67 protein-coding genes, 1 tRNA gene and 6 pseudogenes (1 of these 74 running past the window's edge) are annotated in these 55,682 nt (G+C 45.8%); 16 read left to right on the top strand and 58 right to left on the bottom strand.

Annotated features, from left to right (window positions below; all coding sequences use genetic code 11):
• Positions 1-487: the 5' portion of a zinc ABC transporter substrate-binding protein ZnuA gene (znuA, locus tag RGV86_RS00365; protein ID WP_085460762.1), read on the bottom strand. 446 nt of this gene lie to the left of the window's left edge; only the first 487 of its 933 coding nucleotides appear in the window; the start codon lies at positions 485-487; its stop codon lies off the left edge, out of view.
• Between the two features lie 78 nt (positions 488-565).
• Between znuA and znuC the strand changes: the two genes are divergently transcribed.
• Both znuC and znuB read left to right on the top strand, forming a co-directional pair.
• The gene (gene znuC, locus RGV86_RS00360; protein ID WP_000202981.1) at positions 566-1,321 is read left to right on the top strand and encodes a zinc ABC transporter ATP-binding protein ZnuC; all 756 of its coding nucleotides are present in this window, start codon (positions 566-568) and stop codon (positions 1,319-1,321) included.
• Positions 1,318-2,103, top strand: a complete 786-nt coding sequence (gene znuB / locus RGV86_RS00355) for a zinc ABC transporter permease subunit ZnuB (protein ID WP_000571472.1) — start codon at positions 1,318-1,320, stop codon at positions 2,101-2,103. The genes znuC and znuB overlap by 4 nt, the downstream gene beginning before the upstream one ends.
• A 513-nt stretch (positions 2,104-2,616) precedes the next feature.
• Here znuB and ycgN read toward each other — a convergent pair.
• The 3 genes from ycgN to RGV86_RS00340 form a co-directional block, all read right to left on the bottom strand.
• Positions 2,617-3,063, bottom strand: coding sequence for a cysteine cluster protein YcgN (ycgN, locus tag RGV86_RS00350; RefSeq protein ID WP_024165127.1), 447 nt, complete (start codon positions 3,061-3,063; stop codon positions 2,617-2,619).
• A 92-nt stretch (positions 3,064-3,155) separates the two neighbouring features.
• Positions 3,156-3,815 (bottom strand): fumarylacetoacetate hydrolase family protein, encoded by a 660-nt coding sequence (locus RGV86_RS00345; RefSeq protein ID WP_085460638.1) that lies wholly within the window; start codon positions 3,813-3,815, stop codon positions 3,156-3,158.
• Positions 3,816-3,886: 71 nt separating this feature from the next.
• On the bottom strand, positions 3,887-4,180 hold the full coding sequence (locus RGV86_RS00340) for a YcgL domain-containing protein (protein ID WP_001516252.1): 294 nt from the start codon (positions 4,178-4,180) through the stop codon (positions 3,887-3,889).
• Between the two features lie 128 nt (positions 4,181-4,308).
• On the opposite strand from RGV86_RS00340, the gene minC reads away from it, so the two are divergent.
• The 6 genes from minC to RGV86_RS00315 all read left to right on the top strand — a co-directional run bounded on the left by minC (position 4,309) and on the right by RGV86_RS00315 (position 7,394).
• Positions 4,309-5,004 (top strand): septum site-determining protein MinC, encoded by a 696-nt coding sequence (minC, locus tag RGV86_RS00335; protein WP_010357020.1) that lies wholly within the window; start codon positions 4,309-4,311, stop codon positions 5,002-5,004.
• A gap of 23 nt (positions 5,005-5,027) precedes the next feature.
• Positions 5,028-5,840 carry a septum site-determining protein MinD gene (gene minD, locus RGV86_RS00330; protein WP_000101043.1) on the top strand — a complete coding sequence of 271 codons (813 nt, stop codon included), beginning with the start codon at positions 5,028-5,030 and terminating at the stop codon, positions 5,838-5,840.
• A 3-nt stretch (positions 5,841-5,843) separates the two neighbouring features.
• Positions 5,844-6,110 (top strand): cell division topological specificity factor MinE, encoded by a 267-nt coding sequence (gene minE / locus RGV86_RS00325; protein WP_001185665.1) that lies wholly within the window; start codon positions 5,844-5,846, stop codon positions 6,108-6,110.
• 446 nt (positions 6,111-6,556) lie between these two features.
• Entirely contained in the window at positions 6,557-6,709 is a 153-nt protein-coding gene (locus RGV86_RS22275; RefSeq protein WP_370906317.1) for a hypothetical protein, read from the top strand.
• Between the two features lies 1 nt (position 6,710).
• Entirely contained in the window at positions 6,711-7,055 is a 345-nt protein-coding gene (locus RGV86_RS00320) for a YMGG-like glycine zipper-containing protein (RefSeq protein WP_000730702.1), read from the top strand.
• 3 nt (positions 7,056-7,058) lie between these two features.
• The gene (locus RGV86_RS00315; protein WP_000979974.1) at positions 7,059-7,394 is read left to right on the top strand and encodes a YmgD family protein; all 336 of its coding nucleotides are present in this window, start codon (positions 7,059-7,061) and stop codon (positions 7,392-7,394) included.
• Between the two features lie 306 nt (positions 7,395-7,700).
• Here the strand turns inward: RGV86_RS00315 and ymgF are convergent, their stop codons facing one another.
• Together ymgF and RGV86_RS00305 are read right to left on the bottom strand one after the other, a co-directional pair.
• Complete coding sequence (gene ymgF / locus RGV86_RS00310) at positions 7,701-7,919, bottom strand: cell division-associated protein YmgF (protein ID WP_001043535.1); 219 nt, start codon at positions 7,917-7,919, stop codon at positions 7,701-7,703.
• A 171-nt stretch (positions 7,920-8,090) separates the two neighbouring features.
• Positions 8,091-9,614, bottom strand: coding sequence for an EAL domain-containing protein (locus tag RGV86_RS00305; RefSeq protein ID WP_085460637.1), 1,524 nt, complete (start codon positions 9,612-9,614; stop codon positions 8,091-8,093).
• Between the two features lie 879 nt (positions 9,615-10,493).
• Here RGV86_RS00305 and RGV86_RS00300 point away from each other — a divergent pair.
• Both RGV86_RS00300 and RGV86_RS00295 read left to right on the top strand, forming a co-directional pair.
• The gene (locus RGV86_RS00300) at positions 10,494-10,823 is read left to right on the top strand and encodes a YkgJ family cysteine cluster protein (protein ID WP_010345776.1); all 330 of its coding nucleotides are present in this window, start codon (positions 10,494-10,496) and stop codon (positions 10,821-10,823) included.
• A 309-nt stretch (positions 10,824-11,132) separates the two neighbouring features.
• Positions 11,133-11,849 carry a YebC/PmpR family DNA-binding transcriptional regulator gene (locus RGV86_RS00295; RefSeq protein ID WP_085460636.1) on the top strand — a complete coding sequence of 239 codons (717 nt, stop codon included), beginning with the start codon at positions 11,133-11,135 and terminating at the stop codon, positions 11,847-11,849.
• Positions 11,850-11,959: 110 nt separating this feature from the next.
• Here RGV86_RS00295 and RGV86_RS00290 read toward each other — a convergent pair.
• Both RGV86_RS00290 and RGV86_RS00280 read right to left on the bottom strand, forming a co-directional pair.
• Positions 11,960-12,360: pseudogene (locus tag RGV86_RS00290) on the bottom strand (transposase).
• 732 nt (positions 12,361-13,092) lie between these two features.
• Positions 13,093-13,168: transfer RNA gene (locus RGV86_RS00280), tRNA-Ile, on the bottom strand.
• A gap of 315 nt (positions 13,169-13,483) precedes the next feature.
• Between RGV86_RS00280 and RGV86_RS00275 the strand changes: the two genes are divergently transcribed.
• Together RGV86_RS00275 and RGV86_RS00270 are read left to right on the top strand one after the other, a co-directional pair.
• Positions 13,484-13,777, top strand: a complete 294-nt coding sequence (locus RGV86_RS00275) for a hypothetical protein (protein WP_024165126.1) — start codon at positions 13,484-13,486, stop codon at positions 13,775-13,777.
• Between the two features lie 230 nt (positions 13,778-14,007).
• Positions 14,008-14,288, top strand: a pseudogene (locus RGV86_RS00270) (IS3 family transposase); the annotation flags it as partial.
• A 113-nt stretch (positions 14,289-14,401) separates the two neighbouring features.
• On the opposite strand, the pseudogene RGV86_RS00265 reads toward RGV86_RS00270, so the two are convergent.
• Positions 14,402-14,569, bottom strand: a pseudogene (locus RGV86_RS00265) (isocitrate/isopropylmalate family dehydrogenase); the annotation flags it as partial.
• A gap of 534 nt (positions 14,570-15,103) precedes the next feature.
• Between RGV86_RS00265 and ompT the strand changes: the two are divergent.
• Positions 15,104-16,057, top strand: coding sequence for an omptin family outer membrane protease OmpT (gene ompT / locus RGV86_RS00260; protein ID WP_001201818.1), 954 nt, complete (start codon positions 15,104-15,106; stop codon positions 16,055-16,057).
• Positions 16,058-16,306: 249 nt separating this feature from the next.
• Here ompT and appY read toward each other — a convergent pair whose 3' ends face one another.
• From appY to RGV86_RS00080, 37 genes and pseudogenes are all read right to left on the bottom strand, one after another.
• The gene (gene appY, locus RGV86_RS00255) at positions 16,307-17,056 is read right to left on the bottom strand and encodes a DNA-binding transcriptional activator AppY (protein ID WP_000386784.1); all 750 of its coding nucleotides are present in this window, start codon (positions 17,054-17,056) and stop codon (positions 16,307-16,309) included.
• A gap of 547 nt (positions 17,057-17,603) precedes the next feature.
• Positions 17,604-17,714 (bottom strand): annotated as a pseudogene (locus tag RGV86_RS00250) (tail fiber assembly protein); the annotation flags it as partial.
• 19 nt (positions 17,715-17,733) lie between these two features.
• The gene (locus RGV86_RS00245; protein WP_000355602.1) at positions 17,734-18,027 is read right to left on the bottom strand and encodes a hypothetical protein; all 294 of its coding nucleotides are present in this window, start codon (positions 18,025-18,027) and stop codon (positions 17,734-17,736) included.
• Between the two features lie 42 nt (positions 18,028-18,069).
• Positions 18,070-19,110 (bottom strand): tail fiber domain-containing protein, encoded by a 1,041-nt coding sequence (locus RGV86_RS00240; RefSeq protein WP_309508434.1) that lies wholly within the window; start codon positions 19,108-19,110, stop codon positions 18,070-18,072.
• Positions 19,111-19,119: 9 nt separating this feature from the next.
• Positions 19,120-19,401 carry a hypothetical protein gene (locus RGV86_RS00235; RefSeq protein WP_000654160.1) on the bottom strand — a complete coding sequence of 94 codons (282 nt, stop codon included), beginning with the start codon at positions 19,399-19,401 and terminating at the stop codon, positions 19,120-19,122.
• On the bottom strand, positions 19,401-21,806 hold the full coding sequence (locus tag RGV86_RS00230) for a prophage tail fiber N-terminal domain-containing protein (protein WP_309508435.1): 2,406 nt from the start codon (positions 21,804-21,806) through the stop codon (positions 19,401-19,403). Before RGV86_RS00230 ends, RGV86_RS00235 begins: the two co-directional genes overlap by 1 nt.
• Before the next feature lie 64 nt (positions 21,807-21,870).
• The gene (locus RGV86_RS00225; protein ID WP_096251546.1) at positions 21,871-22,470 is read right to left on the bottom strand and encodes an Ail/Lom family outer membrane beta-barrel protein; all 600 of its coding nucleotides are present in this window, start codon (positions 22,468-22,470) and stop codon (positions 21,871-21,873) included.
• 69 nt (positions 22,471-22,539) lie between these two features.
• Positions 22,540-25,953, bottom strand: coding sequence for a phage attachment tail tip protein J (gpJ, locus tag RGV86_RS00220; RefSeq protein WP_309508436.1), 3,414 nt, complete (start codon positions 25,951-25,953; stop codon positions 22,540-22,542).
• Positions 25,954-26,013: 60 nt separating this feature from the next.
• Positions 26,014-26,562, bottom strand: a complete 549-nt coding sequence (locus tag RGV86_RS00215; RefSeq protein ID WP_001396592.1) for a tail assembly protein — start codon at positions 26,560-26,562, stop codon at positions 26,014-26,016.
• Positions 26,559-27,302 carry a C40 family peptidase gene (locus RGV86_RS00210; protein ID WP_187197653.1) on the bottom strand — a complete coding sequence of 248 codons (744 nt, stop codon included), beginning with the start codon at positions 27,300-27,302 and terminating at the stop codon, positions 26,559-26,561. The genes RGV86_RS00215 and RGV86_RS00210 overlap by 4 nt, the downstream gene beginning before the upstream one ends.
• A gap of 5 nt (positions 27,303-27,307) precedes the next feature.
• The gene (locus RGV86_RS00205; protein ID WP_021554381.1) at positions 27,308-28,006 is read right to left on the bottom strand and encodes a phage minor tail protein L; all 699 of its coding nucleotides are present in this window, start codon (positions 28,004-28,006) and stop codon (positions 27,308-27,310) included.
• On the bottom strand, positions 28,006-28,344 hold the full coding sequence (locus RGV86_RS00200) for a phage tail protein (RefSeq protein ID WP_000024051.1): 339 nt from the start codon (positions 28,342-28,344) through the stop codon (positions 28,006-28,008). Before RGV86_RS00200 ends, RGV86_RS00205 begins: the two co-directional genes overlap by 1 nt.
• Positions 28,337-31,569: pseudogene (locus RGV86_RS00195) on the bottom strand (phage tail tape measure protein). The gene RGV86_RS00200 and the pseudogene RGV86_RS00195 overlap by 8 nt, the downstream one beginning before the upstream one ends.
• 163 nt (positions 31,570-31,732) lie before the next feature.
• On the bottom strand, positions 31,733-31,933 hold the full coding sequence (locus RGV86_RS00190; RefSeq protein ID WP_032139919.1) for a hypothetical protein: 201 nt from the start codon (positions 31,931-31,933) through the stop codon (positions 31,733-31,735).
• Positions 31,934-32,040: 107 nt separating this feature from the next.
• Positions 32,041-32,400 carry a phage-derived protein YdaY family protein gene (locus RGV86_RS00185; protein WP_122452218.1) on the bottom strand — a complete coding sequence of 120 codons (360 nt, stop codon included), beginning with the start codon at positions 32,398-32,400 and terminating at the stop codon, positions 32,041-32,043.
• A 150-nt stretch (positions 32,401-32,550) separates the two neighbouring features.
• Positions 32,551-33,513: a phage tail tube protein gene (locus tag RGV86_RS00180; protein ID WP_016232665.1), complete on the bottom strand. Its 963-nt coding sequence runs from the start codon at positions 33,511-33,513 to the stop codon at positions 32,551-32,553.
• A 26-nt stretch (positions 33,514-33,539) separates the two neighbouring features.
• The gene (locus tag RGV86_RS00175) at positions 33,540-33,932 is read right to left on the bottom strand and encodes a phage tail terminator-like protein (protein WP_000673077.1); all 393 of its coding nucleotides are present in this window, start codon (positions 33,930-33,932) and stop codon (positions 33,540-33,542) included.
• Entirely contained in the window at positions 33,929-34,309 is a 381-nt protein-coding gene (locus tag RGV86_RS00170) for a hypothetical protein (protein ID WP_001029820.1), read from the bottom strand. Before RGV86_RS00170 ends, RGV86_RS00175 begins: the two co-directional genes overlap by 4 nt.
• Positions 34,310-34,693, bottom strand: coding sequence for a hypothetical protein (locus RGV86_RS00165; RefSeq protein WP_021550630.1), 384 nt, complete (start codon positions 34,691-34,693; stop codon positions 34,310-34,312).
• Positions 34,693-35,088: a hypothetical protein gene (locus tag RGV86_RS00160; RefSeq protein ID WP_000634214.1), complete on the bottom strand. Its 396-nt coding sequence runs from the start codon at positions 35,086-35,088 to the stop codon at positions 34,693-34,695. Before RGV86_RS00160 ends, RGV86_RS00165 begins: the two co-directional genes overlap by 1 nt.
• Before the next feature lie 3 nt (positions 35,089-35,091).
• Positions 35,092-35,268: a hypothetical protein gene (locus tag RGV86_RS00155; protein WP_000908084.1), complete on the bottom strand. Its 177-nt coding sequence runs from the start codon at positions 35,266-35,268 to the stop codon at positions 35,092-35,094.
• A gap of 42 nt (positions 35,269-35,310) precedes the next feature.
• Positions 35,311-36,450 carry a major capsid protein gene (locus tag RGV86_RS00150; RefSeq protein WP_000918487.1) on the bottom strand — a complete coding sequence of 380 codons (1,140 nt, stop codon included), beginning with the start codon at positions 36,448-36,450 and terminating at the stop codon, positions 35,311-35,313.
• 98 nt (positions 36,451-36,548) lie between these two features.
• Positions 36,549-37,313 (bottom strand): DUF6651 domain-containing protein, encoded by a 765-nt coding sequence (locus tag RGV86_RS00145; RefSeq protein WP_000770042.1) that lies wholly within the window; start codon positions 37,311-37,313, stop codon positions 36,549-36,551.
• A 104-nt stretch (positions 37,314-37,417) separates the two neighbouring features.
• Entirely contained in the window at positions 37,418-38,530 is a 1,113-nt protein-coding gene (locus tag RGV86_RS00140) for a phage minor head protein (protein WP_001363932.1), read from the bottom strand.
• The gene (locus RGV86_RS00135; protein WP_000763702.1) at positions 38,514-39,920 is read right to left on the bottom strand and encodes a DUF4055 domain-containing protein; all 1,407 of its coding nucleotides are present in this window, start codon (positions 39,918-39,920) and stop codon (positions 38,514-38,516) included. The genes RGV86_RS00140 and RGV86_RS00135 overlap by 17 nt, the downstream gene beginning before the upstream one ends.
• Positions 39,921-39,922: 2 nt before the next feature.
• The gene (locus tag RGV86_RS00130) at positions 39,923-41,224 is read right to left on the bottom strand and encodes a terminase large subunit domain-containing protein (RefSeq protein ID WP_000625348.1); all 1,302 of its coding nucleotides are present in this window, start codon (positions 41,222-41,224) and stop codon (positions 39,923-39,925) included.
• Complete coding sequence (locus RGV86_RS00125; RefSeq protein ID WP_000089447.1) at positions 41,205-42,299, bottom strand: terminase small subunit; 1,095 nt, start codon at positions 42,297-42,299, stop codon at positions 41,205-41,207. Before RGV86_RS00125 ends, RGV86_RS00130 begins: the two co-directional genes overlap by 20 nt.
• Positions 42,300-42,302: 3 nt before the next feature.
• The gene (locus tag RGV86_RS00120) at positions 42,303-42,512 is read right to left on the bottom strand and encodes a hypothetical protein (protein ID WP_000126788.1); all 210 of its coding nucleotides are present in this window, start codon (positions 42,510-42,512) and stop codon (positions 42,303-42,305) included.
• Positions 42,490-43,422: a GREB1-related protein gene (locus RGV86_RS00115; protein ID WP_001742940.1), complete on the bottom strand. Its 933-nt coding sequence runs from the start codon at positions 43,420-43,422 to the stop codon at positions 42,490-42,492. The genes RGV86_RS00120 and RGV86_RS00115 overlap by 23 nt, the downstream gene beginning before the upstream one ends.
• On the bottom strand, positions 43,415-43,885 hold the full coding sequence (locus RGV86_RS22500; RefSeq protein ID WP_488382050.1) for a hypothetical protein: 471 nt from the start codon (positions 43,883-43,885) through the stop codon (positions 43,415-43,417). The genes RGV86_RS00115 and RGV86_RS22500 overlap by 8 nt, the downstream gene beginning before the upstream one ends.
• Before the next feature lie 54 nt (positions 43,886-43,939).
• A pseudogene (locus RGV86_RS22495) lies at positions 43,940-44,206 on the bottom strand (ParB/Srx family N-terminal domain-containing protein); the annotation flags it as partial.
• A 137-nt stretch (positions 44,207-44,343) separates the two neighbouring features.
• Entirely contained in the window at positions 44,344-45,801 is a 1,458-nt protein-coding gene (trkG, locus tag RGV86_RS00105) for a Trk system potassium transporter TrkG (protein ID WP_001097895.1), read from the bottom strand.
• A 137-nt stretch (positions 45,802-45,938) separates the two neighbouring features.
• Positions 45,939-46,403, bottom strand: a complete 465-nt coding sequence (locus RGV86_RS22410) for a lysis protein (RefSeq protein ID WP_021550629.1) — start codon at positions 46,401-46,403, stop codon at positions 45,939-45,941.
• Positions 46,400-46,897: a lysozyme RrrD gene (gene rrrD, locus RGV86_RS00095; protein WP_021550628.1), complete on the bottom strand. Its 498-nt coding sequence runs from the start codon at positions 46,895-46,897 to the stop codon at positions 46,400-46,402. Before rrrD ends, RGV86_RS22410 begins: the two co-directional genes overlap by 4 nt.
• On the bottom strand, positions 46,897-47,112 hold the full coding sequence (locus RGV86_RS00090) for a class II holin family protein (protein ID WP_000839583.1): 216 nt from the start codon (positions 47,110-47,112) through the stop codon (positions 46,897-46,899). Before RGV86_RS00090 ends, rrrD begins: the two co-directional genes overlap by 1 nt.
• A gap of 188 nt (positions 47,113-47,300) precedes the next feature.
• Entirely contained in the window at positions 47,301-48,032 is a 732-nt protein-coding gene (locus RGV86_RS00085) for a helix-turn-helix domain-containing protein (RefSeq protein ID WP_001146308.1), read from the bottom strand.
• A gap of 351 nt (positions 48,033-48,383) precedes the next feature.
• Entirely contained in the window at positions 48,384-49,343 is a 960-nt protein-coding gene (locus tag RGV86_RS00080) for a YbgA family protein (protein ID WP_000592547.1), read from the bottom strand.
• A gap of 192 nt (positions 49,344-49,535) precedes the next feature.
• Between RGV86_RS00080 and RGV86_RS00075 the strand changes: the two genes are divergently transcribed.
• The gene (locus RGV86_RS00075) at positions 49,536-50,060 is read left to right on the top strand and encodes a lipocalin family protein (RefSeq protein WP_000780582.1); all 525 of its coding nucleotides are present in this window, start codon (positions 49,536-49,538) and stop codon (positions 50,058-50,060) included.
• Positions 50,061-50,215: 155 nt separating this feature from the next.
• Here RGV86_RS00075 and RGV86_RS00070 read toward each other — a convergent pair whose 3' ends face one another.
• From RGV86_RS00070 to RGV86_RS00025, 10 genes are all read right to left on the bottom strand, one after another.
• Positions 50,216-50,593 carry an antiterminator Q family protein gene (locus RGV86_RS00070; RefSeq protein WP_001204777.1) on the bottom strand — a complete coding sequence of 126 codons (378 nt, stop codon included), beginning with the start codon at positions 50,591-50,593 and terminating at the stop codon, positions 50,216-50,218.
• Positions 50,594-50,678: 85 nt separating this feature from the next.
• Positions 50,679-50,819 carry a YlcG family protein gene (locus RGV86_RS00065; RefSeq protein ID WP_000971070.1) on the bottom strand — a complete coding sequence of 47 codons (141 nt, stop codon included), beginning with the start codon at positions 50,817-50,819 and terminating at the stop codon, positions 50,679-50,681.
• Complete coding sequence (gene rusA, locus RGV86_RS00060) at positions 50,816-51,178, bottom strand: crossover junction endodeoxyribonuclease RusA (protein ID WP_001099700.1); 363 nt, start codon at positions 51,176-51,178, stop codon at positions 50,816-50,818. Before rusA ends, RGV86_RS00065 begins: the two co-directional genes overlap by 4 nt.
• Complete coding sequence (locus RGV86_RS00055) at positions 51,175-51,465, bottom strand: DUF1364 domain-containing protein (RefSeq protein WP_000774477.1); 291 nt, start codon at positions 51,463-51,465, stop codon at positions 51,175-51,177. Before RGV86_RS00055 ends, rusA begins: the two co-directional genes overlap by 4 nt.
• Entirely contained in the window at positions 51,458-51,628 is a 171-nt protein-coding gene (locus RGV86_RS00050) for a NinE family protein (RefSeq protein WP_021550626.1), read from the bottom strand. The genes RGV86_RS00055 and RGV86_RS00050 overlap by 8 nt, the downstream gene beginning before the upstream one ends.
• Positions 51,628-52,083: a YbcN family protein gene (locus RGV86_RS00045; RefSeq protein WP_021550625.1), complete on the bottom strand. Its 456-nt coding sequence runs from the start codon at positions 52,081-52,083 to the stop codon at positions 51,628-51,630. The genes RGV86_RS00050 and RGV86_RS00045 overlap by 1 nt, the downstream gene beginning before the upstream one ends.
• The gene (locus RGV86_RS00040; RefSeq protein ID WP_072213884.1) at positions 52,080-52,181 is read right to left on the bottom strand and encodes a hypothetical protein; all 102 of its coding nucleotides are present in this window, start codon (positions 52,179-52,181) and stop codon (positions 52,080-52,082) included. The genes RGV86_RS00045 and RGV86_RS00040 overlap by 4 nt, the downstream gene beginning before the upstream one ends.
• 89 nt (positions 52,182-52,270) lie before the next feature.
• Positions 52,271-52,627, bottom strand: a complete 357-nt coding sequence (locus RGV86_RS00035; RefSeq protein WP_021550624.1) for a hypothetical protein — start codon at positions 52,625-52,627, stop codon at positions 52,271-52,273.
• A gap of 461 nt (positions 52,628-53,088) precedes the next feature.
• Positions 53,089-53,838 (bottom strand): P22AR C-terminal domain-containing protein, encoded by a 750-nt coding sequence (locus tag RGV86_RS00030; protein WP_024191105.1) that lies wholly within the window; start codon positions 53,836-53,838, stop codon positions 53,089-53,091.
• Positions 53,828-53,986: an Arc family DNA-binding protein gene (locus RGV86_RS00025; RefSeq protein WP_021550622.1), complete on the bottom strand. Its 159-nt coding sequence runs from the start codon at positions 53,984-53,986 to the stop codon at positions 53,828-53,830. Before RGV86_RS00025 ends, RGV86_RS00030 begins: the two co-directional genes overlap by 11 nt.
• A gap of 99 nt (positions 53,987-54,085) precedes the next feature.
• Between RGV86_RS00025 and RGV86_RS00020 the strand changes: the two genes are divergently transcribed.
• Positions 54,086-54,403 (top strand): Arc family DNA-binding protein, encoded by a 318-nt coding sequence (locus tag RGV86_RS00020; protein WP_021550621.1) that lies wholly within the window; start codon positions 54,086-54,088, stop codon positions 54,401-54,403.
• A 44-nt stretch (positions 54,404-54,447) separates the two neighbouring features.
• A complete protein-coding gene (locus RGV86_RS00015; protein WP_021550620.1) occupies positions 54,448-54,801 on the top strand; it encodes a hypothetical protein in 354 nt (117 codons plus the stop codon).
• Positions 54,802-54,880: 79 nt separating this feature from the next.
• Here the strand turns inward: RGV86_RS00015 and RGV86_RS00010 are convergent, their stop codons facing one another.
• Both RGV86_RS00010 and RGV86_RS00005 read right to left on the bottom strand, forming a co-directional pair.
• Positions 54,881-55,174 carry a protein ren gene (locus RGV86_RS00010; RefSeq protein ID WP_309508437.1) on the bottom strand — a complete coding sequence of 98 codons (294 nt, stop codon included), beginning with the start codon at positions 55,172-55,174 and terminating at the stop codon, positions 54,881-54,883.
• Positions 55,171-55,682 (bottom strand): replication protein P (locus RGV86_RS00005; protein WP_309513784.1); only part of this gene is annotated, 512 nt, incomplete at its 5' end. The genes RGV86_RS00005 and RGV86_RS00010, both read right to left, overlap by 4 nt.

The raw sequence follows: 55,682 nt of genomic DNA, 5'->3' as shown, positions 1-55,682 counted from the left end.
CTAATTTTCCATGGATTGCAACCGCTGTAGCCCGCGCTATCTCTGGGGAGAGCCAAAGATGCATGTTGAAATCGCCGTGATGGTGATCTTCGTCACTTTTTTCCGCGTGGTTATGATCATCATCATCGCCGTGAATACTTTTCATCAGCATCGGTTTTACATTCTCAAGCTGCGCAATCGTTACCTGTTTCGCCTCAGGTAATTTGCTCACCGGCTTTTGCATAAACGCTTCCATCTCCGGGCCAACCCAGACGACTAAGTCCGCGTTCTGTAAGCGTTTTACATCCGATGGACGCAGTGAATAATCGTGTTCTGAAGCACCATCAGGCAGTAATACTTCAGTCTCTGTTACCCCATCAGCAATGGCGGAAGCGATGAATCCAACAGGTTTAAGCGAAGCAACAACGGCGGCATCTGCCGCCTGTGTTGCACCACCCCAGAGAGCGGCGGATAATGCTGCGAAAAGAAGCGTTTTTTTATGTAACATAATGCGACCAATCATCGTAATGAATACAAGAAGTGTGATATTATAACATTTCATGACTACTGCAAGACTAAAATTAACATGACAAGTCTGGTTTCCCTGGAAAATGTCTCGGTTTCTTTTGGCCAACGCCGCGTCCTCTCTGATGTGTCGCTGGAACTTAAACCTGGAAAAATTTTGACCTTACTTGGGCCGAACGGCGCAGGTAAGTCGACGCTGGTGCGGGTTGTGCTCGGGCTGGTAACACCAGATGAAGGTGTTATCAAGCGCCACGGAAAACTGCGTATCGGCTACGTGCCGCAAAAGCTCTATCTCGACACCACGTTGCCACTGACCGTAAACCGTTTTTTACGCTTACGCCCCGGTACATATAAAGAAGACATTCTGCCCGCACTGAAACGCGTTCAGGCCGGGCATCTGATTGACGCGCCAATGCAAAAGCTCTCTGGCGGCGAAACGCAGCGTGTACTGCTGGCGCGCGCGTTGTTAAATCAACCGCAATTATTAGTGCTGGATGAACCCACTCAAGGCGTGGATGTAAATGGTCAGGTTGCGTTGTACGACCTGATTGATCAACTGCGCCGCGAACTGGATTGTGGCGTATTAATGGTTTCTCACGATCTGCATCTGGTGATGGCAAAAACCGATGAAGTACTTTGCCTCAATCACCACATCTGTTGTTCCGGCACACCGGAAGTCGTTTCCCTGCATCCAGAATTTATTTCGATGTTTGGACCTCGCGGTGCTGAGCAACTGGGTATATATCGCCATCATCATAATCACCGCCATGATTTACAGGGGCGGATTATTCTGCGTCGGGGAAATGATCGCTCATGATTGAATTATTATTTCCTGGTTGGTTAGCCGGGATCATGCTGGCCTGTGCCGCAGGTCCGCTGGGTTCGTTTGTTGTCTGGCGCCGTATGTCTTATTTCGGCGACACGCTGGCGCATGCATCTTTACTTGGCGTCGCGTTTGGCCTGTTACTGGATGTGAATCCTTTCTATGCAGTGATTGCGGTTACGCTATTACTGGCGGGTGGTCTGGTATGGCTGGAAAAGCGCCCACAACTGGCGATCGATACATTATTGGGAATTATGGCGCACAGTGCTTTGTCGCTGGGTCTGGTCGTCGTCAGCCTGATGTCTAACATTCGCGTTGACTTGATGGCATACCTGTTCGGTGATTTGCTGGCAGTGACGCCGGAAGATCTTATCTCCATTGCGATTGGCGTGGTCATCGTGGTGGCAATTCTGTTCTGGCAATGGCGCAATTTACTGTCGATGACGATTAGCCCGGATCTGGCGTTTGTTGATGGCGTGAAATTACAGCGCGTAAAATTATTGTTGATGCTGGTGACGGCATTGACGATTGGCGTGGCAATGAAATTTGTCGGCGCGTTGATTATTACCTCGCTGCTGATTATTCCTGCGGCTACTGCACGTCGTTTTGCCCGCACGCCGGAGCAGATGGCTGGTGTCGCTGTTTTGGTGGGGATGATTGCCGTAACTGGTGGTTTAACCTTTTCCGCGTTTTACGATACGCCAGCAGGCCCGTCGGTGGTGCTGTGTGCGGCGCTGTTGTTTATTATCAGTATGATGAAAAAGCAAGCCAACTAAGTTGCGACTGGCACTATACAGTGCCAGTTTCATCGACCAGGTCACCACATTGCGAGTATCAGCAAAAAACATTCTGTTAAGAACAAGCGACCAGAGAATGTTTATATGGTCTGCATAAAATCCATGTCCGCATTCGACAAATTAAACGACGATATTAAGAATTCTCCTTTGCAGTTATTTCCCCACGAAAAATATTATCGTTCTCTCGAAAAAACGTGAGTGAGCAGATAAGCAGTCTCTGGAAACTGGCAATAAATACAGGTATGTAGCACCGAGAAATAGGAGTATCAGTATAAGTTCGTACAGCGTATGAATTGCAGCACATTTGCTCGCAGGGCATTAAGTGCAGGAGTAAATCCAATCTTCATTACTGCACAGAGGGGCATTTTTCTGTTCGCATTGGGGGCAGATAATAATGACAATCCCCTGGCAATTCTGAATGTAAATTTCAGTTCTGATGCACCAACAGTGCCCCGTTCAAAACGAGAAAGTAATCCCTTCTGTTTCAAATGCTCACTGCGCCCAGTCCGGTTTATTGAGTATATGATCCTGCCAGTCGATCACTTCTGATTCTTTCACCGCAATATGACGTACAGAGATTCGCTCACCGTGCATTGCCGCTTTCGAACCAGTCATCAGCGGATGCCACTCTGGCAATGCCTTCCCTTCCGCCAGCAATCGATATGCACAGGTCATCGGTAGCCATTCGAATGTTGGCAGGTTTTCGCGGGTTAATTTGATGCAGTCAGGTTCAAACTCGAAGCGGCGTTCGTAGTTCCGACATTGACAGGTTTTAATATTAAGCTGACGGCAAGCGACGTTAGTGAAGTAGATTTCGTCGGTGTCTTCATCCATCAGTTTATGCAGGCAGCACTGACCACAACCATCACACAACGACTCCCATTCTGCATCGCTCATTTCATCAAGGGTTTTACTTTGCCAGAAAGGTATATCGCTCATCAGGTGTTCCGCCATTACGTTAAAACGCACCTTATAACCAGTCTGGCACAGCGATGCAAGTTTTGCCGCCTCATTCAGGCGGCAAAAAAGTATTACAAAACGCGAGTTGTCAAAGAATGACCATCGAAAGTAACAGTCAGTTCATCGCCACTGTATAGCGGGCCGACACCATCAGGCGTGCCTGTTAACACAACGTCACCGGCCTTGAGGGTAAAAAACTTGCTCATATAAGCAATCAGCGGAACGATTTTATGGATCATGTCCGCAGTCGAACCTTGTTGGCGTTGTTCGCCGTTAACGCTCAGACCCAGCGATGTATTTTGCGGATCGCCAGTGAACTCTGCGGCAGGAATAAACCCGGAAAGAGGACAAGAGTTATCAAACGCTTTGGCCTTTTCCCACGGCTGCCCGGCTTTCTTCATTTTTGCCTGAATATCACGTAATGTCAGATCGAGCGCCACGCCGTAACCTGCAATGGCTTTGCGCACATGCTCTTCCGTAGCCTGACGTAGCGTCGCGCCAATCAACACAGCCAGTTCTACTTCATGATGAACCGCGCCGAAATCTGAGGGAATAGCCAATGGCTGGCGCAGATCGCACAGTGCCGTTTCAGGTTTAATGAACAACACGGGCTCTTCAGGTACTTCACTCCCCATCTCTTTAATATGTCTGGCATAATTACTGCCAACACAAACTACTTTACTCACCGGATAATCCAGCAGTGCACCTTGCCAGTTGTGATGTTGATACATAACGTTCCTCTCACTTCATCGTGGATCTTAAAACCCGCTCCGACAAATATGATGCCACCGCCGGATATTGGTTATTTTTTAGTGCTGTCTGTATTTTTCGCCATCACAGAAAGATGTTGCTTCAGCAAATCCTCAGGAGGAGGTGGCAATTGAAGATAATAGCCATGCTCAGCTAAGGCCTGTTTAACTTTCTCAATATCGGCATTTACCAGTTTTTTTCTCCCGTCCAATGGAAGAATCATCGCAAGTTGCGGTTGACCAAAACCTTTCATCAGCTCCTCTGGAACACGTGAAAAGTCGTCTTTTTTTTCAACATATAAATAGGTCTGGTCACGTTTACTACTTCGATAGATCACACAAAACATAATTTTACTCTGAATAAATGGGGGGGTGACTTGCCTCAATATAATCCAGACTATAACATGCCTTATAGTCTTCGTAATATCATCGCACGCTGATGATGATGGTAATTAGCTAATTGAGTAAGGCCAGGATGTCAAACACGCCAATCGAGCTTAAAGGTAGCAGCTTCACCTTATCTGTGGTTCATCTGCATGAGGCAGAACCTAAGGTTATTCATCAGGCGCTGGAAGACAAAATCGCTCAGGCTCCGGCATTTTTAAATCATGCTCCCATCGTACTCAATGTCAGTGGCCTCGAAGAACAGGTCAACTGGCCAGCAATGCACAAAGCTATCTCAGCAACAGGCTTGCGGATCATTGGTGTCAGTGGCTGCAAAAATGCGAAGCTGAAAGCTGAAATCGAAAAGATGGGGTTGCCGATCCTGACTGAAGGAAAGGAAAAAGCGCCACGTCCAGCACCGACTCCCCAGGTTCCTGCGAAAAATACAACACCGGACACAAAAACGCGCTTAATAGATACCCCTGTACGTTCCGGTCAGCGCATTTATGCGCCACAATGTGATCTGATTGTTACAAGCCATGTTAGTGCAGGGGCAGAATTGATCGCAGATGGTAACATTCATGTCTATGGCATGATGCGCGGTCGTGCGCTAGCCGGGGCAAGTGGTGACCGGGAAGCACAAATATTTTGTACGAGTCTGATGGCAGAACTGGTCTCTATCGCCGGTGAATACTGGCTGAGTGATAAAATCCCAGCAGAATTTTATGGCAAAGCAGCACGACTGCAATTAGTCGAAAACGCTTTGACCGTTCAATCGTTAAATTGATCCCTTTTTAACAAGGAATTTTTATGGCACGCATTATTGTTGTTACTTCGGGGAAAGGGGGCGTTGGAAAGACAACCTCCAGCGCGGCCATCGCCACTGGTTTGGCCCAGAAGGGAAAGAAAACTGTCGTGATCGATTTTGATATCGGCTTGCGTAATCTCGACCTGATTATGGGTTGCGAGCGCCGGGTCGTTTACGATTTCGTCAACGTCATTCAGGGCGATGCAACGCTAAATCAGGCGTTAATTAAGGATAAGCGTACTGATAACCTCTATATTCTCCCAGCTTCGCAAACTCGCGATAAAGATGCCCTCACCCGCGAAGGGGTGGCCAAAGTTCTTGATGACCTGAAAGCGATGGACTTTGAGTTTATCGTTTGTGACTCACCGGCGGGTATTGAAACCGGTGCATTAATGGCTCTTTATTTCGCTGATGAGGCCATTATTACCACCAACCCGGAAGTCTCCTCAGTGCGTGACTCTGACCGTATTTTAGGTATTCTGGCGTCGAAATCACGTCGCGCAGAAAACGGCGAAGAACCCATAAAAGAGCACCTGCTGTTAACGCGCTATAACCCTGGTCGCGTGCACAAAGGAGACATGTTGAGCATGGAAGACGTGCTGGAGATCCTGCGCATCAAGCTCGTCGGCGTGATCCCAGAGGATCAATCAGTATTGCGCGCCTCTAACCAGGGGGAACCGGTTATTCTCGATATCAACGCCGATGCGGGTAAAGCCTACGCTGATACCGTAGAACGTCTGTTGGGAGAAGAACGTCCTTTCCGCTTCATTGAAGAAGAGAAGAAAGGCTTCCTCAAACGCTTGTTCGGAGGATAAGTTATGGCATTACTCGATTTCTTTCTCTCACGGAAGAAAAACACGGCCAACATTGCAAAAGAGCGGTTGCAAATTATTGTTGCTGAACGCCGTCGCAGCGATGCAGAACCACACTATCTGCCCCAGTTGCGTAAAGATATTCTTGAGGTCATTTGTAAATACGTACAAATCGATCCCGAGATGGTGACCGTACAGCTTGAGCAAAAAGATGGTGATATTTCCATTCTTGAGTTGAACGTGACCCTGCCGGAAGCAGAAGAGCTGAAATAAGCTGTATTAGCTCAGGTCCGATCTGACAGTTACCGGTTATTTATACAGGTATCTGTCAGATTACACCCTGGTTAAATTTTTCTCTTCCCCGGTTCGCTATTAAGTAATGTTGTCATCGGCGTCCAGGCACAGCCCCCTTCCCTCCGTTGAGTTCGCTCATTTGGTTGCTGCGTTGTTAGTACAGGAAATGGGAATTACCTCCTGTTTTGTATAAACGGTAACACTCCCCCTTCAAGCTCCAGCGTCAAATTAAGTCGCAACTAATTCACATTATCGCCACCAGAATAAAATCACTGACATTACGTTTTCTGATAAATATTGTTCACATATAAATTACACAATAACATTGATATTTCAGATTGCCTTACCTTTGCAATGCAATGTTAACACTTGATGACATTTCTTGAATAAAATATTCAAAATCAATGAGTTAATTCTTATTTAAGATTATTCCCATTCAAGCGAAAAACATAACTCTTATTATACAAACCGCGCTCATTTTGAATGATCTGAATAATATCGAGCGTTCTTTAGTTAAGCTGCTCTTAATTGAAGACGAAATTATTGTGTGTGCAACTTACTTAATACCGGACATCTAAGTTGAAGAAAAAAACACTCGCCTTCGGGCTCATCTCAATATTACTCTGCTCCACGCCAGCCATGGCGGATATGAATCGCACCACTAAAGGCGCATTGTTAGGCGCAGGCGTAGGCTTACTGACTGGCAATGGTGTAAATGGCGTACTGAAAGGCGCTGCTGTAGGTGCAGGTGTTGGCGCAGTCACTGAAAAAGGTCGCGATGGTAAAAATGCCCGTAAAGGCGCAAAAGTAGGTGCGGCCGTTGGCGCAGTCACTGGCGTCCTGACCGGCAATGGTCTGGAAGGCGCGATTAAAGGTGCTGTGATTGGTGGTACAGGTGGTGCCATTCTGGGTAAAATGAAATAAGGTATGATGATGAAAAAATTTGCTTTACTGGCTGGACTGTTTGTTTTCGCACCAATGACCTGGGCGCAGGATTATAATATTAAGAACGGCCTGCCGGCAGAAACCTACATTACTTGCGCAGAAGCCAACGAAATGGCAAAAACTGACAGCGCACAGGTTGCAGATATCGTCGCTGTAATGGGTAATGCCAGCGTTACTAGCCGTGATTTAAAAATTGAGCAATCTCCAGAACTGAGTGCCAAAGTGGTAGAAAAACTGAATCAGGTTTGTGCTAAAGATCCGCAAATGCTGTTAATTACCGCAATTGATGACACCATGCGTGCCATCGGCAAAAAATAATAGTTAATGTAGTACCGCGTCGATTTATTCGACGCGGTATATTTTTAGCGGATGGATGTGCTTATAAACAAAAATGAAGTGTTAGTATTTGGCTTTGGTTTATTCCGTCAGTTTTCACTGTATCAAAAACTATTTTACTGCAATCATATCCGTATCCCCCCGCCTCACCGCAGAGTAATTTTCCCAAAACTAAACCTGACCAGTTTTTCCAGTTTCAAAGATTAATCATCTACTGATTGGATTTATAAGCATTTCTGATCAAATATCCTGTCAGCCCAAATTGTCAAAACGTATTTAAAAGAAGGGTTAATGCTGATCCCTTTGGCTTACCAGCTTCTCTCTTAACCGGTTAAGCAAATTGATTACCAGCCAAACCAGTGCATTGATTAAATTTATGGTAACAAGCACTTCTCCTAGCCAGATGCTGGGTTTGGCGATCAGGATAATCAGGATGGAGATCAGCATAAACGCAATGGAAAAGATGATATACAAAGTGAAATAATCCAGACTATTACTTTTGTTCATGCTACTTACGGTGATCCTGACAAAATCTTCAGACAATTATAGCAAACAAAATAATGAACAATAGTAACAAGAAGCAACGAGCTAATTACCTGTCTACAATTGCACCATTTCATCGCCTTGCTGATCAATTTTCAGCCAAACATCATCATGCTATATCAATTAGTGCAATATTCACTCAACAACCACTTTCACCTTCGGTTTTGAGAGAATAATTTTGACGAGTTCAATATACGTCACCGGTTTATAGAAATAGTACCCTTGCTGGAACGTAATATTATTCTGGTTCAAATAGTCGAGCTGCTCCTTAGTCTCGACGCCTTCGGCGACAATACTGATAGAAAGTTTGCGCGCCAGATCCAGCACACAGTCCAGAATTCGGGTGGAATCAGGATCTGCATTGACCCGACCGACGAAACTGTGATCAATCTTAATATAATCGATGTGCAGATCATGGAGATAAGAAAGCCCTGAGTAGCCCGTACCAAAATCATCCAGCGCGATAACAAAACCATTTTCATGCAGAATGTTCAATCGCTGAACCAAATTTTCATCAACATGTAACGCTTCACGCTCAGTAACTTCAAGAACGAGATTCAAATCATGGCGAGTGAAGCTGTCGCGGTATTTCAGACATTCTTCAACAAATGTCGGCGAAATAATATGCGAGGCGCTAAAATTGATCCCAACATGAAATCCTTCCGGCAGTTTACTGGCGATCGCGTTCATTTGTGTGGCGACCTGACTCATCAAACTTTGGGTGAGCGGAACTATCAACCCTGATTTTTCAGCAAGTGGAATAAATGCTACAGGTGAAATATATCCTCCACGAGGATGTTTCCATCGGGCAAGAACTTCTACGCCGCGTAACGTCCCTTCCCGACCATTAACTACCGGTTGGTAAAAAGGCACAATCTCACCATTGCTTATCGCCCTACGCAGAATCTCTTCAGGTGTGTCTGTCTTATTGAAATATTTATCAAGTAAAAAGGCAGCGGAACAGGATATTAAAAGGCTGAATATCAAAATACCCAAGCCTTTGTCGATCATTCTGGTAAAGCTAAATAGCGGCGGCTGGTTATAGATAATACTGAAATGATATTCAGTGGAGTTAACCCGTCCAGAAAGTTGATGTCTGCCATTGAGAGTTGTCACATCTCCCGACGGCCCAATAATATTATCCCCCACGCGCAAACTATATTTCACCCCCTTCAACGGCACATGGAGCGCCCCACGGATATGCTGGTCGCTAATAGTCACCAGGATACGCGTATCAGCGAACTGAATCTGATAGAGCAGAATGGGTAATCTATTTACAGTGTCGAGCGCCGGAGCCAACAGCAAATTACTGTCTGGTATCTCAGGAATACGGGATAGCAGTACCCGATTACCCGGCAGCGATGTACACCAGACAGCACCTTGTTTGAGAATGATGATCGTCCGCAGATGGGGTTTCAGCGCGGCCTCTGTACCTAGCTGATATTGTTCATCCAGATCGCACCTTTTCCCTGCAATTTCCATCGCCGTTTGAGTCGCCTGTGACGCTTCCTCAAGAATATGATTAATGTTGTTGGCGGCGTACTTCGCCCCCGCCAGGCTCTCTGCTTTTGCGGAATACCAGAGCTGAATATTCAAAATAGAGACGCCAGTAATAAACAGGCACACCGCAACGAGGATGGGGATAAGTGTATTGCGCATTCGCGTGTCCCAGGACCATTTTTCTCTGTTCATTCGCTCAATCTGGCGTCTACAGAGAGCATGGTAGAGAGAATCAGAAATATCCACGTTCTTGATGAAATTTTACCCCACTATGCCGTAATACCTTCAATGTTGGATAAAAATCTCAAGTGAGCGTTAATTGACTGCCCCCAGGACAGAGAAGACGATTGAGCAACAAACCAGAACAAGAATATTGGGTAGGCAACGTTCTCTGTGTACTCATCCTTTAATACTTAACTGTATCAATGAGTAAGGATATGCTGAACTGGTACAACGTCGATGGGGACAGTAAAGGTTATACCGAGGTAAGGCAGTGCAAATTGTTACTCTACGCGACCCAGCTTTTTCTTCAACAGCACACGACACCTGCTCATAACAAACGGTATCCATCAATAACGGCATCCAAAATCAGCTCCATTATATACAGCAATATCACTGGAAGGAATGTGAAGAATCGATAGCAGTAATATAAGTTGCACAAGTCAAACGTGGATTTTTTATACTCTTAAAAACCAGAGAAATAACTTTTTCTGATAACATCTATAACCAGTTAGAATAAGAAAGAGAGCGATATATTCTTATTTAGCAAGTCAGGCTATAGAAACCATATAATGCGAACTCTGGTGCGTAAGACATTTTCTTTTCACAAAACCCCATGTTACAAATTGTAAAGATTAACTCTTCCTGTTTGTATTCAACTTGTCTGGTCATATCTAAATAGATATGTAAAATTGATAACGGCTGGTAATCATTCAATACTCGCACTATAGAAAGTTCGCCAGCCTGCCGCAGGCACGCGCCTTTATACGACGTGTCTGCGGTTTTGTTGTGATATTTATATAGAAGTACTGGTGAATTATGAGCAATCTGAATCCATGCATGGCGTGTGGTGCCTGTTGTGCATTTTTCCGCGTCTCTTTTTACTGGGCCGAAGCTGATGATGCAGGCGGAACCATACCGGCTCATCTTACTGAGCAGATATCCCCTTACCACCGATGTATGCGCGGAACTAACCAGAAGAACCCACGCTGTATTGCCCTGGCAGGAACGCCTGGAAAAAACGCCTGCTGCACAATATATAAAAACCGCTCTTCCACATGTAGAGAATTCGCCATGTCAGGCGAGCATGGAGAAATTAATGAGGCATGTAATCGCGCTCGAGCTAAATATGGACTACCTCCAATTTAAAAGCTTTTTCAAGTTTAATTAGCTCCATACTATCGCCATCCTCAACAATATATTCAGGTAGCGAAACTAACTATGCCGCGACATTACTGTCGCGGTTAATCCATTAATAATAAATACAGAAAAAACCAAAATAAATCATATAACACCCCATCAATAATTAAGACCATTGATAAAATTAAAGTACGTCTGTAGCATTATCATATTTTATTTTTCATAGACTAGTTTTTTCGTGTTATGTTATAATATGGCGAATAAACACAGGTTATCAACTTGTCAGTAATGTAAATAAATTTCGAGGAGATCATTCCAGTGGGACGTAAATGGGCCAATATTGTTGCTAAAAAAACGGCTAAAGACGGTGCAACGTCTAAAGTATATGCAAAATTCGGTGTGGAAATCTATGCTGCCGCTAAACAAGGTGAACCAGACCCAGAATTAAACACATCTTTAAAATTCGTTATTGAACGTGCGAAGCAGGCACAAGTTCCAAAACACGTTATTGATAAAGCCATTGATAAAGCCAAAGGTGGCGGAGATGAGACGTTCGTACAAGGGCGTTATGAAGGCTTTGGACCAAATGGTTCAATGATTATCGCTGAAACGTTGACTTCAAATGTTAATCGTACAATTGCTAATATTCGCACAATTTTCAATAAAAAAGGCGGGAATATTGGAGCAGCAGGTTCTGTCAGCTATATGTTTGACAATACTGGTGTGATTGTATTTAAAGGAACAAATCCTGACCATATTTTTGAAATTTTGCTTGATGCTGAAGTAGATGTTCGTGATGTGACTGAAGAAGAAGGAAGCATCGTTATTTATACTGAACCTACAGATCTTCACAAAGGAATTGCAGCTCTGAAAGCCGCTGGAATTACTGATTTTTCAACAACAGAATTAGAATTGATTGCTCAATCAGAAGTAGAACTTTCACCAGAAGATTTAGAAATCTTTGAAGGGCTTGTTGATGCCCTTGAAGATGACGATGATGTCCAAAAAGTATATCATAACGTTGCTAATCTCTAATTATAAATATCCTCCGGCTATGCCGGAGGTTTTTCAGATGCACCTATAAGGCTCTGTTTCCAGCCGCGCCCTAACTGGTGCATATGATCTAACATTTGCATTCAACTTTGTTACTTACGACCCGTAAACGAGTTGCCTGGATATGGGTTCAATAATTGTTCGCCAATTTTATCTTCTTCGAGCTGGTGCTTTATATATTCTTGTATCTTTGCTGTGTTCTTACCCAGCGTATCTAAATAATAACTCCTACACCAAAAATCCCTGTTCCTGTATTTGAATTTTAGATCTCTAAATGCTCATAGAGCATCAGACTGCGTTTACCCTTCAGATAGCCCATAAACCTCGATACGCTCATTTTCGACGGGTTCTCCACATACACAGCATTCTGCTTTCGCAACGGCTAACTCCTTTGTGTATTTCGCATCGAGTGCAGCAACATCGCACTGGCGCAACTGCATATCAGTAAAGGAAACGTCCTCAGCTTCTTGTACCGTCTGATTATCGATATCACCCCCGAAGAGGGACTGTTGAATAAATCAGATTGTAGTGAGCAATCAGGCTAACGTCAGAAAATAAAAAGGGCGCCTACTGGCAATCTTATGAATTCAACACATTACATATAGGTTAAGGTATTGTACAGTCCTGTACCTTGTAACTAATATCGAAAGGCAATAAAAATATCCAATATATAACTCATGATACTTGCCCATAAAAAAGCCCTTCCGGAGAAGGGCAGGTTTTTGTATGCGCAATGTTCCATCATCTGCATGGTGCCGGGTGCCTCCCGGTGAGTCCGGCATCAGCATCCGAACCCGCAATATTGCCGCTAAAGCCGAAGGATATTTGCAACCTTGCTGATATGCCCCTCCGCACAGGGGGATTCACCATGTAGGTATTTTTTTAACAAATAAGAAAAATGGTATCAATACCATAATCTCGAAAATACAGAATTTTATCAAATACAATTAATTTGTTATCGGAATATGATAATTATGGATTTTCCTGTATCCGAAACAACAAAATCCACTCAACGGCAGGTTTATACTATTTCGGCACAATATCAAAATTTGCTCAAATAAAGAAAAAGGAGTGATAGCGGCCTGCTGATCCCCCCCTTCGCACAGAGGAGTCACCATGCGATGATTTTTTAACACCAACGCATGGTACCGACTACCTGAATTGAACTGGTGCCCCATTGGTTACAAGTCAGTGACTCTGCCTGCTGAGCTAATGGCTGTATGGTTGGTGGCCCTTGCTGGATTTGAACCAGCGACCAGGCGATTATGAGTCGCTCGTTCTCACCACTGAGCTAAAGAGCCAGAAAAACGAATTTACTCCCTTAGAAACATATATATACAGTTTACATTATCGCATTATAAATAAAAATTGATATTTTCTTATCCAATAAAGGCATTAATCGTATTGTATATTTTGATGATTTATATCACCTTATAAAAACAATAAGGCTTTAACCATTATCAAAACAAAAATTTCATCATATTTTGAAACAAAAGGATTCAACAGATATATCTATCACCACGATAGACCACATAACAAAAACATTAAAAAATATCTTAACTATGAAAAAAAATGTTTTTATAATATTTCTAAGTATTCTCTGTACAGGAGCCGTTGTGGATCATCCTCACTTAGACAGTAGGATACCAACAAACGAAATAATCAATTGTCTTTCCCGCTCCATCCAGGAAAGTGGTTATATAATGGATCTAAACGGCACCAGGCTGCCTATTAATGCAAAAGAATTCGCAACATACAAAATGTCAAACTTCTCCGGTTCATTCTGGATCGAATATTCAACAGAAGGAAGACCAATAAGGGAGGCTGGTATAAAAGATGCAACACAGGAGAGTTATAAGGTTCTGAATGATGCATTGCGACTATGTAGTGAGACCCTGACAAGATATTGACGTTCACAATCAATGTGTTTACAGACCACACTATATATCAACAAGTCGGTTTTCCGAAATTGCTGAACATAACATTTCATCTCCGACAGTCCGCTGGCGAAGATCTTTTCGGATTTACCTGTGAATTACCGAAGCAAAAAACCGTATATCTGCGGGTTTGTATTAATATCCTAACACAGACATAAAAAGTCTATCATTGCGCTTAACTTATCACAGATACGGGAAAAAGTGAGCTAAAGAAAAAGCGACAACGAATTTAAATGGAAAACGAAATATTTAAAAAGGCTACCGTGCTCTTGATGCGGCTTCCTTGAACAGTTCTCGATAATCGGGAAACTCAGGGCGCGTTATCCTGTGGTCACTCTATGCCACGTGTTCGGGGTTCATCGCAGTAGCTACAAATACTGGAGAAAAACCAGACGGCAGATGTGCTGTATTACGCAGTTAGGTACTTGAGCTACATGGCATCAGCCACGGTTCAGCCGGAGAAAAAAGCATCGCTACAATGAGTAGAACTGCTATCTGCCCCACCAAACTATCAGGGGGTTTTGATAACCCTTAGCAAGCTAACAAAAAACAACGGGCGTGTTATACGCCCGTTACAGTTTTTAACACATGCAGAAATTACATGTTTTCGATGATCGCGTCACCAAACTCTGAACATTTCAGCAGTTTAGCGCCTTCCATCAGACGTTCGAAGTCATAGGTTACGGTCTTCGCATTGATTGCGCCTTCCATACCTTTAACAATCAGGTCTGCGGCTTCGGTCCAACCCATGTGGCGCAGCAGTATATAAAAACATTAAGTTCAATTCATTGATATTTAATGATAAAAATTATTTTATTGTCTTTTTATTAGCCAAAATCAACTTTATTCAACCGTTTGATTTCATTGACGTTCGTTTTTATTTTGGGGAAAGGTTTTATCTACCATTTATATCAAAATTACAAGCCTACATTTTATTAACATCTCAATACATGTGAGGCCTTGCAGACCTTTGTGAGGCCTTATGTGTCTCAGTTTTGTCCCTCTTTTTTGTACTAAAAAACATAGTAATTGAGGATAAACCTCATGCTATTTTCGCTTATATGCCTCTAAAGGCATGGCACTTAAATAGATAAAAGCACCACAAAATCATAAAAAACCACACAGTAAAACCGCAATATGAAACAATAACAGATAATTAAACCAAAAACAGATAGCGCATTGTGATAATCATTCAATACTAAACAAAATATAAACAGTGGAGCAATATGTAATTGACTCATTAAGTTAGATATAAAAAATACATATTCAATCATTAAAACGATTGAATGGAGAACTTTTATGCGGGCAAAACTTCTGGGAATAGTCCTGACAACCCCTATTGCGATCAACTCTTTTGCTTCTACCGAGACTTTATCGTTTACTCCTGACAACATAAATGCGGACATTAGTCTTGGAACTCTGAGCGGAAAAACAAAAGAGCGTGTTTATCTAGCCGAAGAAGGAAGCCGAAAAGTCAGTCAACTTGACTGGAAATTCAATAACGCTGCAATTATTAAAGGTGCAATTAATTGGGATTTGATGCCTCAGATATCTATCGGGGCTGCTGGCTGGACAACACTCGGCAGCCGAGGTGGCAATATGGTCGATCAGGACTGGATGGATTCCAGTAACCCCGGAACCTGGACGGATGAAAGTAGACATCCTGATACACAACTCAATTATGCCAACGAATTTGATCTGAATATCAAAGGCTGGCTCCTCAACGAACCCAATTACCGCCTGGGACTCATGGCCGGATATCAGGAAAGCCGTTATAGCTTTACAGCCAGAGGTGGTTCCTATATCTACAGTTCTGAGGAGGGATTCAGAGATGATATCGGCTCCTTCCCGAATGGAGAAAGAGCAATCGGCTACAAACAACGTTTTAAAATGCCCTACATTGGCTTGACTGGAAGTTATCGTTATGAAGATTTTGAGCTAGGTGGCACATTTAAATACAGCGGCTGGGTGGAATCATCTGATAACGATGAACACTATGACCCGGGAAAAAGAATCACTTATCGCAGTAAGGTCAAAGACCAAAATTACTATTCTGTTGCAGTCAATGCAGGTTATTACGTCACACCTAACGCAAAAGTTTATGTTGAAGGCGCATGGAATCGGGTTACGAATAAAAAAGGTAATACTTCACTTTATGATCACAATAATAACACTTCAGACTACAGCAAAAATGGAGCAGGCATAGAAAACTATAACTTCATCACTACTGCTGGTCTTAAGTACACATTTTAAGAACGCCAACTAAAATTTCCCCGAGGTGAAAATCGCCCCGGGGAATAACTAGCCATTTCAATGTAACAATTAACCCTTAAAATAAACCCAGAAGGTTATTAACTAAATCACATAGAAAACCATCAATTATAATGTGTATAAAATAGGCGACAGCAACCCAATTACAAATTAATGGTTCCAGAATATCACATCAAAAAACACACTGTATAATATTATAATTAACATGTAGACAACTTGTAATAAATATTATCAGTCAATTGTTTTGTTTATTCCATCTGTGACGCCGATTATTTTCTCAAAATAATGAGATGGCGTGACACCATAATAATCTTTAAATGCACATATGAAATATGAAGTACTGTTATAGCCACATTTCTGGGCTACGACATTGATAGAATAAGAGTTTGAAGTTATGAGTTTTTTTGCATACCTCATCCTAGTATCTCTCAATATTTCAGTAAATGACGTTCCTTCATCCCTTAATCTTTTTTTTATTAAACTTTCACTCGTATAAATCAATTCCGCAATATCTTTTAAATGCCATTGCCGCTCAATATTAAAACTGATTATTCCAGTAATTTTACAGGTAAATGTATTTATATTTGTTAGTATAAATGAATTTACACTTTCGCGTTTTTTGAACATGGCAAGTAAGGATATACATAGTCTTTCTTTTAACCAAAGGGAGTGTGAGTCTGCTATTTTAATCCCTTCAAACAGAGAAAAAACAAGCGATAATGGAGGTTCCTCTTCAGCAATATAACCATTCTTATCAAGAGTAAATTTGCCAGGCAACTCATTATTCACGTCGATAAAAAAGGATAAACATGTTTTCTTATCTATATCAACAATTCTTAGTTTAGAGGGGCATACTGGTAACTCTCTTCTAATTTTGTCGCTTACAATAAACAATGAATTTTTTTTGAACGAGATAACTCTCCTGTTTATAATTAAATCAAATGATTGACAGATGAAAACTACGGAGCAAACATAATCCATCTTGCACCTATCATAAAATTAAAACAAGTTGATAGTAGTCAAATAACAACCAATTAAATACACAATCATAATCAGGATGATGTGCATTTATATTTTTATACACAAAATTATAGTTTGCAAATTTTAATAAATTTCATTTAAGATTAAATTATTATATGTATATTGTTTTTTATTCTAACGTATTTCAAAGTTACATTTTTTTCAACGATTACTATGCTTTTTATTAACATAAACTCACTACAACGCACCTGAAACCTCTTGCTATATATATGTCAACCGTTTGAATTTAAAATAAAAAGAGTATCATTTTTACTTGCATTTCTTATCAAGTCACATTCAACAACAGTAAAAAAACATTATTAGAACCATTCAATTAACAAAAAACCAACATCCAGCTTGCTTAATTTTTCTTTATTAAACGATATTGAAAATCAATTGATAAAATACATCTAAACAACCTTTTGGGGCGCAAAAGCATAACATCAAACAAACAAATAACATACCGAAAAAACTTACAATTAATAACCTATGATATACATACTGTTTATTATGGTTGAATAAGCCACTCGATATCTGGTGCTACGGAAGTGTCCACACGGTTTAGCAGCATCCGATACTTTTTCCAGGCTTCCAGCAACGGGGTTTCTTCCTCCGTTGCATATACAGCTCACCTTTTTTCACCCACGATTAACCAACAGCCAGACCAGCAGACACGCCACCACCGGCACAGCAAAATCCATCAGGCTTGCCACATCCCATGCACGTGTATCAAAACCGCCCCACCACGGCATATTCATTCGCTTGCCATGCCCGAACATTTCGATCCAGCGATATTCTGCCTGGGTGTGTTCACGCGCAATGAAGAACGTACAACCGGCTATCGCTCCGTAAGCCCAGTTCCCGGTAAAAAGACCAATCAGTAGCTGCGCAGCCACAGCACAAAGTGCATGAAGGAAAGGTGTTATATCCATTTTCATCCTACCCAATAAAATTGGGCGCTCGGCCCCTTAATATTATTTAGACGCAAGCGCCGCCTCAATTGCAGATAATCTTTGTCTTAATTCTGCGTTTTCTTCTTCCAGTGCTGTTATCCTGTCGTCTGACTCTCTGGCTACCTGAACAAGCAAGCCAGTAACACCAGAATAATCTACAGTGTAATAACGTTCACCTTCTTCACCTTCCGATCCGCTCGCACCGTCCTGATATTTCATTGCGGAACCTACAACTTCTGGGATTGCTTCCAGAGCTTCCTGTGCAATGACACCAGCATAGGGCATACCGTTTTCTTTAAGCGTGTATGTATAGCCGTTCATTTTACGGATGCGGTCGGTTGCATTATCGATCACCTGAATGTTGTCTTTCAGATCCCGGTCGGAATGCTGGTTAAATGCGGTGGCATGACATGCACCATTAACGCTTAACATATAGGTGTTATCGGTATTTTTCTGCGCATAGAACATATAAGCGCCACCATCAACACCGACTTCATAAACAACAGGACGGCTGGAGTTGCCCCACAATTGAGCAGTAACACCAGCATAAGCGGTTCCCTGTGTGTTTAATGTCATGATTGACCCATGATTGGCATATTTGATCTGTAATGTGTCGGTGTAATCAAATTTAATAAGCGCGTTACTTCCACGCTTGCTGTATGACATAAGGCAGTTACCCATTTTGAGGTATCCGCTGTCACCGGGAAAAATCATCGTACCGCCATAAAGGTTGGTAAAGTCCCAGCAAATGTTTGTCCCGTTATCGTTCAGGTTAAGGCGCGCCATTGCGTTACCTGGACTGTCTATCCATTTTTTGAGGTATAGTTCGCAATACGCATCCTCAACACCTGCCGTCCTGTGAGTTGAGCGGAGTTTTCTCCCAAATATAGCTCCGCTAGTTGGCAATACCTGCTGATACCATGAAGCAGACCAGTCACCAACGATTTCATCTTTGCTGTCTACATATAATTTTGTTGCGTAGCTTCCTTGATCGTTTTTTAATTTGCTAACGTCGGATTTTAGCGTTTTGATGTCATCAGGAATTACTGTCGATGTAGCCATTTTTCTTCCTCACATCCAGCCACGAAGTTGATGCTCAACAGCAACCGCGTATTCATCGAATAATGACGATATTTGCGTATCCTTAATGATGCGCACGTTTACAAAATATCCATCTTCCTTAACACATACCGGTTCGCCATCTTCAGTCAGCTCTCCGGTTTCTTTGTACACGTTACCTATCACATCAATCAGAATATCATCCTGCATCGACTCGTCATTATAATAGCCAATACTTCCCATAAAGGCCGAAAAGTCGGCCCTGTCGGCAAATTTGAGTGTTAAATCTTTCATTAGATTGACTCCCCCATCTGAGCATCAGTCAATGCCTTGTGCCAAATACGCAGATTTCGAACGTGTCCAAATAGGTGACGGTTGCCGGATGATGATTGACCACCAATATTAATGAAGCCTCCTGTATATTTGTGTTTTTTATAAGGAGAAACTACCTTAGCACCAATATTACCGTTAACCACAACACACAATTCTCGACTTTCTGTGAATCTAAAGCCGATAATGCTTTTTCTCTCTGGTCGTTCTATAACGCTTTTATATTCTATTTTAGTGCCTTTACCATTTGTAATGATTGCGCGTGCTCCCAAAGATGTATACCCCAAATACATATAACTTTCATCTGCAATTTCAGTTGTATCTCCCGTAGTGGAAATATTAAGAATACGTGCGCTACCTTCTTTGTTTGGCGATTCATCCCAATTGGTATTAACTTCTGCTAATGAACTAATAGCGGGATTGCACCAATTTAGAGAAATGGGGACCGTTACAATATCGCTGGCGCGTGTTACAGGGGATGCGCCTGTTATAATAAACGATGAAGCGCACGCCCCACCTTCAACTTGAGGGGTCGCAATATAAATATAATCATCCGCGCCAGTGCCCACTCCTTTTGCCGGGGCATACTGAACCATTCCACCTATCATATTTTCTGTATCAAGTGCCTTAATTGTCGCCTCAAAAAAGATCCATTTGCTTGCTTCATCTTTAACAGCCCTTGCAGTAATGCGATTAGCGGCACCACCCGTCTTATCAATAGATAAATCTGTCGTATTTAAGTAAGCGTCACCTAAGAATGTGTAGGTAGAACCATCATAGTTTTCAAATCGTAATCGGCATCTTAAATTTGGAGTGCCACTTTGCACCCTGCATGATATGGTTACATACTTTTCTCCGCCTGTTACATCAAAACCTTTACTGCCGGAAACGGTTACTATGTTAATCGCTGAAATTTGCCCTACCATTTCTGGTTTTAATGTAAATTTTGCGTACTGGAATCCGAAATCATCTACACCTGATGCACTTAAGATCATATTTGACGACTTGTTCCATTTAGTCGGATTTGTTGAATTGATTAGCAGGTTAGTTCTTTGCCCCTCAATAAGCAGGCCATCACGTTCAAATCGTGGCTCGTCAATGGCAGCCTCTGTCAGCACACCAGATTTATTAATGTAAGTTGCTTTCGATGCGCGTTTAAACTTTACAATCTTGTCGCCAGGCATTGTTATTTCATCGTCGCCAATAACAATTTTTTTATATGATGGCGAAAAGCCCGTAATCATATCCAGTGAATCATTAAACGGTATCCACACATCGGGCAACGGCTGCAAAACTTGTTTATACGGCTCCGCTGCCTGGCTTGCATACTCTCTGGCTGCGTCTTCACTTGCTTTAGCTGCTGTCTGGCTTGCTGCCGATGCTTGCGCCGAGTTCGCCGCCGCAGTCTCGCTCGCCTTTGCGTTGGTTTCACTGGTTTTTGCTGCTTTTTGACTGTTAGCTGATGCAGTGGCAGAAGCAGCCGCCGCGCTTGCAGAACTGGCTGCTGCACTCTCGCTTTGGGCCGCTGCATCCTGACTGCTTTTCGCCGCAGTTTCACTGGCTTTGGCATTCGTTTCGCTGGTCTTCGCTGCCGTCTGGCTGGACTTTGCGTTAGTTTCACTCGTCTTCGCAGCTTTCTGGCTGTTAGCCGCAGCAGTTGCTGATCCAGCTGCTGAAGTCGCAGAACCGGCTGCCGCGCTCTCGCTTTGGGCTGCTGAAACCTGGCTGTTTTTTGCTGCAGTTTCACTGGCTTTAGCATTCGTTTCGCTGGTCTTCGCTGCCGTCTGGCTGGACTTTGCGTTGGTTTCGCTCGTCGTTGCGGCTGTCTCGCTATTTTTCGCGTTGGTTTCTGATTTTTTAGCTGCTGTTGCGGAGTTTGCCGATGCAGTCTGCGAGACCGCTGCCGCCTGTGCGCTGTTAGCTGCATTCGTTTCTGAGGTTTTCGCCGCGTTCTTCGATGATGCCGCTGCAGTTTCGGATTTCTTTGCCGCCGCTGCGCTCTGAGAGGCGGCTTCAGCGTTGCGTGCCGCTTCTTCCACCATTTCCTCAAAACGACGCAATGCCTCCGGCATGACATCATCTTCCGTCATGGCACCGAGAAAATCATTCAGCGTACCTGGTCTGGAACCTTCATAGACGGTAATGGTTCCGGCATGTGAAGGCGGAAAACCTTCAACCAGCAGGGTGACGCTGTACTGGCCATACTCAACATCCATGCTGTAACGCCCGGCTTCATCCGGATTTTCAGAGGCCACTGTGTTGACCAGTACCGTGGTGCTGTTACGCTTTGCCTTCAGTTGAATAGTGCAGTTCTGTATTGGTTTTCCCGCACCATCTTTCAGCACACCTGAGATTTTTACTGCTGCCATATCCACTCCACAAAAAAGCCCGCCTGAACCGGCGGGCTGTCATAACACTGTGTTACCTGGCTAATCAGAATTTATAACCGACACCAACGATGAAACCGTCAGTGCGCCAGTCGCCACTGCCGGAACCTTCATAAGCAATATCAATGGCCACGGATTCGGTCGGGTTAAACTGCACGCCAGCCCCCCATGCCAGAGACGTGTCGCTGTGGCGACCGTCATCACTTCCGGTCAGCACATCGTGCGTTTTCCCCTTGTTGTCAGTTACGCGGATATAATCTCCGGAGAAAGTCGAAACACGGCTGTAAGCCATACCCGCCATCGCATACGCGCTGAACCATTCATTCACGCGCACAGACGGCCCCGCCATCACGCTGAACCAGCGGTTACGCACGGAATCTTCATGCCAGCGGGTATCGCTGTAACGGGTAAGCTGGCGATTCTTGTCTCCTGCATAGCTGAATGACGTCACCAGCCCCAGTGTGTCCGTAAACTCATAACGGTATTTCACGTTAATCCCGTTAAGATCATCGCTGCCGGGAACGTTCGTCGAGGCATGAAGATACCCCGCGCTCAGCGTGGACTGATGTTCAGATGCCCATGCAGGCGCACCGGATACGGCCAGACAAATGGCTGCGGAAAAAATGGCGGCATAAAGTTTACGCATAATTACCTCTCGCTTTTCTGCAATAAAAAAGGCACCATTTCTGGTGCCCTTATATGGGTTATAACAATTTCAACGAATACTGATGCCGGAAGCGGCTTTTTTGGTCACAATCACCGTACAGTCGGTGATATTGCCTGCCCCCTGATTGCCTTTCTGGAAAATCTTAAACTCCAGAGTGACGCTACCACCACCACTAGGCATATCAATAACTGCACTGTAACTACCGGGAATGGCCCCTTTAGTTTCTCTGGATGCGATTAATACGCCGTTTTTGCGAACTTCAAAACCATAACCCGTGTATCGCGTGCCTCCTGGGTTATTTCCGCTCCCCGGATCGTCATACGCTATACCGTTAAAAATAATGGGCGGAATAATAATCTGGCGGTCAAAGTTATGATCATCGCTGATGGTGACTGTAACCGTACCGTTTGGTGTTTCCGTGTTACCCCACGTACCGACTTTTTTCGGGAAGGCTTTTGATACAGCTTTAACGAAATCCCCTCTGACCTGGGTCGCCTCCAGCATGCCCTTAATCGTACAGTTCTGGTTAATCGTGACATTGTTGAGCGTTCCTGAGTTCGCATTCACACTACCACTGATATCCGCATTTTTAGCGGTCAGCTTTCCGTCTGATGTCAGGGAAAATACCGGAGGACTGCCACCGCTGGTAATGGTGGGGGCTGTCAGGCGCTTCAGGAACACGTCGTTCATGAATATCTGGTTGCCCTGCGCCACAAACATCGGCGTTTCATTCCCGTTTGCCGGGTCAATAAACGCGATACGGTTAGCGGCAACCAGAAACTGGCTCAGCTTGCCTTCCTCCGTGTCCTCCATGCTGAGGCCAATACCCGCGACATAATGTTTGCCGTCTTTGGTCTGCTCAATTTTGACGCCCCACATGGCATTCCATTTATCGTTAGCGTCCTTCCACTCTTTCGAAAACTCATCCAGTCTGCTGGCGTTATCCTCCGTCAGATCAACTTTTTCCAGCAGCTCTTTACCGAGATGGGATTCGGTTATCTTGCCTTTGAAAAAATCCAGGTAACCTTCCGCATCATCGCTCGCCCGACCGACGGCCTCCACGAATGCCGATTTGCCAACGGTGTTCACACTGCGGATATAAAAGTAATAATCATGGCCCGGTTTGATATTGATACTGGCGGCTATCCAGTACAGCCCCGTGCCAAGGTAGCGGGCTGTGGTTTCAACCTGCCTGATATCGGTAATCCGCGTTTCCGAGAACCAGAACTCAAACTGTACCGTCGGATCATAAACCGCAAGATGCGGCGTGGCAGTTATCTGAAAATAGCCCGGCGTCAGCTCAATCCGCGACGGCGCTGCCGGGGCGGCAATCCGGAACGATACCGACGCCGGATCGCCCTGCTGTCCCCGGGCATTTACCGCCCGGACCGTCAGCGTGTAACGCCCCAGCGCCAGCTGCCTGAAGCGGTAAGTGGTTTCCGTCGTCCGGGCCGTGCTGACCAGCCGCTCACTGCCGTCATCGGCGGCCACGGTCAGGCGAAGCATAAAGCTCACACCCTTCACTACCTTCGGCGTGTCCCAGCGCGCCAGCACCTGATACTCCACACTGTCTGCGGTGACTTCTGCGGTCAGGTGCTGCACCGCTGGCGGCGTGACACCATTCACCGTGCCGCTCTGGTCGCCGTCAAAGTGCGCTCCGTTATCCACGATGGCCTCTTTTTCCGGCACATGCTGCACGGCAGTGATGGCATACGTGCCGTCGTCGTTCTCACGGATACTCACACAGCGGAACAGGCGCTGGCGCAGCGTCGGCAGCTTCAGCCCCCACACGCTGTATCCGGCAACGCCGTCAGGAACACGGCTCACTTTCACCTTCACGCCGTCGGTGACGGACTGAACCTCCACGCTGACCGGATTGCCACTTCCGTCAACCAGGCTTATCAGCGTGGTACCGGAGGATGGCAGCGTGATTTCACGGTCGAGCGTCAGCGTCCGGGTCTGGCTGTTCACCGCCAGCACACGCCCGCCGGTGCTGATCCCCGCATAGTCATCATCACAGATTTCAATGACATCGCCCGGTACATGGCGAAGCCCTTCTGCGCCCACGCTGAAGTCCACGGTCTGCGTCTCCAGCAGCTCCGTTTTAATCAGCCACAGCCCGGCGCGGTGTGCCTGCCCCCGGCTGGTACAGCCAAAGGCATCCATCTTCGTGACGTTACGACCGTAACGGACAATGGCCTGCGTATCCTCCACAAGCTCTGTCGCCGTCTCCCAGCCGTTATTCGGGTCAATCCAGTTCACCTCAACGGCATTATGACGGTCCTTCAGGGCGCTGAAGCTGTAGCGGAACGGCGCGCCATCATCCGGCATCACCACATTACTGCGGTTATAGGTCCACACCTTATCCGATGGCCGGTCCTGCACGAACGTCAGCGTCTGCCCGTTCCATACCGGCATACAGCGCATCGCCGAGCAGAAATCACTGAGCACATCCCACGCCTTGCGCTGCGTGGTCAGGTACGCATTACAGGTGATACGCGGTTCCGTGCCACCAAAGCCATCCGGCACCGACTGGTCGCAATTCTGGCCGATGACATACAGCGCCCATTTATCCACATCCGCCGCACCAAGACGTTTCCCCATGCCGTAGCGCGGATGGGTCAGCATATCCCACAGACACCAGGCCATGTTGTTGCTGTATGCCGGTTTTAACGTTCCGTCCCAGATACCGCTGTATTGTCGCGTCTGCGGGTTATAGTTCGACGGCACCTGCAGAATGCGCCCGCGAAGATGATAATTACGGCTCACCTGCTGGCTGCCGAACTGCTCCGAATCCACCTGTACGCCGACCAGTGCCGTGTTCGGGTAGCACTGTTTCACATCGATGATTTCGGTGTATGACGACCAGAGCGTTTTGTTCTGCAGCTGGTCTGTGGTGCTGTCCGGCGTCATCCTGCGCATCCGGATATTGAACGGGCGCGGCGGCAGGTTACCCACCACCACCGAGGCCAGATACTGTGAGGTGGTTTTGCCTTTAATGGTGATGTCTTTTTCCGTCACCCAGCCACCGTTACGTTGTATCTGAACCAGCAGGCGGACTTCCGACGGATTCCTGTCCCCCTTTGAGGTGGTTTCCACCAGTGCCTGCACGCCGAAGGTAAAACGCAGTCGGTCAATGTTTGCCGACGTGATAGTCCGGGTGATCGGCGTGTCGTATTTCACTTCCGTACCCAGCACCGCCTCGGAGCCGGAGGATTCAAATCCCTCCGGCGGTGTCTGCTCCTGCTCACCGGCCCGGAACACCACCGTGACGCCGGAGATGTTGGTATTCCCCTCAGTGTCCAGCACTGGCGTACTGTTCAGCAGCACGCTTTTTAATCCATCCACCGGACCTTCAACCGGCCCTTCGCTGATGGCATCGATCACACTCAGCAACTGCGTGGACTTCAGGTTGTCCTTCGCTTCGCGCGGAGTATGCCCCTTACTGCTGCCTTTACCCATTCCTCACGCTCCATAAACGACAAAACCGCCCGGAGGCGGTTTCACATAAAATATTTTGCATCATCGACCAATCACCACAACCTGACCACCGTCCCCTTCATCTGCCGTGCTGATCTCCTGAGAGACCACCCGCGACCCCACGCGCATTTCACCGTACAGAACGGGCAGAACATTGCCCTGGGCAACCATGTTATCCAGTGACGAGAAATACGTGTTCTGTTTGCCGTTATCTGTACTGGCTGCCGTGGGCGTCCTGGCTTTCGGTGCCAACATCTGCGCCACACCGCCCAGGATCATACTGGCCCCTGCCGCATACATACCCGATACAGCCGTGGCCCCCAGCCAGCCCACAGGGTTCCACCATGCAACCGCAATCAGCGCCGCCCCCAGCACTGCCTGAAAAATACCGCCACTTTTAGCACCCGCCGGACGCGGTACGATGTGGATCACGGCACCATTTTCCAGCGGCTCATTAAGACGGGCAGACAATTCAGTTTCACCTGCATCACGCCCGGCAATGCGTACCTGGTACCAGCCGTCGCTCAGTTTCTGACGAAATGCCGGGATCTGCATGGCCAGCGCCCGGATGGCTTCGGACCCCGTTTTCACTCGAAGGTCGATGCGGCGGCCAAATCGTTGTAAATCCCCGTAAAGGCAGATGCGTGCCATGCCCGGTGACGCCAGAGGGAGTGTGTGCGTCGCTGCCATTTGTCGGTGTACCTCTCTCGTTTGCTCAGTTGTTCAGGAATATGGTGCAGCAGCTCGCTGTCACCACAGTAAATGGCGGCATGATTCGGCACCGATGAACCAAAACAGCACAGCAGCACATCGCCCGGCTGCGCCGCTGACAACGGCACCTGATACAGCCCTGTGGCCTCCAGATTATCCAGATAGAGATTCTGACCGTTACGCCACCAGTTATCCCCGCGATGAAAATCCGGCATCTCAATTCCCGCCAGATGGTAAGCGTCCCGGAACAGCGTGTAACAGTCCGTCACCCCGTGCTCAAAGCGCCGCCCGGTGAGATGCGGCACACAGCGGAACTTATGAATCGCCCCCCGGCAGACCAGCAACCACGGCAAATCACTCTGCACCTGCAGCCGCCGGTCAGCCTCACTCAGCCAGGGCAGACCACCGGGGTGGCTGTGGACCAGCGCCACAATCTCACCCTGCATTTCTGCCTGCAGCCAGTCTTCCGGCGACATACGGAAATACGCCTCCGGCTCACCGGAGATATTCACGCAGGGGAAATATCTTTCCCCCTCCGGCGTGCTTACCACGAAGCCGCACGACTCCGCTGGCGCACATCGCCGGGCGTGCGCCAGAATCGCTGATTCTGTCTGTGTCATGGGATTTACTGCGAAAGTTTGTTAATGGAAAGGAAGCCGCCAAAGTTGCCGACGTTATTGCGAAACTTACAGCCACTCAGGCATTTGCTGCATTTATCCTTCGTGATATCGGACGTCGGCTGGTCATATTCATCCGCGACCGCCGGACCGCTATAACCGCACTCATCGCCGCGATAGGTCCAGGTGCAGGTGTTGGCCAGCATGATACGTCCCGGAAAAACAGCGCCATCCGTTTCAGTCGGCGTGGACAGTACAAAAGAGGCACTGACCGCGCTCAGTTCGCTGCACTGCTCGATGCGCCAGCGGCTGATCACCTCCTGCTCCGGATCGGCTTCGCTGTTTCCGTTGACGAAGTTCACCGCATCCAGAAAGCGGGCGTAAACCTTACGCCGGACCACCGTTCCGCCGACCAGACTCTGCAGATCTTCCGCCATCCCGGTGATCATGCCGTGCAGGTTAGAGACCGTCAGTGTCGGACGGGCAGCACTGCCCTTGCCGTTCATCTCAAATCCACTCCCCTGAATGGGATAGGCCTGATACTGCCGACTCTGCCAGGTGACAGACTCACCTTTTTCGTTCTGCTCATTACAGAAAAAGTAGCGATCCCCGCCTACCTCGGTCAGGTCGATTTCCCAGAGCACCACGCTGGCCGACTGCTCCGCACGAATGCATTCATTCAGCGTTTCCTGTTGTATGTCCTGCATCAGATCACCACTTCGTCAAACTGACACGAAAAATCGGTATAGGTGATATGTTCTGTCGCTGACCACGTTCGACACACCACTCTGATTTTTCTGTTAATACCCGGCGGGCGCCAAAAAAAAGATTTATAGCCTTCATGCCGGGCTAAAAATTTTTCAAATGAATCACGTTCATTCGCCTCAACTTTGAAATCACAGGTGAAAACGCGCAGAGAATGATTAAGTCCATTTGGACTTCGTTGCTCATAACCATCGCCAAATCTTACAGTTTTTATCGATGGTTTATTTTCTGTTTTCATTCCATCCTCTGGTAACCAGTGAAATTCTTCCGTATTAGCCACTTAACATTCCCCCATCACGTCGCATATTTAACAGATTGCCCTGCACCCGCTGATCAACCATCCCCATAAGTGCTTTTATTGCCTGAGGGCCAATCTCTCCATTCTGGCCGTCATTTTGAATAGTGATTTGGTATACAGGGGCATAGGTAATATCTCCGCCTCCATTACCACTTTTACTATTAATAGCTCTGACACCAAGAGAACCATCGGAAGTTCGTGTTAATGGCATAATGGCTTCCGGACCAGCCTCACCAAAAACACCAGCCCCTCTTGCAAAAGCAAAAAATTGCGGGGAATCATAAATACCGTTCGAATACGTGTTCAATGACGGAGACTCATAAACACCGCCCTTTGCATTCGGAATAAATTTACTAATAGCACTCCCGATAGTTCCTAAAATCCCCCCAGAAGAACTGTTACTAATGCTGTCGAAAATCCCAGTAATTGAAGCCTTTAATGCTATTCGACTAAGATCCGAAATCACGGAAGTAGCGAAAGAACGAAAATTTGCCTTGCCTGTCGTGACAAAATCACCCAGCGCATCGGTCATTCCATCAAACATCTGAGTCGTGGTTGATTTTATCTGCTCACTGATATCCTTAGTGTCATCCAGCCAGTTATTGAATCCCTGGGAGGCACCACTAACCCAGTCTCCTGCCTGAATATCGAGCTGCTCGTTTTTCTGTCTGACAATTTCTTTTTCTCGTTCCAGAGCATCATTCAGAGCCTGCATTTTCTCCTGAAAAACATGATTTGACATCCCACGGGATTTATCTGCATAGTCACGTTCAAGTTGCAGACGCTGATTGTTATATTCACGTTCAATCCGCAGTAATTCCTGCTGGCGTTGCTGATTTTTATCGCCAACCCCATAACCAGCAATCTGAATATCATACCCCTGTTGACGATTATCAATCGAAGCCTGCAATAAATCACGCCATGCAGCTATTTCGGCGGATTCCTTGATTAGCCTGTTATTTTTTCAATCGCAACATTTTTCTCCATCAACGCGGTTATTTCTTCCCGGTGTAAGAGAAGCGATTTCTGATCCTGGGTTAATTTCGATGACGGTCGTGACTCCAGGTCGGCAATCTGCTGACGCCACTTAACCAGTTCCTGTTCAGAGGAACTTAATTTAACGGTTAATTCAGTTTGTGAACTTAGTAACGCATTCTGTTGATTCAGATGATCAATCATTCGTTGGGCAGCATCATCCGAATAACCTTTCGCCTTTGGTTGCTTTGGATCTTTATAACGCTCATTTATTTGAGCGATAAAATTATTATATTCTTCCTTTGAATACTGACTCTTTAGCTTTTCCAGTTTTGCAAGTTCACTAGCTCTCTGCTGCTCCCGGGTCTGATATTGTTTTGAAAAGGCATCTGCTCTCTGTCTGAGTTCAATTCCTTCCTGTTGTCGCTTGTTGTAATCGTTTATTGATGAATTTAGGACGTCCTGAGCAATTTTTTCTGCTTGAAGTACGCCCAATTGCTGCTTTAATCGTGCCAGCCTTTTATTTTGAGCTCCGCCATCTCCAATGCCACCTAACCCGAAAACTCCGGGTCGGGTATTTTTTTCTATTTCATCAATTTGACGGAGAACATCTGAGATTTTTTGATCAAGGGAGGCCTCACGGCCAATGTCCAGCATGGAATCCCATGCCCATTTTGCGGAGTCTGCGACAGCTTTCCATGCAGTCTCAAGATAACCAAGATTTTCTTTAATCTGGTTGGTGCGCTGGATCATTGAGGATGAGTATGCTTCTGTCGCAATGCGGGCGGCCTCCTGCTGGTTCCCTTCATCCTGTAGCGCCTTAATCTGGTTATAAGTCGCAATTGTCAGAAAATGGTACTGATCATTAAGTTTTGATATGGCACTGACAGGATCCTTTGCAATTTCATTGAAGTCATTAACCAGTTGTTCGGTTGATATTCCTGTTACTTCGCTCGTTTTTACTATCGCTGTCGTCACTTGCTCCAGCGAACTGCTCGCTACCTTTCCCGAACGCACAAGCTGGTTTAATACTGCCGCCGCAGCGCCAGTTGTCGAATCAGCCGCATTCCCGGCACGTTGAGCTATATCGGCCAATTGCCCGCTGGTTGTCCCCAACTGATTTCCGGTAAGAATAAGAGATTTATTAAATTCGTCCTGCTCCTGAGAGCCTTTATAGTAAGCCAGCCCTAAGACGCCAACGGCTGCTGCGGCCAGGGTAAAAGGATTAATTAATCCCAGCACATAAGAACCAACACCTTTGATCGCCGGGCCAATCCCACCGAACATATCTTTTAGCTGGCCGCCCTGCTGCATTAACACCATAAAAGGCGACTGACCAGTGGACAACCCAACAACAATATCCGTCATTTGTGCAGGCAACATGCGCATAGCAAAAGCCGTTTGTTTTGCCGACATTCCGGTTTTGCTTAATTGAGATTGAGTAACCTCAAGCTCACTCCGCATAGCACGAAGTTTTCCAGAAAGTTCCTCATACATTTCAGGAGAGAGCATCCCCTTAGCTTTTGCTTCATTGAGCTGTTTCTGTTGTTCTACCAGACGATTAAAAGCAGTTCCGACAGGGTCAAGTTGAGCAATCAGACGTTGCAAAGCAGCAACCTGTTCATCATGCGCTTTTGCTGCTTCTCGCTCTGCCTGAGCCTCTCCGGTAAGCTCTCGCCGTGTTTCCTGTATTTTTCGGCTATAATTCTCAAACTGAGAACCATTTATTTTCCCGGATGCAAACGCAGCATTAAGTTCATCCTGCTGTTGTTCAAGATTTCTTAGCGCCGCAACCAGAGGGTCGATCTTGTCCAGCATTCTTTGAAAGGCCTGAGCCTGCGATTCCTGCTGGGCGGCAGCAAGTTTTCCGGCCTTCTCGGCTTCTCTCTGCGCTTGCGCAACCCCGCTCAATTCCTCTGTGGTTTCATTAAGTTTACGGACAAGAAATTCATATTCTTCTTTATCAATAAGCCCTTTATCGAAAAATTTCTTTAATTCAGAATAGCGTCGACCGACAGTATCAATTGCGGCACCAACTGGATCAATAGCTGCTTTTAATTTTGCGAGCGCGTTCTTCTCATCTTCTGTTGCCTTAGTCACTTTCCCTGCGCTATTTGCAGCAGTTTCCCCGGCCTGCGTCATTTTGACTAATGAGGAGGTCAGATTGTCAGCATTATTTTTTGCTCCAGTGCTATCAATAATTATTGCGAGACGCGAGGTTTGCTCTGCCATTTATTAAAACTCCAGACAACAAAAAGCCCACCGAAGTGGGTTTCAGGCGACATAATAGTAGATATAGCGATTACGAGGCCACGCAATGCTTTTCTCCAGGAGCATCATCGATTTAATTAAAGACACCATCACATCTCTGTAACAGAGTGTACGTAATTAACAACTACACACACTGCTCCTGAAAATACTGGTCATCCAGTGCAAAGATCACTGCTTCAAACTCATCGCGCTCAATCAATACCGGATGAGTGGCTAAATATTCATTTATCTCTGTCAGAGATAAAGGCAAAGGCACCCCGGTCATTCCAGCATAACGTCGGGCACGGGATATTACCGAATAGGCGTACAACAATTCCTTAAGCACCGGGTCTATTTCTGGTTCCGGTATCGGTGGCAACCTGAGTTTTTCTCGCTTCCATCTTGCCTTTTCCCCCCTTTCTCCCCCGAACTCCGATAACCACCGCTGGGCGGCTATGGCTTTTTTATCGTATCCTGCTTCTGCTGCTCTTTACCCTGGGCGATGCTGGCTGCTTCTGCAAGGATCTGCCAGTACAACTCTGGATTCTGCTTAAGCAGCGCGATCCCTCGTTCTGGCGTATATTCCAGTGCAACCTCAGCACCATTAACCAGTTCACCAACCCCTTTCCAGTCTTTCAGCAGATAACGAGCAGCATTATCAATGAGTAAATCATCAACAGAATCTACCTCGGAAACCTTTGAAATATCAAACTCCTTCGTTCCGACGTGCAAACTGGCATCCATTTTCTCAATGTGACGACGGATTAATGCATTACGGGAGCGATACTGATCGTTATCGCTGCTTGCCACCAACAGTTTTAACCCGTCTACAGGTTTTAAGTCCTTCATTGGCGTAAACCAGCGTTCTCCACCGATGATAATTTTCTGATTAAGAATAAACATCCATAACCTCATTCAATGCGTCCCCCTGTAGTGCAGTACCACAGGGGGAATAACGGAAAATCAACTAATCGCATCAGCACTGGCTTTTGCGATCACGGCAGTCGGGGAGCATTTTTTTCTGGTTATCGTAGGTGCTTCATCTGCTGCGGTAATGCTCAATTGAACCTGGATAATGTCAGTATTACCCCCATCAGGCCATTCACCTGACACCTGAACCTTCGGGAAACTGAAAGTGTATGCCCCCTCTCCATTCGAAAGCGTGAAGCTGAACGGAACTGTTTCTCCAGTCAGTGTTTTACTCCAGATTTCCCACGCGGCTTTAGACCATGAAAGCGTCACCGTACCGGACGGTGTAAAAGTAGTCGGAATATTTGCTCCTGCATAAGGCGAGCCAGTCCCGATACAACGCTGTGTCTGGAGTTTGTTATCGAACTGAATATCAAAACTGTCGATACAAAAACCGTTACCTCCGGCAACACCATTCAGGCTTACTGCTGAAACCTCCTTAAACGAATAGCGTAACTTTCCTGCACTATCCACAGGTTCGCCTTTGATAAAATTCGTATCATCGGCCTTTGATTCCCAGCCCAGCCCGGCAAAGGTTACGGTCGCTGTAATATCGCCGTCGTTAGGGATCTGCATTTTCCATGAGCCAACCTGCGCTCCTCTGACGACAGAGGCAATTCCGACATCGGACGCATAGGTCGCCAGAGAAAATGTTATTCGCTCATTCCCCATTGTCAGAGAATCGCCTGACCATTCCGCGCCGAAACAGGATGCAAGAAAATCATCATGTTGACCCCAGCGAAATTTGGTACCAACATCACCGCCGACATCCACAGTGCCAGGCGTCGCCCCCTGAGCCATCCGGGAGCCACCAATCTCATTATTTTCGCCTTTATTCTGGGTGGGTTTTACTCCCCAGCTTGTGCGTTTTAATAAACTCCAGTCACCACTTGCTGGCGTAGTGCCTGCAACTGTCTCCCGGATAAATGCCGAGATAACCTTTGCACCTGAACTCACAGGAGCCTCCTATGTCATTAATTGCGCTAGAGCGCGCGATATGGAATTTGAAGATTAAGCTGGAACCAGCCATTCTTTTCGCCGACGGCTATTGAGGAAACAGCCTGGTAACTGAGACGATCGTCATCCTGAAACTCAAACAGTTCCCGCAATTTATCGGCTGTCTCAGTAATGAGTTTTGAACCAGAACCTGCGGGGACAAATAACTGAATAATGATTATCCCCGTGCGATAAACAACCGGCCCCGCGCCAATTTCATTAACTCCAGCCTGCCCGGGAATATTACTTAACCGCGCCCAGATTAACTTACCGGAAGGATCGAACGTTGGCCCGTTCGGATACAATACGTCTTTTCCATCAATAATCGTCTGTGCCGTCATTCTGGAAATAACCGTATTTCTGATTTCAGTAAACTTCATTTGTAAGCCTGTAAAACACTATGAAAAGCGTTGGCATACACGCCAGTTGGCGCTTGTTGTGAATGACCGTTTTCAAGAGCCTCTGCATAAGGAAGGTTATTCTGGATATAAATAACCCCGTAATTTGCAGCTTTCGAAATAACCCCGATCCCACGCTGAACAGCAATCGTACCGTTCGGATCCACGTTATCAGATATACCAAAATCGGGATGCTGTAACGACACCAGGTTGTTATTTCTGAAACGTCCGGTATCAACCGGAGCAGCAATATCAATAGCAGTAAGAATCTGCATAGCGATGTAGCGAATCTTCAGCCCTACATCTTCCTCAATCATCCCGGCAAATATTGACGGTTCTATATCCCATGCCTTTGCCATTTACGCTCTCCTTAACTGGATAGAGTAAACTGATGCGGAAGGATCTACACTTGCTGTAATTACCTCGTATCGTTGTAACTGCCTTGATACAGGATCATAAATCTCAATAATATGGTCGACAGCTGGTTTATCCGTAACCTCGCATACCAGAGCGGTTAATTTAAGGTCACCATGCAAAATATTAATCCCATCAATTCTGCCCAGCTTATAACGTGTCAACACGCCTCGCCCGGTATAGATTGCGGTGGATTCGCCGCCAGTTTCCGTCACAGGATCCCAGTGCCGGTGCGTAACGTAAGAACCAGAAAAATCACTCACGACGTCCGCTAAATCCTCATCAAAAGCAGCGGCAACCTCTGACTGAATCTCTTCACGAAGCCCCATTATCCCCCCCTCACAACCCTGACTTGTGAGCGACTAAGTCCGTACGGTTTCAGCAGTGCTATCGCAAGCTGTAAATCGGGTTCAAGCAATGCAGTGCTGTTTGCTGGCAACTCAGAAAATGATTTCGATACACTGACCCCGTCAGCCGACACGGCTTTACTGATAACAACGCCAGAATCATTTTTCTGCTGAAACAACTTACCGAATGAGGCAATTCTGGCTGCATATGCTCCCGCAAGTTTTACCTCTTCCGGAATACGGGATGGGTTAATTTTCAGGTTGAAGCCATTAAGCCAGGCATTAGCCATTAAAACAGCTTTATTTTTAGCGTTCTCACTCGTCCAGGCGTTCCCAAACGCATTATCAACGTCATCACAGGTCACGTAAGTGATCATGTGTTACTCCTGAGTTTTCCAGCCCATAGCCTTCCAGTTGTCAACTTCATCAGGATGAACATTAGCGATAGTTGGTGCGCCGGGAAACATCTGATAATCGGTCACCATAACCACTAACTCAATTTGCGTTTTTTGTGCGGCTTCACGCTGTGCTCTTTGCTCTTTAGTTAATCCGGCCATATGCCCCCCATTAAAAATGGGGCCGAAGCCCCGTTTGAATGTTTAACCAAGAATCAGACAACCATGTGCCGGCTTCACTGATGAAACACCCCATGCCAGTCCAACTTCATAGCGCACCTGGCGATACTGACGATACAGTGCAATCTGGAACGTAATCCCTGAAATCGGGTCCGTAACATTCATTACATCATCAGCATTATCGCCACCTTCCGGCATTGCCGGAGTACGGGATGCCAGCAGAAACGCGTTGCGATCAAACGCCATATTTGCAGTAAAGGCCCCAACAACTGTGATGGCAGTATCATCGGCCAGATCCTGACGCAGTCCGGGCGCTGCAAGAGTAATCAGATTGCTGGTCGCTGCTGCCACAACATACTGATTCGGATCACCAGCGAACGTAACAATCTGACCTGCAGAAATACTCCCCGAACCAGTATCAATGGAAATAAGAACATCGCCTTCTTTTTTCTCTCCATTCACGAGATAACCAGTTGCAGCAACCTTTGGCGCTCGTTTCACACCTGCCGAACTGTGAATATTGAATCCCTCCAGACGCCCCAACACGCCCTCACGCAGTAGCTGTTCAGTGCCGGATTCATTCACTTTAAACAATACAGACTGTTTTCCGCGCAAATTAGCAATGGCAGTGGAGCCAAGCACCATCTGCAGATCGGTTGTCGGTGCGCCGTTATCCTCCAGAACCTGACGAGCCAGAGCAGCATCAGAAAGATCATCTTTAACACCAAACGGCGTTGTCCCTGCGGTTCCCACGGCGCGGGAAGCACCGAAATACAACGCACCAAGATCAGCCTCAACCTCGTTTGCAAGGGCGCGAAAAGCCTGCTTGAACTGATCAGCCAGAATGGTGTTGTAAGTCCCTGAAGGGCCAAGAGCCAGTTGTTCTTCACCATTCCATTTAACCGGTGCCATTTTGGATTTAGTAATTTTTACATCAACAGTGCCAATATTTTGATCACCGGTATTCGGAGCTGACGGCCCCGGTACGATATCTTCGGTTTTCGCCTCAGGCGCAACTGGCGCGGTTACCGTCTGATCTTTTGCTGCGGCGTCAGCTTTTGCGTTTTTTGCTACCGCAGGGATAAAACCTACCTGCTCACGGGATACAACATCCAGGGCGGTATAAATAGTCGGGATCAACCCGGTCAGGGTATTTCCAGCCATAATTAAATATTCCTTAAAAATTTGCGTAATTGTGAATAGATGGAGTAATGAGCTATCCAGCCCTGACACCAGCTCCCATCCGGAAGCTGACAAATGTGTTAATCAACGATTGTGATACCGTCTTTCAATGCGTTTTGCTTACCTGCAACATCCAGTGCATCAAAAGCAGAGCGTTTCATCGTTTTCTGACCAATATCATGCTGTGTCGGACGGGAGCCGCCGCCATTGTTGCCACTGGCTTTCAGGATGTAGTCTTTCTGAGGGTAATTTTCGACAAGGAACTCCAGCGCCTCATCAAACTGCGCCAGTTCGCCAGGCTTCGCGCGGGAATAAATTTTGTTGCCGGAAGCGTCATAAGCAACGATCCTCCCTTCTTCCACTTTGAATGCCTGCCCGAAGCGGGCTTGTAATAAATCTGCCGGGATCGCAATTTTATCGGCAATATATTTTGAACCCGCAAAACTACCGCCAATCATAGAATCGTAAAGCTGCTTCTCCAGCATCTGAGAGCGTTGCTTTTCTTCATCTAATTGCTGCTGAAAATTTTTCGTAATTTCTGCCTTAACCTGGTCAACCTGTCCCGCATCGAGCAGCTTTTTCTGGTCGATTTTTGACAGCATTTCCAGTGCCTCGATCGCCTTCTTCGGGTCTTCGATAGCGGCAAACTTAGCCAGTTTTTCCTCTGCAGCTTCTTTAGCCAGGCGATGATTTTTTGCCTCGCCATTAAGCTCTGTAATTTTTTTTGTCGCCAGCGGTGCATCGAAGCCAATTTCTTTACCATCGTCATGCACATAAACTGGCAGGCCAGCAGTATCAATTTCTGCGTATTGTTTTCCGTTAATCTCGACCGTTTTCAGTTTCATATTAGTACCTGGTTTAAGTCTTCCGACAGTTACGCTGCTCACCATCCGGATCGCAGCAATAAAAAAGGCCACCCGAAGGTAGCCTGTTGTAATAAATGATTTATTTAAATCCCTGCTTTTCTGAATACCTGTGCATCACGCTCACGGAGCTGCTTCAGCGTCAGCCATTCGCCTTTATCGGTGTAAAATTCATCTGGCGACATACCACCATCCCGAATCAGCTTTGCTCGGGTTTCCCCCACAATCTGTTTTTGTCTGGTGTAAGGCTGACGCAAAAACCATTCCCTGTAGGTTGTATCTCCGGCCACCACGCCATCCATGCTGGCCCGCTCAGCCGGGGAAATATCGCGAACATCAATACCCAGTTCCTTCGCTGATTTCAGAATGAACGTTTCCGTTGAGCGGCAGCAGAAATGAATTTTTCCCGGCCCCTGCAAATAAGGCACGCTGTGACCTACAGGTTTATTATTCAGCGTATATTTGAGGCGATCCCTGATTCGACATTGTGGCGTAGTACGATTATCAAGCGTTGATAACCATTGCTTACCCTTAATCAAATCATTATTCGCGCTGGCAAAACTCTCACGGGCAGTAGCAGCAAGATGTCCAACCGCTGTTTTTGCAATGCTGGCCGCATTAGCCCGGCTCATCTGCAATGCACCATCCTGAAATCCCTTACTGACATGTCCCCGAATTTTTCTTGCGATCTGCTCATTGGTATCCCCCAGCAAAAAACCCTGACGCACTGTATTTGTTATGCGTCTGAGCCGATCCGCCTCAAGATCTGAGGCCCACTCACTGAGCAGTCGTCCCTGGAATGGTCGCGCCATTGCAGCGGCATAAAGTGCATCAGGAGAGATACCAACCAGAGGGTGAACATCAGCAACAAAATCAGGTAGCATAGAATCAAACAGACTTAACTGATAACCAGCCTCATAAATTGCCAGCTCGTTCAGCTCTCCGGAGAGACTGGTAAACATGCTGTTAATAGCAGTGCGGTTAACCTCTCTGACGCTCGCCAGAAGTGACTCCAGGCGCTTAACGGTAAAACTACCTGGATCGAGGCTGTCCAGTGCTATCAGCAGGCGAGCAGTAAGTTCCGCATCGCTGTCATTCAGTATTTTCACCATTCTGGCAGCCACGCCAGTGCTATAGCGGGATATCCAGACTGCATGAGCAATTGATTCATCACGCAGCCGTTCATTCACGGTTTGCATCATTGATTTCCATCAGCATTACACTCTGATTTTTTAATTCATCGATCACTTCCTCTGGACGGGAATCCTGATCGATAAATTTCAACGCCTGCAACACCCGAACCGCATCAATCTGACGTATATCACCGCCCTGACGCAATGACTGAACAGCCAGCGCGGAGGATGAGTCAAACACCTGGGCAGATACATCCAGTTCAGTGCGCACATCCACATTGCCACCGCAACTCTCTCCGATCCATTCCGCCATTATCTGGAGAATATTATCGAGGGCATCTTCGAGGGAGTTCGCCATTGTATAAAGCGGCGAGTTTTCCTGCATTCGCTCTTCATTAGTCTGATCAACAGATTTGGTGGATGTATTTTCAGCACGCAGAAGTTTAGCGCCGGCATGACGCATCTGATTTTCCAGCTTCTCAAGTGATGTTTCGCCAGATTCTATCGCTGCGCCACTATGTTCAACATATTCGAGGCCATTTTTTGTTCTGTCCTCAAAAATCGTAGCGGTGGATGCACCAACCGTCAGTTCTTCATTCCTGTCCAGCCCGTAGGCCACCAGCAATGGAACGCGGGCAACATGAAGAATATTGTCCTGCTCGCTCTGGCTTTGCCAGTGCTTGATATTCAGCAAGCCAAGATTAAGCAATGGCGGTGTACCACGCATAAATCCTGTTTTCTTCGTGTACAGTGTTACCAGAGGAATATCATCACGGCTGGTATTCCATGACTCATGAAGCGTCCAGACAGATTCGCCATTAGTGCCTTCGCTACGTCGATAAATTTCAACTCGACGGGGCATAATATGGCGGATCTGCTCCACCTTCTTCTGCCCGAAATCATCACCATCAATAATGATGACCTCTTTTATACGCAAATCAGTGAGAACAACTTTCCCTTTTTCAACTTTCGATTTCCATCCAATAACCTGGCGTGGATTCAGCATCGTAACGTACGGACGACCACCGGTCGCGTTTTCATCGGCTTTTGTCCGAATCTCTTTCATATCCGTTCGTGGATAGTCCACCAGCGCATGTGCCACACCATACTGAAATGCGAGGCTGAAAAATTGCTGCGCCCACACATCCAGTCGGCTCCCCTCCATGTCGATATTTTCTGCATATTCCCTGATTTTTGCCGGCGTTTCCTCACTCAATACTGTCGGCTCTGCAAATATGCGCCCAATATTTTGCTTGATGCTTTCTTCATACACAGGAAGTAGCGTAGCCACAGACAGGCGTTTTTTATAAGCGTCTTCATCTTCGTTAGGCCATTTTGGGAGATAATTTTCCCCCTGCCTGCGCATTTCAAGCGTACCGCCCATCAGTGCGTCGTTAATATCCCACGCCTCCAGCATATCGTTATAGTCGAGGTTGGGTGTTGATATATCAGCCATAATTAAATCCGAAGTGATGTGACTCTTCCGGTCGGTTTGACAATAGGGAATTGCTTAACGATGAAATAACCTCCGGCATCATTCGGGTGATCATTGCCAGATTTTTTATCAGGCTCCCCCTTCTCATCCCAGACCTGTTGCTCCAGAGATTCGGCATATAACGGGCAACGCTTCACATTAACTTTATAGCGACGCTCACCATTGGCATTGCAGAACATTGCATTCATTGAGTTAACGCGATCTTTTACTGGCGGGTTCGAGCTGTTCACCACAACGTTAAAACCAGCCTGCTTAAGCTGGGCTATATCCGTCGTACTTGCGTTACTTGATTTTCTGGAATCCCCGGAAGCATCTGGATAAATATAAATTTCCCTCACTTTCCGGTAATCATTCCCATCATACAGCCAGAAGCGTTCTTTAATGATGCGGATCATATCCGGCGTATCGTAGGCATTGATGATTTCAGTTACCGCACATGGAAGCCCCAAACGCAGCACATGGACGATTCCCGCCATCTTTCCAACGTTAAAATCCATCCCAATATAAATCGGCTCCCCTGGCTGCTCCACTTCTTCGCAATTATTCAGTTTCCGGTCAAACTGATGGTAAACAGTACCACTTGTCAGGTTAGTAAACTGTCCTCGAAGATAGGCTTTAATCAGCTCTGGAGGGTATGATTCAAGAAGCGAAGGAATGTAATCTGCTGGCAGGTTCTTTTCATTATCGAAAGTAGATGCCTGCACCAGACCATACAGTGAGGCCAGCTCTGTTTTTTCACGCACGGCTTTAACAAACTGCTCGTAGACAAATTTGAATCCTTCCGGCGTGGTTGTAACGTCAATACCGTTGCGAAGTCCATCAATCTTATAACGCATACGTGCAATTATCTTGCGCCACGCCGTTCTGGCTTTTTCCTTCGGCAAAATGTCCAGTTCATCCACCAACGCATTACCAATTTTGAAACCGACGATCGTTTGTGGCTTCTCCATCGATCTGCAGATAGTGGTTCCCCGATACTGGCGTCCGTAATAAAAGTGAACCTCTTTATTTCCCTCATTAATTTTTACGTTCAATCCCCAGTCAGCAGCAACTTCTTCCACTGTAGGGTAAAAAATATCGCGAATTTGGGGATACGTTGGCGCAAAATATCCCTGATTTATACCTGGATGCTCCCAAATCCCCTTGCATATGCCGCCACACCCAACCCATGTTTTGCCCGAGCCAAAACCAGCAATATAGGCTTTAAATTTATGGGGCATTGAAAGAAATCGCGCCTGAGGCACATTAAGCGTCGGAGAGATCATCTTCATCACTCCTTACTCTGGCATCAACCACATTAATATTGATCGCCACAGGCTGGGGATGTTCATTATCTTCCACCGTTTCGATCTCTTTGCGCAGCTTCTGGTTTTCCATTCTGCGCCGTTCAATTTCCAGTTCCTGTAGCCGCTTATCTGCACATAAAGCCCCGCCAGCAGAAAACAAACGCAACAATTCACGCCGGGCGGCAGCCTTATCCTCCAGCAGGATCTCAACGCCGAATTTTCCGAATTTTGCCCCTGCATATAATTGCCGCGCATCCCCATCAAGCAGAGTGGTATCAGCCATATAAAGCTGTCCCGTTCCCTCACCGCAGCACTTCGGGCAGTCCGGATTGGGTATGGCGTTATCAACAAAGCCGAGGCCTCCATATTCCGGTTCGGGTTTGCCATCTCTGGAAGCCTGCGCCGCTGCCTTGTCGAATTCTGCTATATCGCGCCACTGGTAGAGATGATTCTCGCCCCAGCAATAACGGCAGTTAACACGGCGAAATTGTGCAAGCTGATTGGGGTCGGCCAGGACAATAGCCATCAACTGACTCACTAGTAAATCCAGGTCTGCGGTATAGCGTTTCTGGTACTGATTGCGGAAGTAGCTGATAGCGCGAAAAACCCTGGCATTTCTAAGCATACGACTGGCGTTGCTGTTAGCTGTCGCACCTTGCCCCTCATAACCGGCTAGTCGGTACGCCTCTGTCGGCTTTTTACCCTGAGCAACAAGCATCGCAAACTTAGCCTGCTGGTCAGAAATGCCGAATTCATCGGGACAGAACGAAAATTCCTCCGCGTCGCCCTCATTCAGGCCCGCATCGAATACTGGCTTTTTTTCCTGAGATTTTTCGTTCCGCTTTTGTGCAGTCTGCGCAGATTTTTTCTGCGCACTTTTTTGCGCAGTTTTGCACATTTCTGTCTGCGCATTTTTCGGAGTTTTTTTGATGTAACGACGGGCTGTTGCGTAATTCAGTCCCCTTGCTTCACACCATGCCACCGGAGATATACCGGAGCGGGTGTATTCAGCAATATACTCCTGCTGCAACGCCCCCCAGTCCGGTCTGCTCATCAGTTAGTCCTGATTTTTATCCACCCTGAGTAGTTCGCGCAGAGCAAAGGCATCCCCTTTTCTGGCAAGCTTAAACAATGCCGCTCGTAACTCGGCTTCACCTTTCGCTCTGCCCTTACGGATGGCCGCATAAAAATCTGTCATTGCTTCCCGATTTTCTTTCAGTCGGTTCAGATCAACATCCAGAACGTCAGCGATTTGTTGTGCAGTCATCCGGCACGCTGCCAGAGACTCGACTTTCGAATACGGAATCATTTGTCACCCCCATTGATATGCAGGGTGTCTTCTTCCTGTATTTTTCGTGAAGGATTTTTACTGCAGCGTTGTTCCAGGTGACCTGATGGTGAATGCGTTTATGGCTGGCACCCATCAGTGAGATTTTTACGCACGACGGCGCATACATGACGGAGTAAAAACTTTTAACGTAGGTTCCGGAATCCAGATACAGCTCGGTCATTCCGCCGCTGTTTTTCTGCGTCTGTTTCTGCCCTAACTGGACAGCACCGATCGTCATAAACAATTCACCACAGCGACCGAGATTCGTGTACGTATTCACATCCTCGTTAATGCGCCCCATGAATGAGAACGGTCGATCAACCGAACAGATAAAGCTGTTCATTGCCTTGCGTTTCACCCACGAAGCATGGCCGCCATTGTCACCAAGAAAATCCCCGCCCTGCGACATAGCGATGGAAAGAGCAGGTATTGATTCGTAGTACGCCAGCATTTCAGAAAGGATCGCATCCAGTTTCCTTATCGGAAAATAGGCCTGGTCATAGTTGCGATCCACCCGAAACTGGAACTCGTGATAATCATCATCGAGCTGAATGAAGTATTTACACCCGACCAGTTTTGCCTGGTCGAAACAGGCATTACGGGCGTAAAAAATTGAGCGGCGGTCACAGAAATTATCGGCTTCGTCAAAACGACTGGCGATATCGGCTTTGGAAAACACCAGCACCTGTTCACCAAATTCAGCCATGTACTGATGCCGTGTCTTATCTTCATCATCAACAACGATAAAAATTTTCCCGGTATAGCCAGCACGACGCAACGTCCGGTAAGTCAGAACTTTGTCCGGTCGCCCGTGAGTCAGAATAAAGGCGCAAAAATCATCACGCATATTCCTCCTCCTCACCACCATGCATGATCTCCACCATGCGCTGCGTCATCCGGACAAATCCATTTTCAATAGCCTGCTGATAATCAATGATCACCAGCGCCGACTCCTCGAAAAAACACTGAATTTCAGCGGGGGCATGAGCGTAATAGTCCGCAATTCTGCTGAAATTAAACACCGTGTGACGTTCTGCCGCACACAGGAGGAATTTCTCAATATCAGGCTCAAGGGACGCCGAACGTATCCGGCTGATCAGCTCCTGAGTTTTCGTATCGTCGTACAGTTCACTGATATCCGGTTTACCGCCCGACGGCTCATAAACAGGCGTATCAATTTTCGTCGTATACGGCTCCTCCTCATTTCCTGTACCGGGCAAAACATCCGTCAACAGTTCATCAATTTCTGTCGGGATGAAGCCTGTCAGGGAGACATCAAAATCAGCATTGATTAGGTCCGACAGCTCCATCCGCAACAGATCTTCATCCCAGCCAGCATTCATCGGCAGGCGATTATCTGCCAGGCGGTACGCCTTTTTCTGCTCATCCGTCAGGCCAGACAGAACAATGACCGGAACAGAATCCATTTTGAGCATTTCAGCCGCCATAACACGACCGTGACCCGCAATAATTTCGCCCTTTTCGTCAATCAGCACCGGATTAGTCCAGCCGAATTGCTTAATACTTTCTACCAGTTGTGCCACCTGCTCAGTACTGTGCGTCCTGGCGTTGTGCGCATACGGTGACAATTCTTGTAATGGGCGATAGACTATCTTTAATTTCTCGCTCATACAGCCTTGCTTTATGAATAAAACGCACCCCAGCAGCCAGTGCTACTGGGGACGGAGGTGTTGCTGGTAAAGTTAGGTATTGGATCAATGAGTGAGTCAACATAATATTAAACTCACAATTATAAATCAGCCATATATTAGGAGCGCCAAAAAAAACCTGAAAACAATATAATAACAGGATAAATTTCAAGGCGACCAAGAATCATAGCTATGCACATTAAACATTTTGCAATGTCATTAAGCACTCCGAATGACGATGCAGTAGCCCCAAAACCTAATCCCATATTATTAATACATGCAGCCACTGTTGCAAATGATGTAAGAAAATCATATCCCATACCATTTAACACCAGTATAAAAAACACCGTGAAGAGAGTATAAAGAAAAAAGAAACTCCATACAGACCTCATTACACGATCTGTAACTATCTTCCCTCCTACATTTACACTCAACAACGCTCTGGGATGAGAAAGCTGATTTATCTCGTGTTTGCTTTGTTTGAAAAGTATAAGAAATCGAAGTGACTTAATTCCACCACAAGTTGAACCTATACATCCCCCAAAGAAACTTGACAACAGCAAAAACACTATCGTGTGCGTGGGCCAACTTGCATAATCCTGCGTAGCTAAACCATTATCAGTGAGCATGGAGCTGGCAAGAAAAAACGAATGAATAAAACTTCCATGCAAGTCATACATACCTATATGCCAGACCTGGAAAGAGGTAACAATGATCACCCCTAAGGCTATTAACAGAAAGAAACGAAGTTCAATATCTCTGATTAAAGGTTTTATCGTTTTCCTGCTAATAACAATATACCAAAGAGTGAAGTTGAAAGCCGATAGCAGGGAAAAAGAACCAGCCACCAGCTCAACCAAATAGTTATTAAAATATCCGATACTCTCGCTATGAGTTGAGAAACCACCAAGCGAAACTGTGGAAATCCCGTGACAAATAGCATCAAACAAAGGCATTCCTGCAAGTCTATAACAGACAATACAAGCAATACCTAATAAAGAATAAGTTATCCACAGTGTCCGTGACGTATCGGCCAGGCGGGGAGTGAGTTTGTCATCCTTAAATGGCCCCGGCATTTCTGACTGATAAAGCTTTGCACCACCAATACCCAATAATGGCAATACAGCAACCGCCAGAACAATAACTCCTAAACCACCTATAAAATTTAACTGTGACCGATAGTACAAATATGCCCGAGGTAATGAACTAACATCATCAATTACAGTTGCTCCTGTTGTTGTTATTCCAGAAACCCCTTCAAACAGAGCATCAATGAACGTTAAATTAAGTTCTGAGTCAATCCATAAAGGGAATGCACTAATAACAGAAAACAAAATCCAAAACATTACAATTATAATAAACCCATCACGGGTACGTAATTGAATGCCAGATTTCTTAGTTGTATACCACGCTCCGCCACCAATGCAAAAAAATATAACGAAAGTTATAAAGAAAACGAACAGGCTTTTTTCTTTATAAAACAATGCTACAACCATTGGTGGCAACATTGAAAGACTATAGAGCCAAACCAGGAACCCACACATATGAGTAACAACTCTTACATGAGATGTATTCATATCTAAATATTCTTTCAATTATAACCACCTTGCTGCAATATTATGATTATACTGTATAAAATTTAACTCCTCTTAGATCTTACTTCACTGTTCCTTATGAAACAATCATCAAAATGAATCATATTGTAGTTAAGATTTTACTTTAAACACTGCTCGGTTATGTATTGCTGAGCACCTTCAAGTTGGGCCTGCATCATTACCAGTCGTTCCCGGAGGGTGAAATAATCCCGTTCAGCGGTGTCTGCCAGTCGGGGGGAGGCTGCATTATCCACGCCGGAGGCGGTGGTGGCTTCACGCACTGACTGACAGACTGCTTTGATGTGCAACCGACGACGACCAGCGGCAACATCATCACGCAGAGCATCATTTTCAGCTTTCGCATTAGCTAACTCCTTCGTGTATTTTTCATCCAGTGCAGCAACATCACGCTGGCGCTGCTGCATGTCAGTAATGGTGGCGTTCGCCTGGCTGAGTTTTTCCTTCGCTTTATCGCGCTGGTCTTTGTAGGAGATGGCGTTATCACGGTAATAATTGACTGCCCATGACAGGCTGACGATGATGCAGATAACCAGAGCGGAGATAATCGCGGTTACTCTGCTCATTTCTGCCCCCACAAACAGATTTCACGCTCAATCTCACGGCGAGTCATCAGGCCTTTCCATTGCTTACCGCCAGCGTATGTCCAGCGACGTAGCTGATCACATACGCCTTTGATATCGCCCTGGTTTATTTTGCGAAGAAGCGTCGATGTTCTGAAATTTCCAGCACCCACGTTGTAAACGAACGAGTAAAGAGCACCGCGCGTTGTTTCCGGTATATCGACTTTGATGTACGGGTTAATTTGTCTGGCGACCGTGGCAAGGTCTTTATTCAGGAGGGTTTTGCATTCTGCTTCGGTATACGTTTTACCGAGCATAATGTCTTTTCCGGTGTGCCCGTAACATACAGTCCATACGCCAACGATATCTTTATATGGTATGTAGCTGACACCTTCCAGACCATCGTCACCACTCGGACCAGTGATGAGCACAGACGCTATGGCAACAGCCCCACCACCAATAGCAGCTGCTACAGCCTTGCGTAATGATGGCGACATTATTCACCTCTCGCAGCCTTACGCTTATCTTCTTTAATCTTGAAATAAAGGTTTGTCAGATAAGTGAGAAAACCCAACACAAGGCTTCCAAGCACTCCAATCGCCGCCCACTGTGACGGACTGACCTGATCAAGCCACTGTAAAAACCAGTAGCCAGCACTGCCTGCAGAGGTGCCGTAGGCAATGCCCGTTGTTAACTTGTCCATGGATTTCATAGCCTCACCTCCGCGAATAACGGATGGTGTACACGGTTCGGAACGAAGAGGAAAGGTATAGAAGTTACATTAGCGTAAGGCTTGAACATCTATTCAAAAAGAAAAACGCCAGCGATTATTCTGGCGTAGCTGAAAGCATCATACAATTATCAAATACGAAAATTACAAAATCATTAAAACGCATCACGTTACATCATGTCTTTTTCTAAAAAAAATCTTGATGAATATTGATGGGGAGGAACACCAAAATATCTTCTGAAAACACTTACAAAATATGACGTGTTTTCATAACCGCATATCTCAGCAACTTTTCCAACAGAATATAAATTGTAGCTTAATAACCTTTCCGCCATCACCATTCGCTCTTCAAGAATTAATTTACTAAATGATAAGCCTTCGTGCTTTAATTTTCTTTTTAACAGACTTTCACTCAGATACAGTCTTGAAGATATATCACAAAGTCTCCATGCTGCAGATATATCCGTGTGAATAATAGCCTTAACTTTACTTCCTAAACTATTAAGACATCCAAATAAAAAACTTTGCACTATTTTCTCTGAAGATAAGATAGCAAGACATGCAAGTGATATTTGATTTCTAACAAAATCCACAGTTCTGCCATCACAATTCAAGCATGCAATCAAGTTCTTTAACAATGAAAAATCTTCACATTCCACCATCAAGTATGCCGGATAAAACCTTCTTACAGAAAAAGGTGAGAGTGTGTTGCTTTTAAAGAAATCATTAACTGTTTTCTCTTCAACATCTACGATCATTACATGATCTATATTTGATGAAAAAAAATCTTTCAAATTGTAATCAATGAGAACAGCACTTCCTTTTTTAAACAAAATATCTTCTTTACCAATTCGGACATCAAACGAGTTCAACACCAAAATGATAGAACATATGTATGGCATATTATCCACCTGATATCATTGGGGTTACACCAGGTAAGTATAGGTGGAAAATCAATATTCGCCAGTTCAACAATAAGGAAAATCTCATTGCATCACAAGTATAAAATTATGTATTTAACTCACAAAGACAAATTATTAAACCAATCTGTTATATTATATATAGCTGCGTGGAATCATAATATCATATATTTTGACTGGCATGTTTACCAAATTTAAGTTGCATCTCAATGGTTTCTTCAGCGTAAACAGAGTTTTTATACAAACTGACACTCTGGGTATCATAGTGTAGTTTTTACGATTGTAAATATCCTGTATGCAGGAACTCATCCTTTTGGATGATATCGCATACAATTAATTTACCATCAGTCTTAGAGCCAGTTCGTCCGGATAGGGATCGAAGTAATTCTGTGTAAGCAAGTAATCATTAGGATACTCACCCAGATAATGCTTCAGCAGAGTCAACGGCGCAAGAAGAGGTAATGTGCCAGAACGATAGTTAAGTATAACCTCGCTCAACTCTTTACGCTGGCGTGTACTTAAGTAGTTACTAAAATACCCCTGTATATGCATCAGCACATTCGTGTGATTTTTACGTGATGCAGGTTTTCTGAGAATCGCCATCAGCTTATCACGATACACCTCAAAGTATGATTCAAGATCCGCCCACTCGTGTATTGCAGCCACAAATGGTCCCATATCTTTATAGCCTGTCTGACTATGCGCCAACAACTGAAGCTTATAACGACTATGAAAAGCCAATAACTCTCTTCTTGATAATTTCTCCTTGTAAAGGTGATTGAGCTCATGCAAAGCAAAAACTCTTTCAACAAAATTCTCACGAAGCACTGGATCATGTAATCGCCCATCCTCTTCAACCGGTAGCCAGGAAAACTTTTCCATCAAAGTGCTCGTAAATAGTCCCACTCCATCTTTACGACCTCGATTACCATTTTCATCATAGACACGCACGCGCTCCATGCCACAGCTGGGAGATTTAGCACAAACCACAAACCCCGATACATCCTTTAATTTGTCCATATAAGAACGACTAAACTCTGTCATTCTCTCTGTCACATCCTCATTCTGGTCGTGGCTGAAACACATCCGTATATTTCCTTGCGTCGAGCGCACAAGACGTAGAGCAGGACGCGGAACTGGCAGCCCTATAGCCATTTCCGGACATACTGGTCTGAATGTTACCCATTCCACTAATTTGTCCATTAAAAAGTCAGCTCTTTTGTGACCACCATCAAAACGAACAGCAGAACCGGCCAAACAACCGCTGATTCCAATCACAGGTTTTTTTATCATATCCTCCCCCTTGACTAATTCATTAACACATAAACTGTGTAGTGCACGGAATAAATTGCCTTTCTGGCGTCATCACTGACAATTTTTCTGTTATGGACTATTCCTAATATAGTATGAAAGTTCTTTAAGTGATCGGTCGTAATCATCTATCTTTCATACTTACTCTCAACTATCAAAAGTACAGGATTTATTATGAAGTTATGGCCTGTGTTGACTGGCATTGCGCTCTCTTTCACTCTTATAGCATGTAAGGCCCCGACACCACCTAAAGGTGTGCAGCCGATTACAAATTTTGACGCCAACCGCTACCTCGGAAAATGGTATGAAATAGCTCGCCTCGAGAACCGGTTCGAACGTGGTCTGGAACAGGTCAGCGCTACTTATGGAAAACGGAACGACGGAGGGATTCGTGTACTTAACCGTGGATACGATCCAACGAAAAATAAATGGAGCGAGAGCGAAGGTAAAGCATACTTTACTGGAGATACTAAAACTGCAGCGTTGAAGGTTTCGTTTTTTGGCCCCTTCTATGGTGGCTATAATGTAATCAAACTGGATGATGAGTATAAGTATGCTCTTGTCAGTGGTCCGAACAGAGAATACCTATGGATTCTGGCAAGGACCTCAACTATTCCAGATAAAGTAAAAGCAGACTATGTGCGAACCGCTCAAAAGTTGGGATTCAATGTCAATGAATTATTATGGGTTAAACAATAAAATCCCTACCCGAAATGATACTTATTAGAAAAAAACCAGCCTTTGGGGAGGCTGGCTAAATCAGGAAACAAGCTGTTATATGATAATAACTACGTTGCGATTCCAACATTTAAAATGTTAGACTAATGACAATCAGACAGCAACTTTTCCTTTAATTATTTCGAACAATCAGCATCCATCTCCAATCGGAGATCCAACACCATCAGCATACCCTCCACTACGCCCTCAGCTTTCTGGAGCATCCTGCCAACCCAACAATCAGATCGCCCATGCTTACGTGCAAGCGCCATAAAAGTCATGCCGCCGACATAATAGTCCACCAATAAATCATGCAAATCGCTGTTGTTCTTTTTCAGACGGGCCATGCACCCGCAAATGATCATCGCGTCATCGTCACAACATTGTGGGCGAGATTTTACTTTTGAAGGAATTAATCCCTTAAAACCGGCGGCAATGGACGACCAGGTCACATCTTCATGATTATTAGCCGCCCACGCTCCCCAACGCTCAAGAACCATCTGAATATCACGCATCAACTTACTCCACAAAAATCAGACCAGAACGCCAATTACAAGCAAAAATCAACAAAACAGTATTAGTTGATTGTTATCTCTGACTTCATACTCCTGCTCCTGTCAGGGTTTTGGCGTAATTCTTCAGTATTCGGTAATCGGTCAAAACAGAACCGGGGAAACGATATAAGCGCAGACGCCCCCAGCGGTGGCGAAGAAGTTCTGCCATATAAAACTCAAACATCATTCATTCCCCATTTCGGTGATGGTCAGTTCCAGCCTCCCACCTTTGGTAACAGGCATCTTCACAACGCGGTAATCAACGACCTGAGCATCATCCAGCCAGAAACCTGCTTTGGTGAGTGCGTCAAAAGCGGCTTTTTGCAGATTATCCAGGTCACGGCGACGGCGATCCGGCATGTGGCACTCAATACGGATTTTCACTGGCATAGCCAGGCCGATATCCAGCATTGCGTTTTTAATGATTCGGGTGACGTTATCGCGGTATGCCTGCCCTTCTGCGCTGATGTGCGTGCGCCCGCGATTATGGCGGTAATAGCGATTATTGCTCGGAGGCCAGGGTAATGTGATGCTGTAAGTATTCACGCCTTAATAACCCCCTCTTTCAGCCAGATAACCTGTGTTCTCGCCATACCTTCCAGCGCGCATTCTTTTGCATACTCAGCATCGACAAAATGTGTGCGGCGGTCGATTTCGTCGTGACAGGCAGAACATGCAATGGTGGCAATCAGGTCTGGCGGTTTGATACCGGTACCGCACAATCCAGCCAGCCGGATATGTGCCAGTACAGACGTTTCAGGATTGCCATTACATACGCCAGGGATTCTTACCTGGCATTCCCGACCACGCGCTGCTTTTCTCAAATCAGCCATGGTTCCTCCTTGCTGCCAGTCGCAACCATTTTTTATCAACCAGGCTGGCGGTATATCCGAGCAGTGTTGGTATTTCGGATGGTTTCAGCTCAGGCTTACGCTTACGACGATTTGGTACTCTGTAGATGTGTCCGCTCATGACACGAATAAGCGGTGTAGCCATTACGCCTCCTGCTTGTCGCGGAGCTGCTGGAACTCGCAGCTCTGCGGAATAGTCAGGTGGCAGCCAATATTCATCGCCCAGGCTTCAACCTTACAGAGGAAGACATACATCTCTCCGGCATCAAGATCGGAGGTATGGCGTAACGACTGGATAGTAGTGATTTCACCGGTTACGACATCAACCAGTTCTTTGCTTTCATAACCGAGGTATGTGTGTTTGAGAGCATCTTTTACCCATGCTGCAGTAGCGAACGTTTTACCCCTGCTGATGAGGTATTCACTGATTTCGCTGTACCACATGTGGCTGAGTGCATTCTGGGAAAGACTGCGTTTCTCACGCCACGGTTTAAGCACCATGCGAAAGCATTTTCCGTTCTCCAGATAAGGCTGGATCTGCTGGCCGATAGCGATGAAGTTACCGCGATGCAGTTTGATGCCATCTTGTGGTAGGTTCACGCTTCACCTCCGTAGAGGTGAAACGCTGGATACAATATATCGCAGGTGCATTTCTGCATCTGTGGAGGGAGAAGAGAGTTTGGATTGTGTGTGCGCATAAACGTCCCCGTTTAGCGCAGAAGTCACCGGAGTTGTTCAGGCTCCGATGACATGATTATGGCGAGTTGATTATCGCAAATCAAAGGTTTTAATTGTGCTTTATTCCTTCAAGCGTTGCCTTCATACCAACCAAAGAAATGTTTAGCTCTTCAACTTTCTCAGGGCTATATAATTCAGAATGAAGCCAATATTCTGATTTATCTAAACATCTTTTAGCCAGCTCTCGATCAAAGTCTACGACTTGGGAAGACGCTTCATACCAAAGCCTATAAAGTTTTTCTTCTTCGTTTGGGTTATTAGGCTCACCACGTTTTAATTTTTCAGTATATAAAATTGTTGAACAAATCGCAGGAGTTAATCCAGTGATTGCCCTCTGCCGCAGATCGGATTTGTTTGTTATCCACCCCAACAGACGATCTCCCATCCATGTGATAATTGTATCCATGCTTTAGCCCTTCTTAGTAAATAGTGTGTAGGGCGACTGAAGGACCGAGTTTATGCTTTTTCGCATTGCTTTCAGTTAGTACACCGGTATCGCACCGGAAACAATCCTACGGCAAATTGGTTGTCTGACCTCTCGGTTTTTCGTGCATTAACCGATACCCACTACAGTCTCGGCGAAAGCTGCACACCCCCAGGGTGTACTGGTAGCACTCGGCACAGCCTAGCACGCCACTTTCTTCTCACTATCCAGTCTAATTTTATCCCCTAGTCAGACACTCAGATGTAGTGCTCCGCAGCGGCATGCGGGGGAATACAAAAACTCGGACAAAATTGGGCCCTCCTTTTTGAATCACTCGCGGGGATGTAGTTATTAATACATGGAAAAAGATCTGTTTTCAAATCCAACATTATATGGTTTCAATACCACGGGGTGGCTATGTGTTTCTCATTGTTAATTGGAATCTACTGTAATCGATCCGAACGTAAATGCGGCAAAACTCGACTCCACTTATCATCCTGCCACGGCCGGAATTTTACATGTGCCGTTTCTCTGGCAAGGATTGCCTGTGCCTTATTGAGTATCTGGGGATATTCTTGCTCGATAGAAGTGAAGCGACCAGCTTCACGATGCTCCGCAACCTGAAGAAGAGGAGTAACGTTCTGGCAGGCGGTTAACATCGCATCCCCAGCTCGCCACAACCAAGCAAGTGTGCAAAGTTCGTTATCAGTGAATTGTTTTATGATTGGGGATTGTTGAACTTCTCGATCGAGAATATCCAGAACCCAACGGCGGAACTCTTTGGCTACAGGAGTGCGGGCGAACATGGCGATCAAATGGGCTCCGCGGAGAGAGAAAACGCGTACTTTCTTCTTCAAGTTTCGAGTACTTTTCGAGGTACTCAGATCAAGTACCTCGACATCATTCTCTAAGGTACTGACTTCAAGCACTCTAGTCATACTACTGGAAAATTCGTCAGCATATTTGTTGTAAATCATCGTGACTGCGCGACTATTCGAATACTTCAGTGCTCTTGCTAGGTTGGATGAAGTTAGCCATATTCCGGCAATATTTGCCACTGGCACTAGTGCTTCACCTTGGAAGTTCAGATCTGATGTTGCTACAATACTCATGTCGATATTTCCTTCGCGGTTATTTTCGATAGAAGCCCCTAAGGTTGCCGCCAGTGGGGCTTCGCTGTTTCTAGCGAGCATGTATCCGTGTTCTAAATTTCAATGCCCATACAAGCGCCTGAACAATAGCTGCGTTCTCAGACATCCCTTCCTCCTGAGCAATTCGCTTGAATTCATCCTTCACTTTTTGCGGATAGCGAAGGGTAATTTTTACCTCTTTCTTTTCCATTGACATAACCTCATGAGGCCACAATGACACCATGAGGCCATAATGCCACCATTGAATTGATGTGGCAATATGGCACCATTCATTTTTTTGGGGGGTCCAATGGCTGACAAACAAGTAAAAGACTACGATAAGTTTAACCTCCGTTTCCCTGATGGGATGCGTGAAGCTATAGCTGAACGAGCCAAACGAAACGGGCGCTCAATGAATTCAGAAATCATTCAAATACTCCAAGATGCCATAGAAGGAAGTTCTGAACTATCTAAACGTTTAAATTTAGTTGGGTTTATTCGAGGTGACAGAGAGATACGTGACCTGGAAGATAATGCAAGCAAACTTGCGTTGTATATCGATCATAGAACACAAGAGTTTAAACAAATTTTATTGGAAGATTTAAAATTACTCCTTAATCATGATTAATGTTAATATTTTCTCAAAATCCAATTGATAGAGGAGTTATTTATATGCGTATTAAAATCATGCCTCTCCCAAGTACTATCCAAATGGGCCAAAAAAAACGGACAACAAGTGCAGCAGTATCCACAACGTTTTTTGGCCCAAATAGTCTTAAACCACAAGGAGATAGCCTTGAAAATACAGCAAAGAAAAACTCTTCAATTTTGCGAGAAAAAAACTACAGAAAAATTGCTGAAACACTATATAAAACTGGGGTCATAACTATGGCAACATTTGATAGAGAATGTAATTTAGGAGGTAAAGACAGAAAGTACTTGCGACATATTTTTTCCCTACTTTTGTCAGAAAAAATCAAATCAAAACAAATCAGAATAACCCGCAAGAAAAAACAGAAGAAATAAAACGCCAGCGAAAACTTCTCTTTATTTTCATAAGAAAAGAGCATAATTACCAGTTTTCCATATAATCCATAAGTTATGCTTATGCTGTAGTCCTCCCATATACCGCCAACACCCGCTTCATCGCGGCACTCTGGCGACACTCCTTAAAAATCAGGTTCGTGCCCACCTTCCCTTCCCGTTCTTCCCTGGTAGCGAACCGGTAATACACCGTTCGCCAGATCTTACCATCAATGACTAAGATTCCTGCCCGCGCCATTTTAGCCGCAGCCTGATTTATGCTGGTTACTGTTGCGCCTGTTACCGCAGCAACGTCCGGCGCACAGAAGCTCTTATACATCCCCAGGTAATGAATAATTGCCTCTTTGCCCGTCATACACTTGCTCCTTTCAGTCCGAACTTAGCTTTGATTTCTGCGATCTTCGCCAGAGCCTGTGCACGATTTAGAGGTCTACCGCCCATGACAGGAAGTTGTTTTACTGGTTCAGGTATCGCCTCACCACGGTTAATTCGCGCGGTCATACAGGACAGTTCATCGGCAGCCTTGCGCCGTAATTCCGCGTCAGTCAACGCATTGGCCCGCATGTTCTGATACAGGTTGGTAACCAGCCAGTAGTGCGCGTTTGATTTCCACGGATAAGACTCTGCATCCGGATACAGACCACGCTTCCGGCAATACTCGTAAACCATATCAACCAGCTCGCTGACGTTTGGCAGCCCGGCGGTAACGGATGCTTCTTCCCGGCACCATGCAACAAACTGCCCGGGTGATGGCAGAAATGGTCTATTCTGCCGACGGGCTACGCGCATTCCAGCGTTAACCTGTTCCATTGTGGTGATCCCGTTTTCCCGGAAAGCCAGAACCCACTGGCGGCGGATTTCGT

The organism is Escherichia ruysiae (assembly GCF_031323975.1).
Classification (GTDB): domain Bacteria; phylum Pseudomonadota; class Gammaproteobacteria; order Enterobacterales; family Enterobacteriaceae; genus Escherichia; species Escherichia ruysiae.
This window is presented reverse-complemented; position numbering and strand designations above follow the sequence as displayed.

Excerpts from the sequence above, each read along its gene's own strand:
- znuC (WP_000202981.1), top strand. The coding sequence starts at position 566 with ATGACAAGTCTGGTTTCCCTGGAAAATGTCTCGGTTTCTTTTGGCCAA.
- znuB (WP_000571472.1), top strand. The coding sequence starts at position 1,318 with ATGATTGAATTATTATTTCCTGGTTGGTTAGCCGGGATCATGCTGGCC.
- ycgN (WP_024165127.1), bottom strand. The coding sequence starts at position 3,063 with ATGAGCGATATACCTTTCTGGCAAAGTAAAACCCTTGATGAAATGAGC.
- RGV86_RS00345 (WP_085460638.1), bottom strand. The coding sequence starts at position 3,815 with ATGTATCAACATCACAACTGGCAAGGTGCACTGCTGGATTATCCGGTG.
- RGV86_RS00340 (WP_001516252.1), bottom strand. The coding sequence starts at position 4,180 with ATGTTTTGTGTGATCTATCGAAGTAGTAAACGTGACCAGACCTATTTA.
- minC (WP_010357020.1), top strand. The coding sequence starts at position 4,309 with ATGTCAAACACGCCAATCGAGCTTAAAGGTAGCAGCTTCACCTTATCT.
- minD (WP_000101043.1), top strand. The coding sequence starts at position 5,028 with ATGGCACGCATTATTGTTGTTACTTCGGGGAAAGGGGGCGTTGGAAAG.
- minE (WP_001185665.1), top strand. The coding sequence starts at position 5,844 with ATGGCATTACTCGATTTCTTTCTCTCACGGAAGAAAAACACGGCCAAC.
- RGV86_RS00315 (WP_000979974.1), top strand. The coding sequence starts at position 7,059 with ATGATGATGAAAAAATTTGCTTTACTGGCTGGACTGTTTGTTTTCGCA.
- ymgF (WP_001043535.1), bottom strand. The coding sequence starts at position 7,919 with ATGAACAAAAGTAATAGTCTGGATTATTTCACTTTGTATATCATCTTT.
- RGV86_RS00305 (WP_085460637.1), bottom strand. The coding sequence starts at position 9,614 with ATGCGCAATACACTTATCCCCATCCTCGTTGCGGTGTGCCTGTTTATT.
- RGV86_RS00300 (WP_010345776.1), top strand. The coding sequence starts at position 10,494 with ATGAGCAATCTGAATCCATGCATGGCGTGTGGTGCCTGTTGTGCATTT.
- ompT (WP_001201818.1), top strand. The coding sequence starts at position 15,104 with ATGCGGGCAAAACTTCTGGGAATAGTCCTGACAACCCCTATTGCGATC.
- appY (WP_000386784.1), bottom strand. The coding sequence starts at position 17,056 with ATGGATTATGTTTGCTCCGTAGTTTTCATCTGTCAATCATTTGATTTA.
- RGV86_RS00245 (WP_000355602.1), bottom strand. The coding sequence starts at position 18,027 with ATGGATATAACACCTTTCCTTCATGCACTTTGTGCTGTGGCTGCGCAG.
- RGV86_RS00240 (WP_309508434.1), bottom strand. The coding sequence starts at position 19,110 with ATGGCTACATCGACAGTAATTCCTGATGACATCAAAACGCTAAAATCC.
- RGV86_RS00235 (WP_000654160.1), bottom strand. The coding sequence starts at position 19,401 with ATGAAAGATTTAACACTCAAATTTGCCGACAGGGCCGACTTTTCGGCC.
- RGV86_RS00230 (WP_309508435.1), bottom strand. The coding sequence starts at position 21,806 with ATGGCAGCAGTAAAAATCTCAGGTGTGCTGAAAGATGGTGCGGGAAAA.
- RGV86_RS00225 (WP_096251546.1), bottom strand. The coding sequence starts at position 22,470 with ATGCGTAAACTTTATGCCGCCATTTTTTCCGCAGCCATTTGTCTGGCC.
- gpJ (WP_309508436.1), bottom strand. The coding sequence starts at position 25,953 with ATGGGTAAAGGCAGCAGTAAGGGGCATACTCCGCGCGAAGCGAAGGAC.
- RGV86_RS00210 (WP_187197653.1), bottom strand. The coding sequence starts at position 27,302 with ATGACACAGACAGAATCAGCGATTCTGGCGCACGCCCGGCGATGTGCG.
- RGV86_RS00205 (WP_021554381.1), bottom strand. The coding sequence starts at position 28,006 with ATGCAGGACATACAACAGGAAACGCTGAATGAATGCATTCGTGCGGAG.
- RGV86_RS00175 (WP_000673077.1), bottom strand. The coding sequence starts at position 33,932 with ATGAAGTTTACTGAAATCAGAAATACGGTTATTTCCAGAATGACGGCA.
- RGV86_RS00170 (WP_001029820.1), bottom strand. The coding sequence starts at position 34,309 with ATGGCAAAGGCATGGGATATAGAACCGTCAATATTTGCCGGGATGATT.
- RGV86_RS00165 (WP_021550630.1), bottom strand. The coding sequence starts at position 34,693 with ATGGGGCTTCGTGAAGAGATTCAGTCAGAGGTTGCCGCTGCTTTTGAT.
- RGV86_RS00160 (WP_000634214.1), bottom strand. The coding sequence starts at position 35,088 with ATGATCACTTACGTGACCTGTGATGACGTTGATAATGCGTTTGGGAAC.
- RGV86_RS00155 (WP_000908084.1), bottom strand. The coding sequence starts at position 35,268 with ATGGCCGGATTAACTAAAGAGCAAAGAGCACAGCGTGAAGCCGCACAA.
- RGV86_RS00150 (WP_000918487.1), bottom strand. The coding sequence starts at position 36,450 with ATGGCTGGAAATACCCTGACCGGGTTGATCCCGACTATTTATACCGCC.
- RGV86_RS00145 (WP_000770042.1), bottom strand. The coding sequence starts at position 37,313 with ATGAAACTGAAAACGGTCGAGATTAACGGAAAACAATACGCAGAAATT.
- RGV86_RS00140 (WP_001363932.1), bottom strand. The coding sequence starts at position 38,530 with ATGCAAACCGTGAATGAACGGCTGCGTGATGAATCAATTGCTCATGCA.
- RGV86_RS00135 (WP_000763702.1), bottom strand. The coding sequence starts at position 39,920 with ATGGCTGATATATCAACACCCAACCTCGACTATAACGATATGCTGGAG.
- RGV86_RS00130 (WP_000625348.1), bottom strand. The coding sequence starts at position 41,224 with ATGATCTCTCCGACGCTTAATGTGCCTCAGGCGCGATTTCTTTCAATG.
- RGV86_RS00125 (WP_000089447.1), bottom strand. The coding sequence starts at position 42,299 with ATGAGCAGACCGGACTGGGGGGCGTTGCAGCAGGAGTATATTGCTGAA.
- RGV86_RS00120 (WP_000126788.1), bottom strand. The coding sequence starts at position 42,512 with ATGACTGCACAACAAATCGCTGACGTTCTGGATGTTGATCTGAACCGA.
- RGV86_RS00115 (WP_001742940.1), bottom strand. The coding sequence starts at position 43,422 with ATGCGTGATGATTTTTGCGCCTTTATTCTGACTCACGGGCGACCGGAC.
- RGV86_RS22500 (WP_488382050.1), bottom strand. The coding sequence starts at position 43,885 with ATGGAGCTGTCGGACCTAATCAATGCTGATTTTGATGTCTCCCTGACA.
- trkG (WP_001097895.1), bottom strand. The coding sequence starts at position 45,801 with ATGAATACATCTCATGTAAGAGTTGTTACTCATATGTGTGGGTTCCTG.
- RGV86_RS22410 (WP_021550629.1), bottom strand. The coding sequence starts at position 46,403 with ATGAGCAGAGTAACCGCGATTATCTCCGCTCTGGTTATCTGCATCATC.
- rrrD (WP_021550628.1), bottom strand. The coding sequence starts at position 46,897 with ATGTCGCCATCATTACGCAAGGCTGTAGCAGCTGCTATTGGTGGTGGG.
- RGV86_RS00090 (WP_000839583.1), bottom strand. The coding sequence starts at position 47,112 with ATGAAATCCATGGACAAGTTAACAACGGGCATTGCCTACGGCACCTCT.
- RGV86_RS00085 (WP_001146308.1), bottom strand. The coding sequence starts at position 48,032 with ATGCCATACATATGTTCTATCATTTTGGTGTTGAACTCGTTTGATGTC.
- RGV86_RS00080 (WP_000592547.1), bottom strand. The coding sequence starts at position 49,343 with ATGATAAAAAAACCTGTGATTGGAATCAGCGGTTGTTTGGCCGGTTCT.
- RGV86_RS00075 (WP_000780582.1), top strand. The coding sequence starts at position 49,536 with ATGAAGTTATGGCCTGTGTTGACTGGCATTGCGCTCTCTTTCACTCTT.
- RGV86_RS00070 (WP_001204777.1), bottom strand. The coding sequence starts at position 50,593 with ATGCGTGATATTCAGATGGTTCTTGAGCGTTGGGGAGCGTGGGCGGCT.
- RGV86_RS00065 (WP_000971070.1), bottom strand. The coding sequence starts at position 50,819 with ATGATGTTTGAGTTTTATATGGCAGAACTTCTTCGCCACCGCTGGGGG.
- RGV86_RS00055 (WP_000774477.1), bottom strand. The coding sequence starts at position 51,465 with ATGGCTGATTTGAGAAAAGCAGCGCGTGGTCGGGAATGCCAGGTAAGA.
- RGV86_RS00050 (WP_021550626.1), bottom strand. The coding sequence starts at position 51,628 with ATGGCTACACCGCTTATTCGTGTCATGAGCGGACACATCTACAGAGTA.
- RGV86_RS00040 (WP_072213884.1), bottom strand. The coding sequence starts at position 52,181 with ATGCGCACACACAATCCAAACTCTCTTCTCCCTCCACAGATGCAGAAA.
- RGV86_RS00035 (WP_021550624.1), bottom strand. The coding sequence starts at position 52,627 with ATGGATACAATTATCACATGGATGGGAGATCGTCTGTTGGGGTGGATA.
- RGV86_RS00030 (WP_024191105.1), bottom strand. The coding sequence starts at position 53,838 with ATGCTCGCTAGAAACAGCGAAGCCCCACTGGCGGCAACCTTAGGGGCT.
- RGV86_RS00025 (WP_021550622.1), bottom strand. The coding sequence starts at position 53,986 with ATGGAAAAGAAAGAGGTAAAAATTACCCTTCGCTATCCGCAAAAAGTG.
- RGV86_RS00020 (WP_021550621.1), top strand. The coding sequence starts at position 54,086 with ATGGCTGACAAACAAGTAAAAGACTACGATAAGTTTAACCTCCGTTTC.
- RGV86_RS00015 (WP_021550620.1), top strand. The coding sequence starts at position 54,448 with ATGCGTATTAAAATCATGCCTCTCCCAAGTACTATCCAAATGGGCCAA.
- RGV86_RS00010 (WP_309508437.1), bottom strand. The coding sequence starts at position 55,174 with ATGACGGGCAAAGAGGCAATTATTCATTACCTGGGGATGTATAAGAGC.